Here is a 56858-nt window from a genome sequence, read left to right as displayed (position 1 = left end):
CGATAAAAACCTTGATGCAATATGAGAAAATATTAAATGACGAGGATAGCATTTTAACAAAGAAAGAATTGGGAAACATTGAAAAGAAAAAGCAAAAGCTTGATAAGGCGCTTGGCGGTATTAGAGAAATGGGAGCAATTCCTGATATCTTATTCATCATTGATACTAATAAAGAGCATATAGCGGTTAAGGAGGCTAAGAAGTTAGGAATTCCAATAGTTGCAATACTTGATACTAATTCTGATCCAGATGGTATTACTTATCTAATACCTGGAAATGATGACTCAAGAAAATCAATAGAGCTCTATTGTAAATTAGCTACCGACTCTATATTAGCTGGAATAGAGTCTAGTCTAGCAAAATCTGGAGTTAAGATTGATGATATAAGGGGTGATGAGTTTATTCAAGAAAAAGAAGATGGTATTGTGCAAACTAAAAGGAGACGTAGTAAAGTTTACAAAGAAGAAGAAAGGGAGGTAGTAACAAATGAAGATGAATCCAGATGATATAAGAGAATTACGTGATAGAACAGGGCTTGGCTTAAGTGACTGTAAAAAAGCATTAGAAGAATGTGATGGTGACATTAAGAAAGCCGTTGATAAGTTACGTACAATAGGTCTTGCTAAAGCTGACAAAAAATCTGATAGAGTAGCTTCAGATGGGCTCGTTGCTATGTGTTTGACTGAAAATTGTGGTGTATTGATTGAACTCAATTGCGAAACCGATTTTGTCGCAAGGAATGAGAAATTTATAGAGTTAGTTTTAAATTTAGCATCAATTGCTCATCAAGAACGCTGTACTAGCGTTGATGAGTTAAAAAATGCCAAGTATGAAAGCATTGGCACAGTGCAGGAAGCTATTATGAATGGTACGTCAGTTCTTGGTGAGAAGCTAGAGTTAAGCAAGCTTTGTTACTTAGAAGCTAAGGATGGAGTTATTGCTGGCTACGTACATGGTGATGTGTGTGGCTTAGGTAAGATTGGTGCTTTAATTGCATTGCAATCATCTGGTGATAAGGCGAAGCTACAAGAGATTGGGAAACAAATAGCTATGCATGTAGTTGCTATGAAGCCTGAAGCTTTGTCTATAGATGATTTAGATCAAATGAAGTTGAACAACGAACGTTCTATAATTGAAGAGCAAGTGAGGAGCTTAAATAAACCTGAAGAAGTAGCAAAAAAAATAGTAGATGGACGAATGGCTAAGTACTATGAAGAAGTTGTTTTACTGGAGCAAAAATTTATAAAGGATGATAAGATGAAGATTTCTGATTTTATAAAATCAAGCGAGTTGAGTGCTGTTAAACTCTCTAATTACAAGTTACTTGTTTTGGGTGATGCAGATTAAATAGCAAAAAATGTTTATTTCAACAAATGAAAAAAGCGAAATAAAATATTCCAGGGTGTTATTTAAAATCTCTGGTGAGGCTTTGATGGGATCAAAGCAATTTGGTCACGATATGGAGACTATAGGTGAGTTATCTAAAGGCATAGTTGAAGTTTGTAATCTTGGAGTTCAGGTATGTATTGTTGTTGGTGGTGGTAATATCTTTCGTGGCACATCTGCGTCTTTAAGTGGTTGTGAAAGAGCAAGCAGTGATTATATTGGAATGCTTGCAACTATAATCAATGCTTTAATTTTACAAAACTTTTTAGAAAAAAATTTAGTAGCTTCTAGGGTATTATCTGCAATACCCATGGCCACTGTATGCGAACCTTACATCAGAAGGAAAGCTATTCGTCATTTAGAAAAAGGTAGAGTGGTAATTTTTGCAGCAGGCACAGGCAACCCATTTTTTACTACAGATACAGCTGCAGCCTTACGTGCTGTTGAAATGAATTGTGATGTTATTCTAAAGGGTACGCAAGTAAATGGTGTATACTCCGCTGATCCGAAAAAAAATGAGGATGCTGTAATGTATGATAGGCTTTCTTACACGGATTTATTGACTCGTGATTTAAAAGTTATGGATGCATCAGCAATTTCACTTGCTCGTGAGAATTCTATTCCAATTATAGTTTTTTCTTTGAAGGGAGAAAAAATAGTCAATATTATTAAGGGTCAAGGTACTTATACTATAGTTTCAGATTGTAAACAGTAGGTAATTTATGTTAAATGAAATAAAAGCTAAAACAAAAGAAAGAATGCTAAAAACTATTCAGTCCTTTCATGATGATATTAAAGGCGTACGCACTGGTAGAGCTAGTGCATCTTTGCTTGATGGTATAGTTGTAAACATCTATGGTGGGCATCAAAAGTTAAATCAAGTTGCAGGCGTTTCGGTTATAGATAACAAAACCCTATCAATTAAAGTTTGGGACATTAGTGTTGTAGGTGAAGTGAAAAACGCTATATTAAATGCTAACCTGAATTTAAATCCTGTTGTCGAGGGTAGCACCATACGTATAGCTCTTCCGGACTTGACACAAGAAACCCGTGAAAAATTAGTGAAATTATTGCATCAGTTTGCTGAAAATGCACGGATTGCCATTAGAAATATACGTAGAGGTATTATGGAAGAAACAGAAAAAATGAAGGAAAATAAAGAAATCTCAGAAGATGATTTTCATGGTGCTAAGAAGGAAATACAAAATATTACTGATGATAATATAAAAAAGATTGATGGTGAATTGTCCATCAAAGAAAAGGATATACTGAATCACTAAATGATATGGAGAAAGCTTACATAGCAAATGATGTCATTCCAGTGTTTGACACTGGAATCCAGTCTTTACTATACAACTATCTGATGCACTTGTTTGAAATCAAATTTCCTGGATCCCAGTGTCGGAGCACTGGGATGACACCAATTTTGCATTCAAGTATCAACTATTGGTGTCACTACAGTAACTCTCTTCCTGTCATGCAAGTAGCTGACACCTTCCAGGTGTCCATTGAAATCCAAAAAATTTCACTCAAGTCAAAATTAGGTTAAATTTAAATGTTGAATCAAGAATCTTTACCGAAACATTTAGCAATTATTATGGATGGTAATGGTAGATGGGCGAACAATCAAGGAAGGGTAAAAATTGATGGTTATAAAAAGGGCAGTGAAGTTGCATACGATATTGCCAAGTATTGTACGGACTTAACTATACCCTACTTAACTTTGTATGCATTCTCTATGGAGAATTGGCTTAGACCTAAAAACGAAACTGACTGTCTATTTGATTTATTTTACTCCGTTTTAACTAATGAAGATAAAGTCAATTTCATTTACAATTGTAACATTAAGTTGAATTTTATTGGCAATTTAAGTCTGTTACCCAGTAAAATATTGGATCAAATTAAAAAAGCAGAAGAAATGACACATAAGAACGATGGTTTATTACTCACTGTGGCAGTCAGTTACGGAGCAAAGCAAGAAATTACACAAGCTATAAGCAATATTATAAAAGAAAATATTGCTTATGTATCAGAAGAGGAATTTGAAAAGTTTCTATATACTAAAGATTTGCCAAAATTGGATTTATTAATTCGCACTGGTGGCGAAAAAAGGTTAAGCAACTTTTTATTATGGCAAGCAGCTTATGCTGAATTGTATTTTTGTGATACTTTGTGGCCTGATTTTTCTTGTCAAGATTTGAGCAAAGCATTAGAATATTATACAAAAAGAGAGAAGAAATATGGTAGATAATAATTTTATAGTTAGAATATTGTCCTCAATAGTAATATTATTCATATTTTCTTTTGCTACATATTTCAGTGATTTATCGTTTTACCTATTGATTTTTTCGATAGCAGTTTTATCTTCTTTTGAATGGTATAATCTAACCCAGGGAAACAAAATTTTATACGTTTTTGCATTATTATTGATTGCACTACCAAGCGCCTCATTAATATATTTATATAATCTACCACAGGGAAAATACGCATTAGTATGGTTCGTCTTAACCATTTGGGGAATTGACGTTACTGCCTACCTGTTTGGCAAGAATTTTGGTGGAGCTAAAATTTGCCCAATTATTAGCCCTGGAAAAACTTGGGCAGGACTTCTTGGTGCGATTTTAGCTGGAGTAGTGTGCACAATTTTTGGATCAATATTTTTTGGTCTATTTTCAATTTTTTATTCTCCAATCATTGGCCTTGCAATTGCTATTCTAGCGCAACTTGGCGATTTCACTGAGTCGCTTGTTAAAAGAGCTTACGGTGTTAAAGATAGTGGAAATATGATACCTGGCCATGGGGGAGTGCTCGACCGTATGGACAGTTTCATTTTTACTGCCCCTCTTATTGCTATTTACATAAGCTAAGTCTGCAGAAGTGCCATTAGAGCTCATCCCTAGTCAGCTCCCCAACCGCTTCTACAGTGCAGTCATGGACAAACGTCTTTTCACAATAAGGGCAGGCTATTTCCTCTTCTTCTCCCATATTTAAATATATTAATGGATGGCCGGAACCCTCATCATTCTCATCACCATGACAACAAACTTTTCTATTATTAACCCTCACTTTTGACATGCTGCTCCTTTAGCTTATAACATTTTATATATTGAATATACCCATTCAGAAATAAAAAACAACAAGCACTATTCTCCATTTTTTATCCTATTCAGGTTAATCAATTCGTTTTGAACACCTTTTGATACAAATTTGCTAACATCTTCTCCTAATCTTGCTATTTCCTTTACAAAGCTTGATGAGATAAATTGAGTATCTTCAGAAGCAGGAAGAAATATGGTTTCGATTTCAGGAAGAAGTTTATAATTTACCCAGCTCATTTGAAACTCGTAATCAAAATCCGATACTGCTCTTAATCCCCTAATAATAACAGAAGCATTCTGCTCTTTGGCAAACTTCACTAGCAACCCATTAAAAGATATAACATCTGCATCAATTCCTAGCCCTTTGATTTCATTTTCAGCCATGCTTGTGCGTAGCTTTGTGTCAAAGGCAGTATGCTTATTAACGTTTTCTGCAACTCCTATTATTAATTTATCGACTAGTTTACACGCTCTTTTGATTATGTCAAGATGCCCAAAAGTTATAGGGTCAAATGTGCCAGGGTAGATTCCTATTTTGTCATTAATGTTCATCCTTTATTTTTATAAACTACTTTAAAAACTTTTGATAGACATAATAACATTTTTTATCTAAAAATAAAAGTATACAGTTGGCCTGATAGCTCAGTTGGTAGAGCAAAGGACTGAAAATCCTTGTGTCGCTGGTTCGATTCCTGCTCAGGCCACCTTCTCTTTCTTGGCAAACTTGCCTTTTTGTTATAAAATACTCTATATCGTAATATAAATATTAGGGAGGCAAGTCATAGTATATAAATATTATAATAAACTATTTAATATCTTATTAATTATAGTTCTATTATTAAGCAATATTACTTATGCTGGCGTTAGTGAAAAACCGGCATCTCAACATGTAACCAGAAAAGAAGAACCAGCGTCAACTGTCTTGACGGCAGAAAATACAGTAAATAATGACGTAGTTGTTGGTTTGTTGAAAACGGAAGAAGCACATGAACTTGGGCTATCTCAAAATATCTATGAGATGTTTAATAACTTTGTGGTTAAGACTGTACTGATTGATTATAATAAGATAATTAGCCTTAAAAAAATTCAGACAGAGTCACTTAATCTCGCAAAACAAGATGAAACATTGGCAAAGAAGCTAACATTAGACCGAATAAAAGTTGAAGTTGCAAAGTTTGTTAAAGAGCACAAAATAAATAGAATATTTATTCCGGATAATTTACACTCAGCACCCACTCCTTATCGCCAGCTTGTTACTGAAGCAATTGTAAAAATAGTTGATGATAACCCTGCAATTCATTTACTTGGCATATGTGAAGGCATAATGAATGCAAAGGGAATTGAAGTAGTGAGTGTTGTGAGTGATGAAGAGAAACGGAGATCTCATTTAAAATCAGCACCTAATCCACAGAAAGAGGATGTACCTCTCCAGCAGATAAAGATCGTTCCAAATAGTCGTTTAGCAGAAGTAGTAGCCAAATTCCTAATACCTAATGAAAATGGCTGGTTTTCAACATATTTTCCAGATGCTCATTCAGGAGCAGTAAGTAATACACCAGAAAATAGAAGAAAATTGGAGTCACTTGGATATAAAGTTGCAGCATTTTCCAGTGAGGGGGTAATAGAGGCTATTGAAGATAAGCATGGTAATGTTCACTTTCAAAGTCATCCAGAAGCCCTTGTTGTGAAGTCAGATAAAAACCTCTATTTATCAAATCACAAGGAACGTCAAGTGTCTACACTAGTTGCTATAGCGATTATGAATGATTTTCTTTATCGTGCTTAATGGCTATAGCTTTAGGCTTACCGACGATTTGATAAACGATAGATTTGTCATGTATCCGTTCAGGCAATGGCGTCAACTTAAGGAAAAATATCAGCGATAGTGTATAAAATTTCTCTCCAAATTTTTTATCATTAAATTATCCAAAGAGTGCAAGGGACAGCACTTTTGTTTCTGTTTTATTTCAACAAAGAAGTCTAAAATGTGTCCTTTTTAGGTGAAATATGCAAAAAGGAAAAAACCTTATTCTACAAATTAAAAATATAATATACTCGAAAACTTTTCAGAAAATCCATTGTGTTGAGTTTTACACGAACAAGAAAACTTCCTTTTTCGACAGTATTTTCTATGATTTTAAAGTTAGTTAAAAAAAGTTTGGGAATAGAATGTGAACTTATGGAGCCATTGACATGTACCCTCAAAGCAAGCTTTTTCTAAAGCAAGATATAAGATTTGCCATACAGGCTTTCAAGAATTTAAGCATCCAAACAGCCTATCAGGATGAACCTGAGTTGGAGAGGCTATAGACTTATTGCAGCAGATGGTTCTGGTATGAGATTACCCAGCTCTGGGGAAATTGTATCCGAGTTTGAACCAAATGGAAACTGACCTTACCCAGAAAAAGTGGAGAGAAAGTTTGGAATGTTTTTCACAAAGAGAATGATGAATCAAAATGCTCAGGAATGCAATAGTTAATAGTGACGTTGTTTGTTATAAAAAATTTCTATGTATTCAAATATTGCAGTTCTAGTTTGTTGAGCAGAGTGTTGTGAAGTATCAATAAGTATTTCTCTTTTCAATGAGCTAAAGAAGCTTTCCACAACAGAATTGTCGTAACAACAACCTTTATGACTCATCTATGTTTTTTATGGATAAGAGATATTGATAACCTTGCGAAGTATATTGTGAACCTTGATCACTATGTAATAGTAGATTTTTGGCAGGTTTACGCTTGTTAACGGCCATTAATAAAGAGTCCATAACCAATTGTTTATTTATTGAACTGCTCATTAACTACCATGCGTGAATATAGATCGATTATTGTTGCCAAATATAGCCATCCTTCTTTGGTTTTTATATAAGTAATCCCATACTTTATTTGGTTGATCGACAATAAAGTTTTGGTCTAATATATTGGGAGCTACTGTCCGTTTGTTGTTTCTTAATTTTAAATTTTCTTCTCAATATAGCCTGAATACCATTTTTCTGCATAATACTTTGCACTGTTTTTAAGTTGCAACTTTTACCCAAAGCCTTTAATTCAGCATGAATTTTAGGAGCTCCATATCTACATTTAGAAGCTTGATATATTTTTTGAATATCTGCTAATAACTCTTTATTTGCTGATTCTCTACTGCTTATTTTCCTTGTAGTCCACTTATAGTAGCCACTAGCAGAAAACCCTACATAATTCCTGCACTTTATAGTGTTTACTATGCTCTTTTATGAAAAAATATTTTACTCTTTTTGACTGGCCAGGGCTTTTTTTAAAATGTCTCTTTCTCTTGTTACTTTTGCTAACTCTTTCTGTAAATCAAATCTCTCTTTGTCATAAGGTGCTACATCTGGAAATGCATTTGCCGCTGACTTTTTTTCGTTATATTTCTTCATCCATTTTCCTAATACACTATCCCTTATTCCTAGATCTCTTGCTACTTTTGCAACTGGTTGACCTACCTTTCTTTGTTCATTTGCCAGCTTAACAGCTTCCAATTTGAATTCTGCCGTGTATTCTCTTGCCATTTCTAATCCTCCAAAATTTTATTTTACCCGAAAAAACTCCTTTCTTTCTCTCCACTTTTTCTGGGTAAGGTCAGTATGGGAAAAGGTGAAAGATGTACTAAAAAACCCAGAGATGATAAAAAAGGAATACCAACGTAGAGTATTAGAAAATAAAAATGATGAATCATCAGAGAAAAAGTTTGCAAGAAGAGAAAATCAAATAAAAGAAGGTATCGAAAAATTAATGGAAGATTATTATAGTCAAGAAAATGCAGGAGAGAAAGGATATATAAGCGAGGAAGAATTTAAACAGACAATGAGAAAAATGAAAGAACGCTTACAAGGGATAGAAGAAGAGAAAAAAAAGGTAGTTGATCAGAAGGCAGTAGAAAAAGGAATAAGTCTTATTATAAATAGCATAAAGAATTTTTATTCTAGTGTAAAATCGAACCTGGAACAGCTAGATTGGCAAACTAAGCGCGGCATTATTAAAGCATTAATAGGACAAATTAACATTGGTTGTGATCAGGTAGAAGTAGGATTTCAGATCGAAGAACCAGCACAGGATGGGGGAATTCTTAATTTGTATCATTGTACTACACATCATAATAAGGGGGTTGGCAAAATGTGTGCGCCAAGAAGTGCGTAAGGAACAGTTGGTGAAAATCCAACACGGGTAAAGCTTAGCCGGCAACCTGGAACAAACCATTATGCTGCGTAAGGTAACGAGCGTAGTAAAGCTAATGGAATGGACAACATAGGGTGCAACGAAAGTGAAGGTATTGAGTCCCGTAATTCACGCGTCATGGGGGCTGACACTTTACATTTGGTGGAAGGCAACATGGGTAATAACGCTAAGGCAAGATATTACTCACCTCATCGGGATCGAAGGCCGCGTCATGTGTTGAGATGGACCTTACGTGAACTTGGGAGATCCTTTGTATTCCTGTAAGGGTACTCTGGAACAAGTCAATAAAGGCGAAGACTGGAGGAAGATGCAAAGGAAGTCGGACTAACTGATAGTACTCGGAGTGTGGGAAAGCCACATACAAGGGGAAGCGGTTAGCAATATAGTGACTGGTATAGGGATTGCTATACCAATACAACAGAGATTGGAGGAGTATGCAAGGAAAACTAAACCAGATAGCAGTAAGGGCTAAGCAAGATAAGCGAGTAAAATTTACATCATTAGTTCATTTGATTAATGAAGAGAATCTTGCAGAGTGTTATAAGGAACTAAAACGCAACAAGGCTTGTGGTATAGATCGTGTGACAGTGGAAGCTTATGGAGAAAATCTAGAAGAGAAACTTAAAACACTAGTGGATAGTATGAAGAGAAAACAATATCAACCGCTACCAGTGAAAAGGGTATACATACCCAAAGCCGGGAGCAAAGAGAAGCGCGGTCTCGGAATACCATCAACGGAAGATAAGTTGGTACAGGTAATGCTAAAGAAGATATTAGAAAATATTTATGAAGCAAACTTTATGGACAGCTCGTATGGATTTCGACAGGAAGAAATTGTCATCAGGCGATAAACGCTCTAGATAAAGCAGTTATGCACAAACCAATTAACTATATTGTAGAAGTGGATATCAAGAAGTTCTTTGATAATGTTCAACATAAATGGCTAATGAATTGTCTAAGGGAACGAATAGCTGACCCAAATTTATTGTGGTTAATAAAACGATTTCTAAAGGCAGGAATAGTCGAAGTTGGATGTTATAAAGCAACCGATCAAGGCACACCACAAGGTGGTATAGTAAGCCCTGTATTAGCTAATATATACTTACACTATGTGCTGGACTTATGGTTTGAAAAGAAATTTAAGCCAAAAGCCAGAGGATATTTACAGCTAATAAGGTTTTGCGACGATTTTGTAGTTGGCTGCGAGAGGGAAGAAGACGCAAAAGAATTTCTAGAATTACTGAAACAAAGACTAAGTAAATTTGGGTTGGAAATAGCTGAAAATAAAACAAAAATAGTAAAGTTTGGTAAGAAAGAATGGTATCAAGCAGAAAGAGAGAAACGTAGGACGGCTAGCTTCAACTTTCTAGGATTTACACATTATTGTGGAAAAAGTCGTAATGGTAAACTTATGATGAAGCAGAAAACTTCAAAAATAAGCCTAGCCAGAAAGATTAAAGAAATCAAAGAATGGTTGAAGATGGTACGAAGTCGTATCTGTCTCAAAGATTGGTGGCAGAAACTTAAAGCCAAACTAACAGGACACTATAGCTACTTCGGAGTTAGCGGAAATTATCGGTGTTTGATTCAATTCTATCGACCGGTAACAAAGTTAGCATTTAAGTGGATAAACCGACGTAGTCAAAAGAAAAGTATGGATTGGGAACAATTTATACACTATTTAAAAGTAAATCCATTACCAAAACCAAAGGTATATGTTTCTTTATACACAGGAGCACTAGTGTGAACGCTGTATTGTGGAGCCGTGTGCGGGAAATCCGCAAGCACGGTTCTTTTGGGGAGACTATGGTTATGAGACCAAATCGCTGGTTTCAAGGTCATGAGTCTCTACCAGACGTCAAGCAAGTTTTTTCGTTTCTATAAATCTGGATTTCAGCGTTATGCGCTGGAATGACAACGTGAGGTAAATTTTTCAACATCCCAAAATTACAGAATTCAGTCTGTTTAATTAAGTGTGAACTGTTACACGAAAATTTTGTAAACAGATTAATATACCCTGTTTTTGCTATTCATCTAAAAATGGAACCATAGAGTACGTTGAGGAGCGTAAGCAAATTTTAATGCAAAAATTACTATCAAAAAATAGATTATGCAAGAGGTCTAATTATTCTGCCGCAATTTTGCTCTATCACACTTGCCACATTTAATATTCCAGCTTCATCATAATAATTTCCAATCACTTGCAAGGCAAGTGGTAAACCCTCATTGGAGAGCCCAACAGGAACAGAAATAGCAGGCAATCCTGCCAGACTTGCCGGCACAGTAAACACATCATTGATGCACATAATTAGCGGATCTGGCTTTTCATTTAAGCCAAAAGCTTCTGTTGGAGCAGATGGCACAAGTATGTAATCTATTTTTTCAAACGCTTTTATAAAATCATTTCTGATTAATGCCCTGATACACTGTGCTTTTTCGTAATATTCATTGTAATGACCTGAGGAAAGCGCATAAGCGCCAATTAAAATTCTTCTTTTCACCTCTTTACCGAAACCTTCTGCTCTTGTTAGTGAATACATTTCTTCAAGGGTATCAGCATCAACCCTGAACCCATAACGCACACCGTCATAACGAGCAAGATTGGATGAAGTTTCAGCAGAACAAATTAAATAATAGACTGGTATTGCATATTTAGTATGTGGCAGAGTAACGTCAACAACTTCAGCGCCATTTTCTTTTAAATAGGAAGCAACTTTCTCCCAATTATGGACTATTTCCTCTGAAATTCCATCCATCCTATATTCTTTTGGTATACCAATACGCTTACCCTTGACATCACCATTTATAAAGCTAGAAAATTTAGGCACTGGCTTTTCGCTTGATATTGAATCTTTTGTATCATAGCCACAGATTGCTTCCAGCATTAATGCTGAATCAGAGACAGAACGAGTAATGACTCCTGCTTGATCTAGAGAACTCGCAAATGCAATCATACCAAAACGCGAGCATCTTCCATAAGTTGGCTTTATTCCAACCACTCCACAATAAGCTGCTGGTTGGCGCACAGATCCACCGGTGTCACTCCCTAGTGCTCCAGCGCATAAAAATCCAGCCACCGATGCTGCAGATCCACCAGATGATCCACCAGGAACAACTTTTTCCCCATCACTTTTTCTAATCCACACATTTTCGACAGGGCCAAAATAGCTGTTTGTGTTCGCAGAACCCATAGCAAATTCATCCATATTAAGCTTACCGAGCATGGCTGCTCCACTTTTTAAAAGCAAGTCAGACACCGTAGATTCGTAAGTCGGAACGAAATTTTCCAGCATTTTTGAGCATGCTGTTGTTTTTATTCCTTTTGTACAGAATAGATCTTTGATGCCAACTGGTACACCCATGAGCGGCGAGATTAAATCATCCTTTTGCCTAGAGAAATGTTCATCTGCAGCTTTAGCAGCTTTCATTGCTATCTCTGGGGTTTTTGTTATAAATGCATTTAATTTCTCATTTTCAACCGCACTGATGTGCGCCTCTACGAGTTCAACGGCAGAAAAACTCTTTTTTTTGAGCCCGTCATGCATTTGTGTAATACTTAACTTTCTTAGTTCATTCATCAATATTTAATTTTTAGCAAGACGTTAATTATAACATGGCACGATAAAAAATCCATACATTTATAGTTACAGCTAGAAATGTAGCTAAGGTAACTTAGATTCACCGACAATCGTCATCCCGCTACTTGTTAGCGGCTAAGAGATACCGCAGCGGTATGACGTAGAAGCTATACTTTTATACTCACCAACTCAGTATCCAATCCGGATTGTATCTTAAAAAGGTCAAAAGACTATAATAAGCAAAGGAGTGATACTGTGTCTGAGTGAAAATCGTTGAGATCCCAGTGTCTGCTGCTTGCATAGCATTTATTTACAAAAAAATAGTCATGCAAGAGACTTTGCTTGGATATTTGATATAATTTAGGTCTATTAAAGCAAAAAATACTAACATGAATGAAGTGATAACATTTGGTTGTCGTCTAAATTTTTACGAGAGCGAGTTAATCAAAGAAGCATTAAAAAAAGCAAAGAGAGAAAATGTTGTTGTGGTGCATAGCTGTGCAGTGACAAACGAAGCAGAACGTCAGGTAAAGCAAAAGATACGTAAGATTTACAAAAATGATCCAAATAAAGAAATTATCGTAGTTGGTTGTGCTGTTCAGTTGGATCCAGAAGTTTACAGTAGCATTCCTGGTGTAAGTAAAGTGCTCGGTAATCAAGATAAGCTAAAAGCTGAAAATTACTTACTAAATGACGATAAAATCTTGGTCAGTGATAACCAAGTAGAACCTGTTCTAATTAATGGATTTGAAGATAAGTCAAGGGCATTTATTGAAATTCAAAATGGTTGTAATCATAGCTGCACATTTTGTTCAATTACTGAGGCAAGAGGGAATAATCGATCTGTGCCAATAAACAGTATTATAGAGCAAATCAGGATCTTTGTAGAAAATGGATATCAAGAAGTAGTGTTTACAGGGGTTGATATTACTGACTTTGGTACAGATTTGTTGGGTAAGCCATCACTTGGTTCAATGATTAGGAGAGTTTTAAAGGATATACCAGAGTTGAAGAGGCTAAGACTTTCCTCTATCGATGTTGCTGAAGTTGACGACGAATTAATGGATTTAATAGCTAATGAGTCAAGACTTATGCCTCATTTACATTTGAGTCTACAATCTGGTAATAATTTAATACTAAAGAGAATGAAGCGTCGTCACAACAGAGAACAAGTGATAGAATTTTGTCATAAAATGAAGAGCTTGAGGCCTAATATAGCATTTGGCGCTGATATTATTGCTGGATTTCCAACAGAAACTGATGAAATGTTTCAGGATACAGTTGATTTACTGAAAAAAACAAATATAGTTTACCTACATGCTTTTCCATATTCAGAGCGGAAAAATACACCTGCTGCACGAATGCCACAAGTACCAGAGAATGTGCGTAAAGAACGAGTAAAAAATTTAAGAGAAGTAAATAAAGAAATTATGAGCAGTTTTTGTCAATCCTTGATCAACACTAAGCAAAGTGTTCTGGTTGAGCAAAATAATGTCGGTAGAGCAGAAAATTTTGCATTAATAAAGCTTGAATCAAAAGCTCAAGCCAAGAGTATTGTGAAAGTTAATGTTAAAGGAGTGGAAAATAATTATCTAATTGGAAATATTTTTTCTTAATTTTTGTACATTGAAGAAATATACGATATAGTAATTATACTGTAGATGATAATTGTGAATTCATTTATGATAACTAGAATATCTATTACTTTATTTTTGATTTTCATTTCATGTGTCTATTTTTTTATTACTTATATTAGTAATGATACACACATTGAGCAAGTACAACCCTTAAAATTAGAAACAGACAATAATAAAAGTGTGATACGTTCTGAGGAGGTTACTGCAAAAGAAATACCAATAAAATATCAAGAACTTGAAAGTAGTCCACCTTCTGTTTTCCAAGTAGCTGATCAGAAAAATATGTGGTCACGTATTGCAGATCAAGCTGAGCCTACAAAAGAAAAATCAAAAAAACTTGATTTTTATGTTAGCGCTAACGGTGGTAAGGTATACCATGATAATTCAGAAATATTTGTAAAGGGTATAAAGGCAATAGGGGAGAGAGTCCTAACTTTAGTTGAAAGTCATTATGGTTTTATAATAAAAAATATAGTGGCAGATGAAATTAAAAGTATACAGCAATTTGATGGTAAAATTGATTTCCAGTGGTTTAGCAGCATGTCTTTAGGTTACTATGCTGGAGAAAATGGTAAAATTGATTTTGAAGCCGCGTATTCTATAGCCAATATTGAAGATAGTAATTCTCCTCCGGTATTTGATAAATCAGCAAGTATATTTGCGTTTTTGTTAAACTTCTATTATAATCCCAGCGTTCAGGATACACAATTTGCTCCGTACATCGGTCTTGGTATAGGACCAACAGTTTTTAGATTAAAAAGGATTAATGGGTCACCCCAAAATTCAATGCCACTGAATGTTCCTTGGTTTGCTTATCAAATAAAACTTGGTGTTGATTATTCAATAATCCCAGAAATCAAAACCTTTCTCGGCTATCGTTACTTTAGCGTTCCGATACCTGTTGCAGATGACATATCTACTCACAATATTGAAGTTGGTTTGATATTTAATTTTTAGTGATAATTTAATATATATATAAATTCTTATCTTTTCTATCTAACAAACCAAATGTTGGTACGATTGTTGCTTTTAAAAAAATGACAGTTTCTACTATTCTAATATTATTCGCTAGCCTTTTTGATTTCTGATGCAATAAGCTTTGCTTATCTTCTCTATGTTCTATAAGCCCGCCGATTACCATAATTTCACCGCTCTTAATTTTTAACATAGAGTTCATTTCTCTGATTTCAACAATTGGAATGTCGCTATTTAATTTCATTTTACTCTGCTGTGCGACGTACTCTATATCTGGATCTTTAGTGTAGCCGTTAATTCTTGATAAAGTTGGATGTATATCCATGAATATTTCACTAGTATCAATGTTAATGCTTGGGTGGATTATTAGCACAACACCTATTGGGACGCTATTCATCTTGGTAATTAAGGTCTGATTAGAGTTTCTAGTATCTTTTTGTATATCGGAGGTAAAATAAATATGGTTTTTAGTAAATGAAATCATCGCTTGCTGATTATTTATAGCATGTACTCTGGGGCTTGAAATTACAGTTGAAGTGCCAAATTTGTCTAAATTTTTTACTAAATCTCCTAGATCATTTGCACCAAAGTTCATTGCTAGGTTAATAATGGAGTTATCTTGATTTATTATAGACTTAGTTCCATCTTGTAAGTCATTTAAGTTCATACCAGAAAGGTATTTGTCATCTAGCACAACTTCAACTATTTTTGCCTCTATCATTACTTGAGAAGACGCTAACTTCTTAACCTTATTAATATATTCTTCAACAGCTTTGTGGATATCTTTTCTAGCATTCAAAATAATAACACCAGCTTCTCTGTTGGATGAAAGGAATTCGCCATCATCCACCCCGTTAACATCCATTATTGCATTCAAGCCTTTTTCTAATGAATTCCATAAGTCACTACTGTATTGAGACTTCATAACATTGTTATAGTCCCTATCAACGTTACTTCCATCACTGTTAGTAATATTGTTATTAATGACGAAACTGCTTTGAGCAGAATGTTGAATATTGATGAAGTCTACGTAATAATTTTGTGCGTATGGCAAGTCCTGCTCAATTCTAATTACACCATTACTTGTTGAGTAACGCAGTTTGGCGCTATTTGCTATACTCTGAATTACTTCGTTTATATCCTTATCTTGTAGCTTTAAAATAATATTACCTGATATTTTTGGGTCCATATCCAAGTTAACGTCAGAAAGTTTTCCTATCTCAATCAGCAAATCCTTTACTGATACTTCTTCACTAACATTAATAGAAATAAGCTGATTACTGATTGTGAGATCGGGAAACTCTATTGGTAAAGGCATAATTTCTGGTATTGCCGGTTCATTAATCTCCAAAGAGGTGTTATATTGTTGCAACGGATAATCGTGCTTATAATTGTCTATGTTAATAGGATATTGCTTGGTAGGTAGATGTGTGCAAGAAATAATGAAGAGGAGTATTAAGCATTTTAAAATAGCCATTAGAACAGCATACAAAATCTATACTAATAGATTTCTATAAAAATATTAAAAATGTATTTAATCTCATTTTCATCGAGCAGATAATTGTCGTGTATTAGCTTTGGCTATGTATTTTTTGTATACTCTTCTTGTACTTAAATGTAGACCAGCATAGCCCTAATTTTTTTATATATTGTACTTCTTTCTCTGTATTTAATAATAGGCTTGAAAATAAATGGTAAGCCTATAATTGTTAAGCTTAGAGCTAGGGTTGAAAGTATACAACAGGCTTTGTGTTTACTATGTAGCTCTTTCAGATAAAGCATCAAAAATCTACAAAATTTTTTGTAATTTTCTTCGATGTTTTTTTTGCTATGAGCCTTGCTAATGAACATATCTATTGCGGTATGACCGTTATTGCACTTAATGTTAAGGTCTGCACCTTTTTCTGTTAACAACTGAGCTATATCAAAATAATCCTTTTGAACAGCAAGATGTAGAGGTGCAAAACCTTGTTGCTCACAAATGTTCATATTGGCTCTAACTTCCAATAACATTTTCACAATTTGTGTATGGCCTTTTTTAACTGCGAGTAGCAAGGGAGTTCTGTTACATTTAGTAACAGCATTAACGTTTACCTTAAGCTTCAATAAGAGCTTAACTGTTTTAGTGTTACCATTATGGCTAGCTTTATGCAGCCTAGCGTTACCATTAAAATCTTGATCGTTTGCTTCTATTCCCTTTGAAACAAGAAATGTTACCATTTTTCTATTATTATGCTCAATAGCGCAATCTAACGCATCAAAACCATGGTTGTTTTTTGTGCAAAAAAACTCTTTAAGTTTAATTTTATCGTTACTTGCTTGCTGTTTTTTTGCAATAAGTTTTACTATTTGCATTTTGTTGTTATACGCTGCTAGGAAAAGCGTAGTGTTATTTTCTGCATCTTTGGCTTCTATATTTGCACCTTTCTTTATCAGATATTCTATAATTTCTGCTCTGCTGTCATAATGTGCGGTGCATTGATAAATGGTTAAAAACAAAGGAGTACGAAAATTGTTATCTTCACATTCGAGATTTGCTCCGCTATCAATTAAAATTTGGACGCTTTTTTTAGAACCGTATAGTGAAGCTATATGAAGAGGAGTATAGCCCTCTTTGGCATCTTTTTCATTAATTTTTGCGCCTTTTGTTATCAAAAAATCTATTAATTCCGTGTCATCTTGTAGTGCAGCAAGGTGCAGTGGAGTGAATCCATTTTTATCCTTGGAATTAATTGTCAGTTGGTTAACAAAAAGTTTAGCAACTTTCTTGTGTCCATGCATAATGGCGTAATGCAGAGGGTTTCTATTTTCGTTGTCTACGACATTGAAATCAGCTTCGTGCTCTAGTAATGACTTTACTCCAACTAAATCGCCTTCTTTTGTGAACTTATGCAAGAGAGTGATTCCACTTGCATCTTTTGAGTTAATATCAAATCCATTTTCTACTAATTGGTTTATATCTTCCTCACGCGCCATATCACTTAAATCTCTAATTAAACTCTTTTCGCGTTAATAATACTCCTACTTGATTAAGTTTAAATGAATCTGTGAGAAATGGCTAGTGCATTCTTGCATAACAAACTTTTGGCAGCGCATTGGATGAAACGAAAAACTTACTTGACAAACTCCGCCAGCCCTCCTATCATGAAACTGAAGCTATTTATTTATCTTCGCAATCTCTGCAGTGGATTAATGACAAAAAACTTAATGTATTTGGCGTAAATCATGCTTAATTTTTTGCACTATGTGCACCTCATGTCTTTATAAAACTTTTAGGTTTCTACCTATACAAGCCGAAACGCGCTTATAAAGTGTTTAAGACAGTAAAAGACGTCAAATAGACAAGGGAGAATTTGAATACTAGCTACCCTAGGGTTTCTTTGCCTTTTTTTTTATTTGGTAAATTTCTTAACATTTATAGCTAAACGACAACTGTCATTCCTGTAAAGGTCAAGTATCCCGCTACTTGTTAGCGGGATCTAGAGATACCGTGACGGTATGACGTAGGATTGCTGTCATTCTGCTACTTGTTAGCGGCTGAGATACCGCGAATGAATCGCGGTATGACGGTTCACGGTGGCATGACGATAAGCTCGTCATCCCGCTACTTGTTAGCGGCTGAGATACCGCGAATGAATCGCGGTATGACGGTTAGCGGCGGCATGACGTAGGATTGCTGTCATTTCGCTACTTGTTAGCGGCTGAGATACCGCGAATAAATCGCGGTATGACGGTTAGCGGTGGCGTGACGATAAGCTCGTCATTCCGCTACGTGTTAGCGGCTAAGAGATATCGCGGTGGTATAGCTATAAATTGTTGATATCTTTTTTATATCACATTTTTAACTTACAATAGTTAGCCAGCGTTCCTTACATTAACCAAATCTTTCAAATTCTGCACTCACCACTACCTATAACTCACTTTCACGCAATATTGATCGTTCTTAAAAAGCAATCTAACATTTTTTATTCCTTGATTGCGAAGCTTTGATGCAGCTGATTTAGCAGCCTGAGCACTTTTAAAAAATGCAACATATCCCTTACTTTCTGCACTGTCTTGTTTCGGGTGACGTTTCTGCATTTCTTTTTCATATTGCTTTCTGTAATGAGGAGTATTTTGTATCAATTGTTCTGACATCTTTCTTAGGTATTGAACTTTTACTTTTGCAAGCCCAGATTTATGAAATCCTAAGACTTGAGCTGCTTTTTCTGATAAGTCTATTATTCTGCCTTCAATAAAAGGCCCTCTATCGTTAACCCTTGTAACAAGCTTTCTTCCATTTTCTAAATTAGTGACAAGAACAAAGCAGGGTAAGGGCAAAGTCTTATGCGCTGCAGAGATCAAGTGACGGTTAAACGCTTCACCATTTGCTGTAAGTGTGCCATGATCTTCTATTCCATACCACGATGCTATCCCTATCTCTTCATAGTGTTTACAGTTTTTTGGGTGATAAGTTATACCATTTATTGTGTAGCTGCTGCCAATTTTATAATGACCTGCAGTGCAGTTAAACCTGTTGCTAAAACTGCAGCTACTTATCAAAACAAATATTAGACATAGAAAGGTTAGGTTTTTTATCATTGTATTCGGTAAGAGGGTTCGATACTATGAGGATTTTAAATTATACTATAATAAATTTAGTAATGAGTAAACATCTACTGCTAAATATTAACAAAACTCAAAAAGGAATAATACATATTATTGGTATAGGTGGAATCGGAATGAGTGCCATTGCTGAAATTCTTCACAATTCCAATTGCAAAGTTCAAGGCAGTGATGCACAATCAAACGACAATATAAATAAGTTACAAAAGCTAGGTATAGAGGTTTTTATTGGTCACAATGCTAATAATATAAGCCAAGCTCAAATAGTTGTACATTCTTCTGCAATAGAATCTGATAATGTGGAGTTAATTGCGGCAAAAAATAACAATAAAACCGTTTTGCATAGATCAGACATACTTGCTGAAATTATGAAAGGTAAATATGTGATAGCGGTTTCAGGTTCAAGCGGAAAGACAACAACAACCGCTATGATTGCTTCCATTTTTGATCATTCTGGCATTGATGCGACTGTAACTGTAGGAGGGATATTAAATTCCTATAAGAGCAACTTCAAACTTGGAGGGAGTGACACTTTTCTGATCGAGGCTGATGAGTCTGATGGAACTATGCTAAAAATCCCTGCAAAGATTGCTGTCATAACAAGTATCAACAATGACCACATAGATTATTACGGCACATTTGATAATATCAAAAATGCATTTTCCCAATTCGTGAATAATGCAGGTTCTGCAGTTTTACCTGATTCTGTAGACATCGATTATGATGCGGGTAATTCTATAACGTTTGGGTTTGAGAATGGTAGCATAAGAGCCAGCAACATTAAACAGCATGCTAACAGCATAGAATTTGATGTGTTGAACAACTGGATTCCAGCATTACGTGCTGGAATGACAAAAGGAAAGTGTACAGAGATGTCATCCCAGTGCGTGACACTGGGATCCAGCCCTTTAAAAAACATAGTACTATCAAATGCAATTGGAATTCACAAAGTAAGCAACGCCCTAGCTGCAATATCAGTTGCGATAAAGCTCGGAATTAGCGATGCAGATATTAAAAAAGGCCTTTTGGAATTTCAAGGAGTAGCAAGAAGATTCTCTTTGATTGCCGATATTAAAGGTGTTAAGTTAATTGAGGATTATGCCCATCATCCAAATGAAATATATGCAACTTTAACGGCTGCACGTTCGATTACTAAAGGAAAAGTAATAGGAATTATCGAACCACTTCGTTTTGCCCGCATTCGTAATTTTTTTGATGAATTCATACGAATTTTCATGATGTTTGATTATGTCATCCTCACTCCTGTTCATCCCCCAGAAGACAAGCCTATTCCTGGTTGTGGGATTGATGATATACAAAAAGCTTTAATCAGTAATGGATTTAATAACACAAAAATTATGAATGATGCTTTGCTCATTTCACATTTTATTAGTGATTCGACAAGTCCAAGTGATATAGTATTATTTATTGGTGCTGGTAGTAATATAGCTAAATTGGCAAAGGAAACTGCAGCACTTATTGCGGAAGTTAAGGTTTAATGTAATGAATAAGATAATCAATAACGTATTTGCAAGAGAAATTTTAGATAGCAGGGGTTACCCCACTATTGAGGTAGAAATTGAGCTCTGTGATGGTGCAATAGGCAGGGCATCTGTACCTTCTGGAGCTTCAACCGGTAAATTAGAAGCCTTGGAACTCAGGGACCAAGATGAGAAAAGGTATTGTGGTAAGGGAGTACTGAAAGCTGTTCAAGCTGTAAATGGGATAATAGCAGATGAAATCATTGGAATGAATGCAGCGGACCAAAATGCAATTGATAAAGCATTAATTGAACTGGATGGAACAAAAAACAAATCAAAACTTGGAGCAAATGCAACTTTGGGTGTGTCTCTTGCAGTTGCAAAAGCAGCAGCAAACAGTTTCAAAATGCCGCTATATAGATATTTGGGAGGAAAGCAGACGAGTGTTATGCCGGTTCCACTCATTAACATAATTAATGGTGGAGTACATGCAGACAATAAGCTCGATTTCCAAGAATTCATGATTCTTCCGGTCGGTGCTGAGACTTTCAGCGAAGCGATTAGAATATCTGCGGAGGTATTCCACAACTTACGTAGCATTCTTAAGAAAAAAGGTTATAGCACAAATGTAGGGGATGAAGGTGGTTTTGCACCAAATATTGAAAGTACTGAAGAAGCACTTGATTTGATCATACACGCTATAGAATCAGCAGGTTATTCAGCGCAAAGTGATTTTGCACTAGGCCTTGATGTTGCTTCATCTACTTTTTATGAAGATGGAATTTACAAATTTGAACACAGAGATCTTACTTCAGAAGAGTTGACTGAATATTATTGTAATCTTGTGGAAAGATATCCAATAATTTCTATAGAAGATGCAATGAGTGAAGACGACTATGAAGGTTGGAAATTACTTACTGCAAAATTGGGGAGTAAAATTCAATTGGTTGGGGATGATTTGTTTGTTACAAATTATGAACTGATATGCAAAGGAATAGAGGAAAAAATGGCAAATGCTGTACTGATCAAGCCAAATCAAATAGGGACGTTAACAGAAACTTTTGCTGCTATTGAAATGGCAAAATCAAATGGCTATAAAGCTGTTGTTTCTCATCGCTCAGGTGAAACAGAAGACACAACAATATCTCATATAGCAGTTGCGTCAAATTGCGGGCAAATAAAAACCGGGTCGCTATCGCGTTCTGATAGACTCGCGAAGTATAACGAGCTAATCAGAATAGAAAGCGCATTAGGAAAGGATGCTAAATATTATCGTGGGTTAGCATGGGTTTTATAGACGAAGTAAAATTGTCTTTAAAAGCTGGTGACGGTGGTGATGGCTGTGCAAGTTTTCGTCGAGAAAAGTTCGTTGAATTTGGTGGTCCAAATGGTGGTAATGGAGGAAAGGGTGGAAACATAGTTTTCATCAGCGACGCTAATCTCAACACTTTGCTTCATTTTCGTTATAGAAGACACATTAAAGCAGATAGTGGAAAAAATGGTGCAGGCAGGGATAGATCTGGCACAGCAGGGAAAGACGTTATACTTAAAGTTCCAGTCGGTGCACAAATAATTGATGAAGAAAGTGAAGAGATAATAGTAGACCTTGACAAGCCTGGTATGGAATTTCAAGTAGCACAGGGTGGAAAAGGTGGACTTGGAAATACTAATTTTAAATCTTCTACTAATAAGGCACCAAGACATTTTACTTACGGTCAGCCTGGCGAAGAAAAACATGTATTATTAAAACTAAAAGTTTTATCAGATGTTGGAATTATTGGCATGCCAAACGCAGGTAAATCAAAATTTTTGACTCGCTGCTCAAATTCCGATACAAAAGTAGGCGATTATCCATTTACCACCGTAAGACCTCATTTAGGCATGGTAAAAGTGGATGATAGCGAAGTTGTAATAGCAGATATTCCTGGAATAATTACTGATGCTCACCTTGGAGTTGGGCTCGGGCATAAATTTTTAAAGCACATAGAAAGGTGTCAAATTTTACTTCATTTAATCGATGTAACTCACGATAACGTTGTTTCGGCTTATAGTTGTATCCATAATGAATTGGAACTTTACAATAGTGATCTTGTTGAAAAAGAAGAGATTGTAGTATTAAACAAATGCGACTTATTGAGGGAAGCAGAAATTCTGGAAAAGAAGAATCACCTAGTTAATTATCTCAATAAAGAAGTGCTGTGCTTATCAATTAATGGTGATTTACAGCCTATTTTAAGATTATTAAGTGAAAAATTGAAAAAGAGTAATTCTAAGGAAATCGATGTATATGATCCTTTTAAAGCGTAAATTTTCTATTTATGGATGTACAAGAATGGTAGCGTGCAACCAGAACTAAGCGTACAGCTGTGCAAACATCGTGATTTGAGTCCACCAGAAGGGTGTCATCCCAGTGCCCAGACACTGGGATCCAGGAATTTTATTAAGTTGGTAAGCATAAAAGTAGCCGTTTTATGTTAAAATACAACGTTTTGATGATTATGAAAAGGCTGGATTCCAGACTGGAATGACACCATCATAAAGTGAATCAGTGTCAGCTACTTGCATCTACCATGCAAGTTAACTGAAAATTGCAATGTTCGTACACTTGACTACTTGGATCTAGTATGATTTAATTAACCAAGAAGTAGGCATGAAAAAATTATGTAGTGAACCAGTTTGCATAACACCAGGAGGAAAATATGGATAGAAAGACGAGAATAGAATCAGACAGCTTAGGGGAAGTAAAAGTACCAAGTGAACATTACTGGGGAGCACAGACTCAGCGTTCTTTAGAAAATTTTAAGATTGGCACAGAAAAAATGCCAGAGCCTCTGATTAAAGCATTAGCAATAGTAAAACTTGCAGCAGCGCGTGTTAATATGAAACATGGTGTTATAGATGATAGGGTAGGGGACGCAATTTGCACAGCCGCGAGGGAAGTAATAGATGGCAAATTTAATAATGAATTTCCGCTTGTTGTTTGGCAAACCGGATCCGGAACGCAGACTAATATGAATATGAATGAAGTGATCAGCAATCGTGCAATAGAGATTTTAGGTGGTAATTTGGGTAGTAAATCTCCAATACATCCAAATGATCATGTGAATTATGGTCAGTCGTCAAATGACACCTTTCCAACAGCAATGCATATAGCAGCAGCAGAGCAAATAAACTGCTTGCTTATTCCAAATCTTGAAAAATTGCATAAGGTGCTGGATAATAAGGTTCAGGAATTTAAAGATATAATAAAAGTAGGACGTACTCATCTGCAAGATGCAACGCCCCTAACACTAGGACAGGAGTTCTCTGGCTATGCAGTCCAGATTAAAAAGGGGATAGAGAGAGTAAAATCAACTTTAAGTGGTATATACGAGCTTGCACAAGGTGGCACTGCGGTTGGCACGGGACTCAATACTAAAAAGGGTTTTGCTGAAGATTTTGCAAAGCAAGTTGCAGGAATTACTAACCTTCCATTTACTTCAGCAGGCAATAAATTTGAAGCGCTAGCAGCAAATGATGCTTTAGTTGAGCTCAGTGGAACACTCAATACAGTAGCAGTCAGTTTAATGAAAATTGCAAATGATATAAGGTTGCTTGGTTCTGGTCCAAGATGCGGAATTGGGGAAATAATGTTACCGGAAAATGAGCCTGGTTCTTCAATTATGCCAGGTAAAGTGAATCCAACTCAGTGTGAAGCGGTGACTATGGTATGCACTCAAGTTATGGGAAATCATGTTGCTGTAACCATTAGTGGTTCAAACGGTCATTTTGAATTGAATGTGTTTAAGCCAGTGATAATTTACAATGTTTTGCAGTCTATAAGACTTTTAGCTGATGCAAGTTTAAATTTTACAGAAAAATGTGTAATTGGTATTAAAGCAAATGAAGAGAGGATAAAAGATTTACTGAATCAGTCGTTGATGTTGGTCACTATATTAAATACGCATATAGGGTACGACAATGCAGCAAAAATAGCGAAGCTTGCTTATAAAGAAAATATCACTCTAAAAGAAGCAGTAGCAAAACTTCAACTGCTCACTGAGGAAGAGTTTGAAAGGATAGTGAAACCAGAAGAAATGGTAAATTATTTGTAACCGCTCACACTTAATTCTTCAATCTCACTAATAGAAAGGCCAGTAAACTTGACAATAGTGTTAACATCAACATTATTATCTTGCTTTGTCTACCTTATTTTGCCGCTCCCCTGAACGGATACGGTTTAAGACATAAGATCCTTTTTCATAGCTATACTACGTTATCCAGCGTCTGGGCACTGGTTTCTTGGTACTTATTCCGCAATAATTTTTTTTTCCTTCAATAAACTTTGCAGTTCGCCTTTTTCGTACATCTCGCGAGTGATGTCGCAACCACCAATAAACTCTTCCTTTATATATAATTGTGGAATTGTTGGCCAATCAGAAAACTTTTTTATAGATTCACGTATTTCATCATTCTCCAACACGTTAATATACTTAAACTTCACGTTCAATTTTTTTAGGATTGACACGACGAGTCCAGAGAATCCGCATTGAGGAAAATCAGAAGTGCCTTTCATATACAATACCACATCATTTTCTGTTATATCTTTTTTTATTTGTTCAAAATTGCTCATAAATTCACCTTATTTTTAAGTATTAGTTTCCAGTTGCAAGGCGTGTATAGACTGACCTTCCAGAGCTTTATATACCATTTTATGCTGTTCTATTTTTGTCTTTCCAAGAAAACACTTGGAGTTTATTTTTAAATGATAATGGTCATCATCTCCAGCAAGATCATGAATCTTTATATCAGCGTCGGGGAACGATTGTTTGATGATCCTCTCTAATTCGTGAATTGCAATAGTCATTGATTTGCTTTAAATTACAATACTTTCATTATAAATCTAAAACGATTGAGCGCAATAAAAAGTTGCTATCATAAAAAATAGAAGCATACTATAATAATGGAATGACAAATTATGCAGGGAGGCTTTGTGGTAGGCGAAAGATTTAAATTCACATATCTATTGGTTTTGCTAACTTTTTCATTTAGGTGCTTATCTTACGATGATAAAATAAATAACTTAGAGAATGTTTACATCAAAGCTAACTATTTTGGAGCATTCTTCAATGCAATAGGTTCTCTAGAAGGAAAAGAAGATGCAGGTGACAATATAACAGAGGGGGTTTTTAGTTTTAATAAGAAGGAGCGAATTGAAGCTGGATACAGTCCTAAATATGTTCCAGGGTTTGCCGGTAGTGCTGCAATAGGGTATTTATTCAAAAATATGAGAGTTGAGTTTGAAGGCTTATATTCTCAGACTAACTTATATGATGAAGATTATTCAGATAAGAAAAAAGCAAGATATATTGAACTTCGTCGTCACAATGATGCGTCTACTGGAGCGGAATGCAATTCACCTTGGAGAAGTGGAAAGGTTGATATTCACATTCAAGAAAATTGTAGTGTTGAAGCAGAGTTCAGAGCTGCATTTAAGATGAAAAATGAAGGTTTTAATAACTTAGCTGGAATGGTCAATGTATATCGTGATTTTAATATAGCAAAAATGCCATTCACCCCATATGTTGGTATTGGTGCAGGTGTAACTAGGGTTAAATTTCTAGGAAAAACCAGATATGCCTTGGCTTACCAAGCAAAACTTGGTATCAATCACCAACTTACAGCACAAACTCAAGCATTTGCTGGTTTACGCTATTTTGGTATCCTTGATAACCAATTTAAAGATATTGTACCAGGAATAAAGATACTAGCTGGTGAAGGATATATTCCTGCCGGTGGAGGAAGTAAAGTTGATGAAACTGCACGTGTTGAATCAACAACTGCAACCATTACCAATAGGTTTGGCATATATGGCTTAGAGTTTGGGTTGGTTTATCACTTTTAACTTTATCCAATAAATTACATATGTGAAGATAGTAAATTCAGCGTGCTGAGAACATTAGAAAGACGAGATTTTAATTGATTTTCATATTTACTCCAATCTTGTATTGCCTTTCTTGCAACACCTGAATCAACTGCGGCTTTTGCAACAGCAGGAGCTACTATAGAAATTAATCTTGGGTCAAATGGAGTAGGTATTATATATTCACGTCCATAGCCCATTTTACGACCGCCATAGACTGCAGATACCTCACCTGGTACTGGCTCACGGGCAAGCTTTGCTATTGCATCTGCAGCTGCAATTTTCATTTCATCATTTATTGTTGTTGCATGTACATCAAGTGCCCCTCTAAATATATAAGGAAAACCCATTACGTTGTTGACTTGGTTGTTGTAATCTGACCTACCAGTTGCAATTATTGCATCTGGCCTCACAGATTTTGCAAACTCAGGCCTTACTTCTGGATCGGGATTGGCAAGAGCAAAAATAATCGGGTCTTTGCCCATACTCTTTAACATCTCTTCATTTAACACATCTTTTGCAGATAGTCCGATGAATACATCAGCGCCTTTTATTGTATCAAGTAGAGAACGTTCGGAAGTATCAATTGCATACTTTTCCTTCCACTCATTCATATCCTCGTTTCTACCTTTGTATATTACTCCTTGCTTATCACACAGCACTATATTTTTAGCGCCCATGGACTTTAGTATTTCTAAACATGCAATACCGGCTGCTCCAGCACCATTCATAATGATCTTAACGTCCTCTAATTTCTTTTCAACAATATCAAGAGCATTTTCTATGCCAGCTGCAACAACCACCGCAGTTCCATGCTGGTCATCATGGAACACTGGAATATCCATCAGTTCATTCAGGCGTTTCTCTATTATAAAACAATCGGGAGATCTTATATCTTCTAAATTTATCCCCCCCCAACTTGGCCCAAGATACCTTACTGCATTGATGAAATCTTCTATATTTTCTGTACCAACTTCTATATCAACTGCATCAATATCAGCAAAACGCTTAAATAAAACAGCTTTGCCTTCCATGACAGGTTTTGCAGCAAGAGGACCGATATTACCAAGTCCAAGCACTGCAGTGCCATTTGAAATGACAGCAACACAGTTGCTTTTTGCTGTATAATCATAAACAACCTCAGGATTTTTAGCTATTTCAAGGCACGGAGCTGCAACACCAGGGGAATAAGCAAGTGACAAATCATACTGGGTAGATAAAGGTTTTGTTGGCATGATTGAAATTTTACCAGGGTTACCACCTCTGCTGTGATACTTAAGCGCTTCTTGTTTTGTGGTACTATCTAAATCATCGTTCATCATTACATCCTTATATTTTAAGCTTGTATTTTTTAAGTATATGGAGTTTTTATAAATGTTCAATTGTAAATTATTAACTTGTGAACTCTGTTGTACTTCTGTATAAGTTTACCTATTACGTAAGATGATATTACATGCTTAAAAAAAACGTGCCTAATTTGCTTACAATTTCTCGTGCACTTGCAATACCAGCAATAATATTAAGTTTTTATATAGAAAATAAATATGCAGGCCTGATAACAATATCAATCTTTGTGTTTGCGTGCATTACGGATTTTTTTGATGGTTACCTGGCGCGTGCGTGGAAAGTCCAATCAAAGTTTGGCAAGCTATTTGATCCAATTGCTGACAAATTAATAGTGGTTTCAACGATAATTATGCTAGTTTATAAGCATAAGATAAATGATTTTACAATAGTACCATCGATTATCATCATCTGTCGGGAGATATTAGTCTCGGGTTTACGGGAGTTTCTGATAGCTACAAATGTTAGTCTACCTGTAAGCAAAGCTGGAAAAATTAAAACATTTTTGCAGATGGTTGCTGTAGTAGCGCTAATAATGAACGATTATTATATGATTCAATATACAGGTGCGATTTGTTTATGGGTTGCAGCTATTATAACTATGTGGTCAGGCTATAATTATATCCTAGCCGGCATCAAATAGATTGATTAAATCTCCTAGGAAATAGTTAATAGACAAGAGTAGTTAATATCTTAGTGATATTGACTCAGAAAGCAAAAAGGTGTATAATTGTATTAACTTACTACTAATTAGGTTAATATTATGAAAATACCTAGTGGCAAATTTTCTTCTACTAAAAAGGTTCCAGGAAAGAATAAGAAAAAAAGAGATTTTGAACCATTAGAAGAGTTTTTTTGGGATTTTTGGCCAACAGTTGATAAAGAAGTCAAAAGAGAAAGGCTAGAACAAGAACTATTAGCACTAAAAAAAAGAGAGCTATATAGAAAATGTGCATCATTGGCAACAATGGTCCCATTTACATTGCTGATGGCGATTGAACTGGAAAAAACATATAGCGATCAGGTATTACTTGGCGTGATAAGTGGCGCGCTAAGCCACACTATATTACCTTTTACAGTCTTATCTCTTATTTGTACGCTATATTTAATTTACAATAATAGGAAGATAGCACAAAAAGAACGAGAGTTGGAGATTATTGAAAATGGAGAGGAAGTAAAGGAAAAAGAGCACAATATTTCTGATATAGGTCAGTGTTTGATCTATATTGAGGCTATAACAACTGCACTGGTTATTGTAGGTATGATAATGGGTGAAACATCTTCACTTGAAGCAGCAGAGGATGCAATTTTATTTCTTGCCAATGCAATTGCTTTTCTTGCAACTCTTGTTTCTTATATTGATAAGCATGAAAAAAATAAGAAAAAGGAAACAGAAAAGTCTGATCTTGATGAGAAATCTAGCAAGAAAACTAGCAATATATCTGTAGCCGGATTGGCGCTTGCTGGTTCTTCTGTATTTTTAATAAGAAGGATAATGTTAATAGCATTAGCATCGTCCTTAAATCCTGCTGTTGGAACTACTTTAGGCTTGGTAGGTATTGCAATTTTTATGGCTGTACAGGTCTTAACTATACATTCCTACAGTAAGACGCTGAAAGATCCAAAAGTGGAAGGACGAGGTGAATCAAGAAATGCAGGTAGTTCTGACCGTAGTTATAAAGAAGAAGGACCGGCTGTTGCCTAAGAAATTTATTTATTTAAGTAATATTTAGGTCTATACTTTATTTTGATCGAAAAAAATCTTATGTATAAGACTTTAATCACGTGCTTTATTTTCCTAATTTGCTCCTTTACACAATCGTATGCGGATGATCTTGAAAAAACTGAAACTGAACTATATGAAGAAGCAGTTGAACTTTTTGACCAGAAAAAATATAAACAAGCTATTAGGGCATTTCATAAGATAGAGGATTTGTATCCTTTTTCTTATTGGGCAATGAAAGCAAAATTATTATCTGGGGTCTCTCACTATAATATGGGTAACTATAGCAGTGCTACAAGTGATATGGATGATTATATATATGTTTATTCAAATGGTGAAGATTTACCATATGTATACTACTTAAGAGTATTATCTTATTACATGCAAATTAATAAAGTGCAACTTGGACAGCAAACTGCATATAAAACTTTAGAGCTAGCCACTGAGTACATTAATCTCTTTCCAGGCAGCGAATATGTAGACGAGATAAAGGAAAGAGCAAAATTAATCACAGAACATATATCAACAAAAGAGTATTCTATCGGTAAATTTTACCTGAGGCGTGGTGAATATTTAGCAGCAATTAAGCGTTTCCAGAATATGGCAAGCTATAAGGATTCTAAATATTTTTCTAAATCTATTAACTATTTAATAGCAGCCCATTCAGCTATTGGCCTTGACTTAGAAGCTGAGCAGTATGAAAGTATGTTATTAGCAGAAAACCTGCAAGATGCCAAGCCGGAGGCTTGAAAATTTGCTTTAGCTTTTTCTATGCTTTTATATATAATTTAGATTTTTAACTATTTGAATATGGCTGGTCATTCACAATTTTCAAATATAAAACACCGGAAAGTTGCTCAGGATGCAAAGCGCTCTCAAAAATTTACGAAGCTGATTAGAGAAATAGCAGTTGCTGCAAAGCAAGGGCTACCCGAACTCAACCCGCGCCTTCGCTCTGCTATATTTGCTGCACGCAAGGAAAATCTACCAAAAGATAAAATAGAAACAGCAATAAAAAATGCAACTGGTAACGTTGCTGGAGAAAATTACGAGGAAATACAATATGAAGGTCATGGGCCTTCTGGTACTGCACTCATTGTCCATGCCTTGACTAATAACCGCAACCGTACTGCTTCTGAGGTACGTTATATCTTTTCTCGTAAAGGTGGAAATTTAGGAGAAACAGGAAGTGTTAGTTACCTTTTCGATCATGTAGGCTTAATCGTCTATAAAGCAGAGGGTGTGAATTTTGATGATTTATTCAGTCATGGAATCGAATTAGAAGTATTGAATGTTGAGGAAAATGACAAAGAAGGATTACACGTTATAACTTGTGAAATAAAAGATTTTGGTAAAGTACGCGATGCCTTTTATGCAAAATTCGGAGAACCAGAACTTGCTCGTCTTTCATGGCAGCCAAAAGATCTGATTGAAATTAGCGATAAAGAGTTGATTGATAAATTATCTGCATTGGTTGAAGAATTAGAAGATAATGATGATGTACAGTATGTGGAAGGTAATTTTACTTTTGTTGATGCTGTTTAAATGATGAAGCTGATTGTATTTATGCTGCTCTTTATCTTACCGTTATATACCGCTGAAACATCAACAGATCTTGCACAGCCATTCCAGCATGGAATCAGAAAAAAAAAAGCTACTTTGACGACAGAAAGTGATAGAAAGTTGTTATTCATATCCAGTACCATAAAATCTTCCTTTTTTGCCACGGAAGGGTTGGCGCCAAATACAGTGGTGAAATTGATCAACATATATAAAGATTTCGGTGTTGATTTTAAAAAAGACATTGTGCCGAAGAGTAAATTGGAGGTTCTTTTTGAGAGATTGCCTAATAATCAGAAGACTGAAGAAAAAATTTTATATGCTTCACTGACAATAAACAAGAAAGCTATTAGTTTATATCATTATAAATCGCAAGACGGCAAAGAAAGGTATTTTAATAAAGAAGGAATAAGCTTAAAAAATGGCGAAATTTTTGCAAATCCTTTAAATGGAGATTATCGCATATCCTCAAAATTTGGCAATAGAAAGCATCCTGTTCGCGGTAAAATTGCTTTTCACAAAGGAGTGGATTATGCAGCTAAACTTGGCACTCCCATATACGCTGCTGCAGAGGGTGTGATAGAATATATAGGAAAGAATGGTGGCTATGGAAATTACATCAAAATAAAACACAAAAATGAATATTCAACCTGTTACGCGCATATAAGTAGATTTAGTGGCGATATAAAGTTAGGCTCTAAAGTAAAGCAGGGGCAGATCATCGCTTATGTTGGTAGCACTGGTGTTGCAACAGGACCCCATTTACATTACGAAGTTATATATAATGGCAAACACATTGATCCGCTTACGATAGCACATAAAACTAAAGTAAAATTGCCTGATCATGAATTAAGAGAGTTTAAACTATTTGTAAATAAGATAAATAAAACGATCAACAGAGAGGGTTCAAGTGAAAAAGAAGTTTAAAGACAATATGGATAAGAATACGATAAACGATAGAAATTTGAGTCAAATTCGGTTTTTTCCTGCATTAATACTAGCGGTAATACTAATGGCAATACCGTTATCACTACTTGCGATGTATGATACTCTGGCTTTAATACACAATAGCCTGGTTTCAATGGATGGTACTGCTTTAGTATTAATAATCCCATTTGTGATCCTATTCGTGATCCTATTCATAATTTTACCTACAGGGTTTTTTATCAATCATCCTAATGAAGCAAGAGTGATAGAATTTTTTGGTCATTATATTGGAACTTATTTTAAACCAGGAATGTTTATCACAATCCCATTTACAAACAAACATGTCATTTCTCTAAAATTTCAAAATATCAACACAGAAAAAATAAAAGTGAATGATGCAAATGGAAGTCCAATAGAGATTTCTGCAGTAATTGTTTGGAGAGTGAGCAGTCCTGCAAAGGCGTATTATAATGTTAACAACTATCACGAATTTGTTTTTGTACAAAGTGACTCGGTAATTAGAGAATTGGCGAGCAATTATCCGTATGATAGCGAAAGCGATGAGGAGTCTTTACGTAAAAATTCTGATAAAATTTCAGATGAATTGCGGTCAATGTTACAACAAAGATTAGATATTGCAGGAATTGAGATTACAGAAGCAAGAATATCGCATTTGGCGTATTCGTCCGAGATTGCACAAGCAATGTTAAGGCGTCAACAAGCACATGCTATCACTTCGGCAAGAAGGCATATAGTGCAAAATGCAATAGGAATTGTCGAGGAAGTAATAGCTCATTTTGAAAAAAACAAAAGCTTACAATTAGATGGCAAGCAAAAGGTTCAATTGATAAATAATTTGTTGGTTGCCCTAATCTCTGAGCAAGATGCACAACCGACGATTAGTTTAGATAATAATTAGCATAGAAGCCGATTGGGTTTCATAAATGCAAGTCACTATTAATTTCTTGATTAATAGACTAAATGATGTTATAAATTACACGCATTAGGGGTGCTCTAGAAAAGCTGAGAGTACATAAAGTACAACCCTTTGAACCTGATATTGTTAAAGCAAGCGTAGGAAAATGTATGTATATAAATATTGAAGAATGCTTCGGCTTCATTGCGTTAATTGCATCTCTAATTGGATTATCACCTCAAGTATATAAAGCATATATCACTAAAGTTACTCGTGATGTATCGATGTTAATGTTAGTAAACTATCTTATTTGTTCATTGTCTTGGATTGGCTATGGTCTTTACCAGAGCTCAATTTTTGTGGTGCTTAGCAATATTGCTGGATTAGTGATTAGCATAATATCAATTATTCAAAAATGTTACTACGATGCAAAACCTGCACCATGATCATGTGCTGCACTGCAGTACACAACAACAATATCGTTCTATTGTAGTGCTAAATGGAAAAATACCGAGCTCATCGTTTTTTAAACGAGATATACCTATTATTGCTGTAGATGGAGGAGCAAACAAGCTTCTATCAATTGGCGTAAAACCCGATCTTGTAGTAGGAGATTTGGATAGCGTAAATCTGGATTTACGTGCTAATTTGAATACGATATATCTACCTGATCAAGATTATTGCGACTTTTCTAAAGCAATGGCTCACTTAAAAACAGTAAAGTTATTGCCATCAATAGTAACGGGTATTACTGGAGGAGCAATTGATCACATACTACAGAATATTAACATTTTTCTAAGTACGGGCAGTATCTTTTACACACCTTCACCTCCCATGGTAGGTTACACTTTACAAAAAGGTATTACCCATTTTTTTTCTTTGCCAAAAAATACTAAAATATCTTTACTTGGTATACCGAGAGCTCAAATATCAACTAAAGGATTAAAATGGGAACTGCACCTTAGTAATCTTGCTTTTCCGGGAAAAAATTCTTGCTTTAATCGAAGTTTAGGCAATAAGGTATCCGTAGAAGTACACAGTGGTATATGTCTAGCAATGATTTATTTAGAGACAGTAGATGATGCTGCAAGACATCATGTGCGTCAAGTTAAGAAGTAAATAGACTTCTTGCATAACCCAAACTAAGTAGAAAAAAGGTATCATCCAAGTAGCTGACACTGGTTCCTTTATGACGTTTCATTCCAGTTTCAGCTACTTGAATGACAGCAGTCCTACGTCATACCGCCGCGGTATCTCTTAGCCGCTAACAAGCAGCGGGATGACGAATTGCTTAACCGTCATACCGCGATTCATTCGCGGTATCTCTTAGCTGCTAACACGTAGTGGGATACTTGATCTTTACAGGGATGACGGTTGTCAGGCTAGCCTGTCATCCCAGTGCCCAGACACTGGGATCCAGGAATTTTATTAAGTTGGTAAGCATAAAAGTGTTATGTAAAATACAACGTTCTTGATGGGATTGCGTGAAAGGCTGGATTCCAGCGTCACGCGCTGGAATGACAGCAGTCCTACGTCATACCGCGATTCATTCGCGGTATCTCAGCCGCTAACAAGAGATCCCGCTAACAAGTAGCGGGATGACGGTTGTCGTTCAGCCACAAACATTAAGAAATTTACCAAATGAAAAAAAAGGCAAAAGAAGCCCTGAGGTTATTATCCGCTTTAAAATATTGGCGTTTTTTATGTTTTAAACGCTTGACAAGTGAGATTCAGCCGCTTTTAATTGCAACTAACCTACGCTGCAAATGTTTAAGAAATTTACTAAGCAGAAAAAAACACAAAGAATCCCCGAGTTAGCTAGTCTTTTACTATCTCTGTCGAGTATTGGCATTTTTTGATGTCTTGTAACGCTTTATAAGCGCGTTCAGCTTATTTAGATAAAAATCTAGATGTAGATGAAGTTTTGTAAAGACATACAGTATCTATATACTGCAAAAAATTGAACATAAGACGCCGATACATTAAGTAATCCTTACCTTTTAATCTGCAGATTGGCGAAAGCAAATACAATAGCTTCAGTTTCATGATAAGTGGGCTGGCGGAGTTTGTCAAGCAAGTTTTTTCGTTTCTACTGAATGACAGTTGTGGCTTGGGAGGTAGTGCAAGAAGTCTATTGTATTACTGAATTATTAATAATTCAGTAATAGTGCCTGCTATGTAGCTAAAATTTTCCTTTAACTTAAGCTATATGTAGCTAAAATAACTTGGGTTTACCGACAACCGTCATCCCGCTGCTTGTTAGCGGGATCTAGAGATATCGCGGCGGTATGACCCTGACTTGCATTAGCTATGTATAATAAAGGGAATCTATGACAAAAGAATCATTGGTAAAAACTGATATAGTGAAAGTTGAAGACAAAAAGGCGGTAAGAAGCTTTTTTAAAATACTAGGTGGAGTGGCAGATGCTGTAAGATCGTGGATTGGTAACATCAGTCCTGATTTAAGCAACAGTCGCGATATCGATAGTTTAGTCTTGAAGATGAACGAGTGCTTAAACCCAAAGGGAGGGGAGGTTTCAGCACGTAAGAACGCTGTATCTCTTGGTAACCTGTACTTGAGCTTATCAGAGAAAGGTAAAATAAAATTTCTACAAACCCTGGCAGAAAAATTTAATCCGAATAAAGCGGAAATAGATGAGAAAATTAGAGAGTATAAGAAAAACCAAGATCCCGAGTTAAACTATAAATTTGAACAGGATTTAATAAAAATTCTTGAATCACCGCGTTCTAAAATATTGAAGCAATTTATTTCTTTACCAGAAGGCCTTAAGTTTATTGTTGATATGCGTTCTGACGTGCTTAAGCTAAAGAACCAATATAGAAGCTTGAATCCACTAGAAAGCGAATTAAAAAATATACTCTATACTTGGGTTGATGTTGATCTACTTGATCTTCGTCAAATCACCTGGGATTCACCTGCATCATTGCTAGAAAAACTTATAAAATATGAAGCTGTGCATAAAATTTCCTCTTGGGATGACTTAAAAAACAGGCTGGGTCTCTGTTTTGCTTTTTTTCATTACAAGATACCAAACGAACCTCTAATTTTTGTAGAGGTTGCATTGGTGGATAAGATTGCAGATAGCATTCAACACCTTTTAGATGAGTCAGTACCTTCAAATGATCCGAGTAATGCAAGCACTGCTATATTCTATTCAATATCAAACACTCAAGCAGGGTTATCTGGAATCAGCCTTGGTAATTTTTTGATCAAAAGGGTTGTAGAAAAGCTATCACAGGAGTTTAAAAGTATAAAAACATATGCAACTCTTTCTCCAATACCTGGCTTTACGAAATGGCTAAAAAACAATCTAAACCAAGATGTCACTTTATTGGGCAAACTAAATATAAAACAATCTAGTGCAGAAATTTTAGAAAGTGCAGAGCAATTAAAAACTAATGTTGAATGTACAAATGAAACTAAACAATACATGCTTAAACTATGTGCATATTATTTACTAAAAGTGAATAATAGTAATGGAAATACTTATGACCCGGTGGCGCATTTTCATTTAAGCAATGGCGCATCAATAAAACAATTAAACTGGATGGCGGATACTTCTGAAAAGGGTATTAGTCAGTCAGCCGGGATGATGGTAAATTATCTATATGAGTTGCCTAAAATAGATAATAATCATGAAAACTATATGGTTAATAAAGTGATTTCCTGCTCGAAAAAAGTGTCGTCTATGTTGAAGGAGTAAATAGTCTCTTAATAAAGGATTGCCCTCACAACACTTAAAATGTAAAATGGTTCTACTTAAGTAAAATAGCCATAAATGAACAACATAAGAAATTTTGCAATAATAGCGCATATAGACCACGGTAAGTCAACGCTTGCTGACCGTTTAATAGAGGAATGTAACGGCCTTGAAGCAAGAGAAATGATCAATCAAATACTCGATTCAATGGATATAGAACGCGAACGTGGGATTACAATTAAGGCACAGACGGTAAAACTCAATTATACGGCAAACGACGGTAATCAATATTGCCTAAATCTCATGGACACCCCAGGTCACGTTGACTTTTCTTACGAGGTAAGCCGAAGCTTAGCCGCATGTGAAGGTTCACTTTTAGTGGTAGATAGTAGCCAGGGCGTTGAAGCACAAACCCTTGCAAATGTATATAAAGCTATTGACAACAACCATGAAATAATAGTTGTGCTCAATAAAGTTGATCTTCCTGCTGCAGATCCAGAAAAGGTAAAACTCCAGGTTGAGGAAATAATCGGTATTGATGCAAGTGAGTCAGTTTTAATATCAGCAAAAACTGGACTTGGAATAAAAGATGTACTGGAAGCAATAGTAGCAAAACTTCCAGCTCCTCAAGGTGATGTAAATGCTCCATTGCAAGCAATTTTGGTTGATAGTTGGTATGACACTTACTTAGGAGTAGTAATTTTAGTGCGAGTTAAAAATGGAGTGCTAAAAAAAGGCATGAGAATTGTTATGATGTCTAATAATGCTACATACCAGATAGATAATATCGGTATTTTCACCCCTAAAAAAGTGATGACGGGTGAACTTTCAGCGGGTGAAGTTGGTTTTATAACTGCTTCAATGAAGGAAGTAGCAGACTGCAAGGTAGGGGACACTATCACTGAGGAAAAGAGACCTTGTAGTGAAGCACTTCCTGGATTTAAAGAAGTTCATCCTGTGGTATTTTGTAGCATTTTTCCTCATAAAACGGATGATTTTAAATATCTAAGAGAAGCTCTAGAAAAGTTACATTTAAATGATGCAAGTTTTACTTTCGAGGCTGAAACTTCAAATGCACTAGGCTATGGATTTCGTTGTGGTTTTTTGGGAATGTTGCATCTTGAAGTTATTCAAGAAAGACTCGAAAGAGAGTTTGATTTAGACCTAACAGCAACTGCACCGAGTGTTATATATAGGGTTACAACACGAAGTGGTGAAGTTTTGAATATTCATAACCCAAGTGATATGCCAGATCCAACAAAGATTGAAATGGTAGAAGAGCCGTGGATTACCGCAACCATAATGGTCCCTGATCAATACTTAGGTGATATTCTATCTCTATGTGAAGAAAGGAGGGGAGAACAGGAGGATTTATCTTACATTGGTAACACAACAACAGCATTGTTAAGATATAAATTACCACTGTCTGAAGTTGTTTTTGACTTTTATGATCGATTAAAATCAATTTCCAAAGGATATGCAAGTTTGGATTGGGAAATTTCCAGCTATCTGGTAAGCCAAATAGATAAATTAAGCTTTTTAATTAATGGAGAGCCCGTAGATGCACTGGCTTGTATCGTTCACAAAAGTAGGGCAGAAAAAAGGGGGCGTGAAATATGTGCACGCTTGAAGGATTTAATACCACGTCAGCAATATAAAATCGCGATTCAAGCGGCAGTGGGCGGAAAAATCATTGCCAGAGAAACGATTAACCCATACAGAAAAGATGTAACAGCTAAACTCTATGGTGGGGATGTAACGCGAAGAATGAAACTACTTGAAAAGCAAAAGAAGGGTAAAAAAAGGTTACATTCTATAGGGAACGTAAATATTCCACAGAATGCTTTTATTCAAGCCTTGAAGATAAGTGATTGATCTTAAAAGACTTCTTGTATAGTTTTTGGCAACAACCGTTAGAAACGAAAAAACTTACTTGACAAACTCTGCCAGCCCCCTTATCATGAAAGTGAAGCTATTTATTTATCTTCTCTGTACAGATTAAATGACAAAAAAACTCACGTATCTGGCGTCTCATGTTTAATTTTTTGCACTATGTGCACCTTATGTCTTTATCAAACTTCTACCTACATAAGCTGAAACGCGCTTATAAAGCGTTTAAAACATAAAAAAACGCCAACTTAAAAAATGGATAGTGAATAACTAGCTACCCTAGGGTTTCTTTTGCCTTTTTTTCTGTTTAGTAAATTTCTTAATGTTTCTAATTTAGATTAGTTGCGGTTTAAAAGCAACTGAATCGCGGTTATTAAGCATTTAGAATAAAAAAACGCCATACTTGAAAGTATAATGTAAGTAATTAGCCAACCACGGGGCTTCTTTTGCCTTTTTTTTCATTTGGTAAATTTCTTAATGTTTATGGCTAAACGACAACCGTCATCCCGCTACTTGTTAGCGGCTGAGATACCGCGGCGGTATGACGTAGGACTGCTGTCATCCCAGTGCTTGACACTGGGATCCAGTTGAGCTATTTCAACAAAAATACTGCATTTGAGATGAACGTTCCAGACTTATTTATAAATATAACAATTAAAGTCTGGATTCCAGCGTCAAGCACTGGAATAATATCGTTTACTATGTCTATATTACAATATTTGTGCAGTTGTGTGTCAACTACTTTTGTGGCACCGTTTGTTATTCAATCTTTATGCTAGTTTTACTAAAAATTATAGTATTTTAGGTATAATTGCAATATCTAAATTTAAGGTATAGAGATGAACCCTAGGAAAGTTTTTAATATTCTTTTTATAGTATTATTTATTTCTTTTTCTCATGTTGGGAGTGCTGCCGCTGACACTAATACTGATACAACTGCTCAAGTAATATGCAACATTATTGGCTACGTTTGGGGAATAGGCGGACCGCTTATGACCGTAGTGATAATAGGTGCAGCTTTGCTTGCGATATTTGGTAGAATGCCATGGCCAGCTCTTTTTGCACTCGGTATATTTTGTGCTGTATTTTTCGGTGCTAAAACTATCGTCATAAAAGTAATGGGTGGTATAGGCGGCACTGGAAATACTTCTTTGATGGACCAATGCGGAACAGGAGACACAAAAAAAAACTATTTTTTTCTAAAACAGACCTGATGCACGGCTTCAACTATATCTTCCACTTGCGGTAATGCTTTTTTTTCTAGATTTGCAGCGTAAGGTAAGGGGATGTCCTTGCCAGTTACACGTACAACTGGAGCATCAAGGTAGTCAAATCCTTGTTCCATAACAACGGCTGACAGCTCTGCTCCTATTCCTGCAAATGGCCATCCTTCTTCTACACTAACTAACCTATTAGTCTTCTGAATAGAGTTAATAACAGTTTGAGTGTCAAGTGGTCTTAAGGTTCTGAGGTCAATAACTTCAGCTTCTATACCTTTACTCGAAAGTAAATCTGCTGCATTTAAGGCATCCATTAATTTTAATGAAAAAGCAGTGATAGTTACATCCTTTCCTTCCTGTATAACAGCAGCTTTGCCTATCTCAAGTAGATAATCTTTGTTTGATAGCTCAGAGTCAGAAACTTCATGCTCATGTCCATAAGCTATTTCGTTTTCTAGAAATATTACCGGATTAGGGTCACGAATTGCAGCTTTAAGCAGACCTCTGCAATCTGAGGCAAAATAGGGTGCTATTACTTTTAACCCCGGTATATGCGAATACCAAGCTGCAAAGCATTGAGAATGTTGTGCAGCAACTCTTGCTGCAGCGCCATTTGGTCCACGAAATACTATAGGGCATCCAAGTTGTCCGCCTGACATATAATTTGTTTTTGCTGCGGAATTCACAATTTGGTCAATAGCTTGCATAGAAAAATTAACAGTCATAAACTCGACTATTGGCTTTAATCCAGCAAATGCCGCTCCAACAGCAAGGCCAGCAAATCCATGTTCGGTAATAGGCGTATCAACTACTCTGTTTTCTCCAAACTCTTTCAGTAATCCTTTCGTTACTTTATAAGCACCATCATACTCTGCAACTTCTTCACCCATGATAAGCACATCAGAGTCGTTTTGCATTTCTTCTCTAATTGCTGTGCATAAAGCTTCTCTTACACTTAAGGTTGCCATTTATAAACTTTTATAGACTTTAACTAAAGTAACTATATCAGAATTACTGGGGGTAAGTAAAGTGTACAAATTAAGTTTTACAAACATCATGACCAACTCATTCCAAAAAAAAATCTTCTCACGCTTGCTGGTTTTGGTTGCTAAAAATGATTGTATTGCTTGTGTTTTTAATAATATATACTGCTAAGTTAATAATAATTCACTTGGGAATAACAGAAAAATACATGATAATTTTATATTTCAAATAGAATAAAATCCTTTTTATTGATACTGTCTTTTTTTGTAAAAAACATTCCTAACTTTTCCACCACTTTTTCTGGCTAAGGTCAGTATAACTTTTGCTTGAAATAACTGTTTATATGGTGCAATTTACAGCTTTTAGTTGCTAAAATTATAACTCTTAATTTAATAATTTTAATCCAATAAGCTTTCAGGTTAATAAAATTAAATTATTTTAGTAAATGCAATACCATGTCTTTATTTGTGGGTAATAATAAGAATAACGAAGGTTGGCTCAGCTACACTTCTATAATTTCAATTTTTATGTTTACCGTATAAAAGAAGTTTCTTCTATCTGTGTCTTCGCGTTTGAAACTAACTTTATTCTATCTCTTTCTTGTTCTGGACTTAACCTGTGAAGCGCGTAACTGAAATCTTCCTCACTCACTATAAGCCGTCTTTGCGCACCAGCGCTAATTTTTGCTTCATTCACTAATTGCTCTAACTCAGCCCCAGAATAGCCTTCAGTCTTGTCTGCAATGTCTTGGAGGCTTAGCTTTTCATCAGTTTTTGTACCTCGCATATAAAGTGCCAATATCTTTTGTCTCACCTCTATGTTTGGATTAGGGACATAAACCTTCTGACCTAAACTTCCAGGTCTAATAAGTGCTGGATCTATACCACCGATAAGGTTAGTTGCACCAATTACTATTATATCTTTTCTGCTCTTAAATCCATCTATTTCAGTTAACAACTGTGTTAAACTCTCTCGACAATGGTAAGCTGAGTTATTAGCGGTACTTCTTTTTTGAGCAACTGCATCTATTTCATCTATAAAGACTATACAAGGAGAATATTTTTTTGCTATTTTAAAAAGCTCGCGTACAGCATGTGCACCATGACCAATATATACTCCAATAAGTTCAGGACCTGAGATGCTTATGAAATTCATATTTGATTCACCTGCAATTGCACGAGCGATAAGTGTTTTACCATTTCCAGGAGGGCCATATAATATGTAACCTCTTAGTGAATTAATACTTTTATTTCCAAACAGCTTGCGCATTTCTTCTGTCATTTGGTCACAGCAAATCATCTGCAACCGTTGTCTTAAGGAGTCATCAATTATAGCATCAGCAAATGTTATTCTTTTATCATCTGAATTAGCTAATTCTATCGATATAGGCAGCTCTACTTCCTTTAGTTTGCTGAATACTTGATCATATACAAACCAAACAATAAAAAGGAGAACGACAAGTAACACACAAGGCATAGCTTCACTAACATAATGTGCAGCTAACTCATACCCTTTACTAAGCAACATTGTATGCATATAGGCAAACAAAAAAGCGATAGAGATAATAGTTGCCACGCATAGTAAACAGATTGAAATTCTTTTTAGTAATTCTGAAATTTCAATTTTTTTCATCTTAATACCTTATACCAATTTTAAACTAAGAATAATTTTATCTAGCTTACCTATTTTAGCTTGATTAGAGTGTTCAGAAAAATTATCAAGTACGTACTTTAATTTATTAAATACTAAAAACAATATATCACCATATTGTCACATACATCTTTAAAGTTTACCAAATTCATTTTCAAAAAACAAGATTTTATTATTAACCCGAATTCTGGATTAGATTTTAGGTAAATTATTGAAAGTCTTGAATTTTACTAAATTAGTAACTAGTCTTAAAATGCTTACTCCTTTATCGTAAATGCTAAAACAATAAGCTATTGATATTCTTGTTTTTTTTAATCTCCAATCCAGAATTCGGGTTAAAAACGCTAACTTGTATCTTCAAGAAGTAAGACATAATAGCTCTAAAATGTCTTGCAAGGAAAGGTAAAGCTGAACGCTAACTTATGCCAGAAAAATACCGTCTTGTTTGCCTTTTTGAGTAGTATCATCTTATTTTTCCTGTAAATTTTGTTTATAACGCCTAAGATTTACGATATTTTAATCCCGGTAGAATATCTTATAAAATCAGATTATATGTTATACCTATGGAAATAGATAACTTTCAGCAATATTACAACCAAGAAGAAATGAAGACAGTAACATTAGCTCAAATTTATAAAGACTTGGTAATAAAGATATTCGATATAGCCACAAGCAAAATGTAAGCTACTATTAATGGTATTATGGAAATAGCACCAACGATACCACCTACTATACCTACTACCAGAGGTGACGGAGTAGTAAGGCTTAATATAATAAGTGGGAGAGATATAATTGATAGTATTATAGAAATTACACCTACTGTTTTCAGAAGAGATAGAAATCCTTTTGAATCTGAGAGTTCTTTAATTCCTTAAATAATATAAAGAAAATGCTTATACACATTATAGCACAAAGTATTACTGCTGCTATTTTTATTATAGCTGCTGCTATAAGTGCTGCTAAATAAGCTATATTCATTGCAATTATCACACACCATAATAAAAAAGTCAACTCCATATGTTTAGGTTGTAAAATCCCAAAAAGCAGCCAGAATAGAATAAGCAAACATTTACGAATTGAATTTAGTGCAAACAAGGGTGTTGATATCAACCATACTCTGCAGAATCGCAATATGGTATGACTACATGCTTTTTATTGATTTGATTAACATAATCAGCAGAGAGTTTTGTTTTGCAAAAGATGTCTACAGTAACATACTGCAATTATTTGGAATTGTAGGGCTAGGTGCAATTGTAAGGCCACTTGGTGCATTCATATTTGGTCACGTTGGTGACAGGTATGGAAGGAGGATAGCATTAATAATTACTATCTTGCTAATATCGATACCATCAAGTCTCATTGCATTTATTCCAAGTCACAATCAAGTAGGTATAATTTCTACTATATTGCTTCTTGCAATCCATATAACACAAGGAATTGCACTTGGTGGTGAACAAGGAAGTTCTGTTTATCTTATAGAGCATTTATCCAGTAGGAAAGAGAACTTAGGGATGTATTTTGGAATGATGGGTTTTGGTCGCTCCATTGGCGTCTTGCTTTCTGCGGTAATAGTGATTATCTGCAAAAAAACTACTGATTTTTGTACCTGGGGTTGGAGATTGCCATTTATTTTCTCAGCTATTTTAGGATTAATTAGCGCGTATAGCATATACACATTGGGAGAAACTCCAGCATATGAAAAAAATCGAAAACAAAGAAATTTACCTGATTTGCCAATAATAGAGCTTATAAAACGCCACAAGAGAGCTCTTATACTTGCTATTTTAATATCTGTACCTGTTAATGTTGCTGTTGGATTTACCATATTTCTTCGAACTCTCGCAAAGGAAATAGCATCAGTGGATGTTTATGTAACAACATATATCAACGAAATTGTATTGATTATAACCAGTGTATTAATGCCGATATCTTCAATAGCGTTTGGAATGTTGGCTGATAAAGTTGGAAAAGAGCGCACTGCAATCTTATTTATAGCAATTACAATGGCACTGTGTTGTCCTGCGTTATCTATTGCATATTACTATAAAAATTATCTTGTGATTGCGTTGAGCGTAATGGTTCTCTCTATAATAGAAAGGGGTATAGTTCCCATAGGAATAGTTGCATCTGAACTCTTTCCTACCAATGTTAGATTTAGTGGTGTGAGCTTATCACGCAATATCTCTTATGCGTTACATGGAGGATTTACTCCTATGGTTTGTATTTGGTTGACTGTAACATTTCCTCAAACAAACCTTGCTGCTGGGCTTTATATAGTCTTCTGCTTGTTGATCAGTGTGGTAGCAATATTGCAAATAAAACCGCAAGATAAGAAATTTGATTGGTCTTAGTTTTCTCTTAAGTGTGTATTCTCCTAAGTTGAAAAAAGGTGTGAAAAATGCGCTAATCTCGCTAAATGAGAAAATTTTATTGCGGAAAAATTAGAACGATCAAAAACACATGCCATGATAAACTTTTTTATGCGTAACACTAATTTCTTATTCTATTCGTCTAAAAAAACAGTATTTCCAACTGTAAATTTAAGTCTTTACAAGCGTCACAAATATAGTATGATATAAGTTAGGCTTTATAGAGGGTATATGGCAACAGATACAGAAAATAATAATAGAATTAATATAGTACGTGAACAAGCAGGAAATGCTGTTCATTCAGATATTGCTTACTCAGAAAGAATACAAAAATCAGTAGAAAATGAAGCATTGTGTGATGCGTGGTCTAATTTTGAGTACTTTGAAGATGTGTTGAGAATAAAAAACAGCACCGATAGGGAAAACAGAATTAAGCAGCTTATCAAGGAAGATTTAGATATAAATGCTACAAAAAATGGCAAAACTATTCTAGACGTTGCTATAGAAAAAAATGCTCATCAAAAGTTATAAGTTCATTAATAAGCAATGGCAGTAGGATTGATACTATAGATGCTAGCGATCGTACTGTACTGCATAGATCTGTTAGGAATGAAAATAGAAAAGTTGTTGAGTTGTTTTTAGAAGCTAATGAAAAAGAAGTGTCTCAGTACCTGGTAGCAAGGTTTTTGCCATTGTCTATGTTATGTCAAAAAATAGAAGTAAATGCTAAGGATAATGATGGTTGTACTGCTTTGGATTATGCTCAATATGGCAGTGAAATGTATAGCTTGCTGCAAAAATATGGAGCACAACATAGTGAAAAGTTTTTATACTCACGCAACCTTAATATAGGGGAATTAGATTTAAATAAACTTGTTTCTGACCATAACTACTGCTTTGATGTGCTTACAAAAGCATTAGAGATTGAGGACAGATGCGAAAAGGAAGAGGTTATAGATTGGTTGCTAAAAAATGGTGCTAACATTAATGTTAATAAAGGTGATCAAGCCCTACTGAGTGTTGCAGCTGAAAAAGGTGATGTTGAAAATGCTGTGCTATTGCTTGAAAGGGGAGCACATGAAGGAGTAAATTCTCAAGATGCTGAAGGAAGAACGTTATTACTAAATGCAATTATTCAAGATAAGTTGGGCCATGCAAAATATCTCATAAAACAAAGAGTTAACGTTAATATACCAGATAATAATGGAAATAGCTCACTACACTACGCTGTTGTCAATTTTATTAAGCAGCGCTTAATTGAATGTGATGAAACCTATACAGCTAACGCTACTTTTTATGATTTTCTTAAGAATGGTGCAGATCTCTATATCAAAAATCATGATAACCTTACAGCATTTGAATATGCTTTTCACGCAAGAATAGCTCCTAGGGAAGCTGTTTATTTATTCAAGCTATATATAGAAAGAGGTGATCAGAGTGAAAACATGCAGTTAGTAAAAAATTTCAAATTGCCTTCTGGTGAAACACTATTGGAGTATTTTTTCAACAATAAATTATTTGATAGTGCTCAATCTTGTATAGATCTAGGAGCAAATGTTTCGCATAATGGGTCATCTTTACTGATACAAGCTCTTCAGAATCGAGATATAGAAGGTATCGGGTTTCTTTTACGAAACAGAGCAGACATTCCAAATAACGCAAACATTTCAAATAATAAGAAAAACTGTAAGTTGTATTTCCAAGTAGCGGTTGGATGTGTAGCGATGTTTTCGCTTGGTATGGGAGCTGCAGCCACGTTTACTCTAATTAAAATGTCTCCGCTAGTGTTAGTAATAGTAGCTGTGACCTTCTTTTTGACTGCAATAGCATCTATGTCTCTGTTTGTATTATATAAAAAAGTAAAAGGGGAACGCAAACACGAGGTAATTGTTAATAATGCTGTATTTAACATAAGTCTAGAAGAAGCAGCTAATGATTTGTTTAGCGGGTTATCAACTATAGCAGAAAGAGGAGCAGAAGCAGGTGCACTATACCTGGAAGTAAAGGAAAAGACTGAAAGTGTAGCTAAAAAAATGACATCCAAAAAGGAATTAATTGAAGCAAGATTTCAAAATATACAAGAAAATTTCATTAATAAGTTAAGTAATTTTGAAGAACTTCAAGGTGCTAGAGATTCTAGTACTTTAAAGAAATTCTATGCTGCTGTTAAAGATGTTCTAAAGATACGCTCCAGCATTCCTATTTCCAATTTACATCTATTATCGCTTGTTTACCATTTATCAGAAGTACAATTTTAACTGCCATAAGTGAAAGAAAATTGCCTGAAGATAAGCAGTGGGCTAAGGTATTAAAAAATACAGTACCAAACTTAATAAGAAATCAAGAAGTTGTGCGGAATGTTATAGTACCAACTCTTACTGATATTTTAAAGAGCCTATCAGAATCAAGAGAAGAAAGAAAATTTATAATCTATACTCTGGTCTGCCTGAAAGAAGTGATTGATGAAGTTTATACGACATCGGTACAAGAGTCATTGTATAGGATATTAGGAGTAGAACTTGCAAATAGTCTAAATGGTATGGTACAGGCAATAAGTAACCTATTAGGCTGCTATGGACACGAAGAAGTAGAACGTGCAAGAACCGCAAATGAGTTAGATTACAGAGTAGGTAAACTTACACCTGAAGAAACGCAGCAATTCGTTATAAACTTAGGAGAGAGAGTAGGATCTCTCAGGGAGTTTGAGGGTCGAGTTACAAATAAACAGTCAATTAGTAAATTGATAGATTATTGTTTGGACCCAAAACTGAATGATAGGGAAGCAGCCGCAACACTATTAAATTATATACTCACATGTACTGAAGATGGTCGTTATTTGGCCGCTGAAGCTGGTACTAATAATAATTTATCTAGCAACTCTAATGTTGTACTTATTACGCACGTGGCAGCAAATCGATCTGCACAGTTAGACTAGAGGCGGCTATATGGAAAAAAGTGAAGATAGTTTCAGAGATAAGCAAGCAAATGACAATTGATAGACTTAAACTATGTTCTCAATTTCTCAAAAAAATCCTTTAACAAAAAAGAGCATTCTGTTTCTAATATCCCACCATAAACTTCAGGTATATGGCTGCAAAATTGAAATATCTTAGCACCATTTTCAATTCCTCCACCTTTTGGATTATAAGCTCCAAAGTACAATCGTTTAATTCTGGCAAAGGAAATAGCTTGAGCACACATCGGACATGGTTCTAATGTTACGTACATATCAGCATCACAAAGCGTGGGAGTTGAAAATGCTTGTCTGATCGCTAACATCTCTGCATGTGCAGTTGGATCGCTGGATATATTGTGTGCAGAAGAAATGATATTGTCTCCACTCACTATTACAGCACCTATGGGCACCTCATCATTTTTTTGAGCGAGTTTGGCTTGCTCTATGGCAAGCTCCATATATTGATACTTAAACACTAGGCACTTATTTCTTATCAATTGCTGCTTTAACGAACGACACGAAAAGAGGATGAGGAGAAAACGGCTTTGATTGAAATTCTGGATGAAACTGCACACCAATAAACCACGGATGACTCTCTAACTCCACTGCCTCTATGCACGTTCCATCTTCTGATATGCCACTGCATAACAGCCCATTTTTTTCTAAGTCATCTTTATAATCTGAATTGATTATGTACCTATGCCTGTGTCTTTCTGAAATAGTAGTGTTACTATATGCATCCATCATTTTAGAGTTTGCATTTATATTACATTTGTATGCCCCAAGTCTCATGGTTCCACCAAGATCGTCATCTTGATCGCCAGCTAACTTAACGATTGGATGTTTACAGTTACGAAATTCTTCAGAGTGTGCATCTTCAAGCTTAACAACATTACGAGCAAACTCAATAATTGCAAGCTGCATACCAAGGCAAATTCCGAAAAATGGGATATTATTTGTACGGGCATAATTTATTGCTAATATTTTACCCTCTACTCCGTCATCACCAAACCCCCCTGGAACAAGGATTGCATGAGAATTCTGTAATTTCTCTCCTATAAGTTTTTCATTTATAGGTTTTTCTTCCTTCTCTCTTGAGTTAACCCAATTTATCCTTACTTTGACTTTATTACTAATCGCACCATGATTTAATGCTTCAACTAGTGATTTATACGCATCAGGGAATTCGGTGTATTTTCCCACTATAGACACAGTAACTTCCTGTGTTGGGTGCCTTATGGAATGCACTATTTGATCCCATTCAGTCAAGCTTGGTCTTGGCTTACTTAAATGAAAGTGCTCCAAAATTTGCGTATCAAGCCCACATTGGCTATACAACACCGGTAACTCATATATATGACTCACATCAGGAGCAGGTATCACATTGGATAAAGAAACATTGCAAAGCTTAGCTATTTTCTCTCTTTGATTATCGAAAATTTCTTTCTCACTGCGGCATAATATAATATCTGGTTGTAACCCCGCGGAATTTAACTCTCGAACTGAATGCTGCGTTGGCTTTGTCTTTAATTCTTGCGCTGCGGTAAGATATGGTATTAAAGTTAAGTGAATAAGGATAACTCTTTGTTTTCCTAATGTGTAGTTAACTTGGCGTATAGCCTCCAAAAATGGTTGGCTTTCAATGTCACCTACAGTTCCACCTATTTCACATATTACAAAATCTAAACCTTCCGTACCATTAAAAATGAACGATTTGATCAAATCTGTTACATGAGGAATGACTTGCACAGTTTTGCCCAGATAATCACCACGCCTCTCTTTCTTCAATAACTTATGATATATCTTACCAGTTGTTATATTGTCATCTTTTGTTGCTTTAATTCCAGTAAAACGCTCATAATGCCCAAGATCCAAATCAGTTTCAGCACCATCTTCGGTAACAAATACCTCTCCGTGCTGAGTTGGGTTCATTGTCCCAGGATCAATGTTGAGATACGGGTCAAGTTTTCTGATACGGATCTTAAAACCGTGAGCTTGAAGAAGCGCACCAACACTCGAAGCAACTAAGCCTTTACCAAGCGATGACACAACTCCACCTGTGACAAAGATAAATTTAGCTTCCTTCATTAATTTTCAAATGGAACAGAAGTAGATTCACTTTCTTGCTTTTTTTCTAATATAATTTTTTCTGCGATCGATTTTTTATGTACGTCTTTTGAACATAATCCTGACAATAGCAATGTGTTTATAATAAACAATCCAGCAACAATAGCCGTTATTCTGCTGAGCGGGTTTTCAGAAGATTTCACCGGAATCATCGAATTGACCCCCTGTTGTGTATTACTAAAACCACTTAACGAACTACTTCCAGGCGGCTGCAAGAGCACTAAAATTACTAACACAACAACCAATATTATTTGAAATATACTTAATACCGCTACTGACATTATAGATAGGGCTGAAAATAAAAATCTTAGCAGTACAAAGCACGTAAGTCAAGAACATCTGTCACCCAAGTAGTTTGAAATCTAAGTATGTATTTACTGCTTACCTTATTTTGATTAACATATGCATAAGACTTTGGGCTTAATATGTATCACATTTTAAAATACAAAGATTATGAACCAAAAATAGACGAAAGTGCTTTCATCGCAGGTGGTTCGCATATCATAGGCAAGGTTGAAATAGGAAGAGATGCAAGCATCTGGTTTAATTGTGTAATCAGAGGGGACGTCGGATCAATAAAAATAGGTAATGGAACAAATATTCAAGATGGAACGGTAATTCATGTGGATAGAAACCCAGGTGGTGACACAATTATTGGCAGCATGGTAACAGTGGGACATTTTTGTGTGTTGCACGCATGCACGGTGCATGATAAGGCGTTTATTGGTATGGGCTCTACCGTGATGGACCATGCAGTTGTGGAGCCTGAAGCTATGGTAGCTGCTGGCTCACTGGTAACACACGGAAAAGTGATAAAAAGTGGGGAAATATGGGCTGGCAGGCCAGCAAAGTTCTTCAAAAAGATGTCGAATGAAGAAATTAAACATATTACACAATCAGCACAAAATTATATTATGCTAATGAAGGAATATAAAAACTGAAGTTCGCGTCAAGTGTTTTACTTGACACGTACATTTCGGCTTAACCCTTGTTACTTCTTTTTCCCATTCTCATTTACTTCTTGTGCTTTTGCCCCATCTACTTGAGTACTAGGTAATACTGCATATGTAATACCACCGGCTACGAGTGCAGATGCTACTGCTATACCAATCATTACTAAATCTCTAACTTAACTGTACGTTCAAGTGCAGTAAATGCTATCAGTCCAGCAGCAAGACCCATACCAACAGTAGCAGTGTACCGTGCTCCATTGCCTTGTTTTGGTTGCTCAGTTGTTTTGCTTTTATCTTCTAGTTTTCTATTTTTCTCCTCTAACAATTGTACTGTGGGATGGCAAGATAGGGCTTTTACCATAATCTCCTCTTTCCCATCGTTAAAGCCTAACAGATTTTTCATTTCTTCTAGGCGACTAAAATATTTGCCACCCTTTTTCCCAACGGATTTTACATTCATGATTGTATTATCTCCTAGTTCTTCTTGAGGATAAGAACCAGTAATATATAGTTGTTGATCATTTAGCGTACAGCCCACATAAAACTTGTCATCAATTATAGCACCACTCTTATCTACGTTTTTATACTTTTTAAATTCTTCATAATCATCTTTTTTTATAACAAGCACTATTTTATCATCGGCAACCTGTATTGTACCATTCTTTAAGCTTAGCATAACGAACCTCAATTATAATTTAACATTACATAATACCCTTAGAACCTAAGGTCAAGTAATATTCTTATCATAGCATAGAAAATTTATGTTCGTAAACAAAAAATTTTGGCGTAAAATTGCCGTAATTGTGCTATAGCTAAAGTAATTTAGGTTTACCGACCATCGTCATTCCGCTGCTTGTTAGCGGGATCTAGAGATACCGTGGCGGTATGACGTTGCTAGCTTAAGGTTTAAAATTGAGAAATATTTATGTTAAAAGAAAAATACGGCTTTAAAGAAGTTGAAGACAAATGCAACATATTGTGGGAAGGAAGTAAAGTTTATAAATGGAATGGTGAAAAGGATAACACTTTCACTATAGACACACCTCCGCCGACAATATCGGGAAAACTCCATATTGGCCATATATTTAGCTATTGCCACACGGACTTTATTGCAAGGTTTCAGCGCATGCTGGGAAAAGATGTGTTTTACCCAATTGGGTTTGATGATAATGGGCTTCCCACTGAAAGATTGGTTGAACAAACCTATAAAACCCGTGCAAAAGAAGTTGGCAGAGAAAAATTTATAGAGATGTGCCATGAGGTTATTGAAAAATCAAAGCAAGAATTCAAGGAACTATTTAAATCAGTCGGCATTAGTTATGACTGGGATTTGGAATATCACACGATCAGCAAGGAAACTGTGACGCTTTCACAGATGTCGTTTATTGATCTATATAATAAAGGGTATGCATATAGAAAAATGCAGCCCATCCTTTGGGACCCGGTTGATAAAACAGCAATTGCGCAAGCAGAAATAGAAGATAAAGTTTTTGAGTCATCCTTAAACACGATAGTTTTCTCTACTCAAGAAAATGAGCAGATCAATATTGCAACTACGCGACCTGAGTTACTTCCAGCATGCGTTGCAGTTTTTTGTCATCCAGAGGATGCGCGCTACACTCATCTGATCGGAAAAACAGCCATAGTGCCAATAACAAAGGAAAAAATTCCAATCATAGCTGATGATAAGGTTAAAATAGATAAAGGCACTGGGCTTGTTATGTGCTGTACGTTTGGTGATGAACTCGACATATATTGGCAGCAAAAGCATAATCTGCCGATGAAAATTATCATCGATCAGGATGGGAGGATGAACCTGAATGATGTCATTCAAGTAGCTGACACTGGAATCTATAGTGAAATAAATGGATTGAAAGTTAAAGAAGCAAGAAAGCGGATAATCGAAATCCTAACTCAAAGAGGCCTTTTGATAGAAAGCACTAATATTTCTCATTCTGTTAAGTGTGCAGAAAGATCTGGTGCACCACTTGAGATATTGCCTACTTATCAATGGTTTATCAAGACCTTAGAGCAAAAAGCTCAAGTATTAGATAAAGTAAAAGAATGCAATTGGCATCCAGCTACTATGCGTAAACGCATGGAAGTGTGGATAGAAGGGCTAAATTGGGACTGGTGCATCTCAAGGCAACGTTATTTTGGTGTGCCATTTCCAGCGTGGTATTCCAACCGTAAGGGAGAAGAAGGTAAAATTATTCTAGCTGAGATAAAGGACCTGCCTATAGATCCATTGAAAGATTTGCCAAAAGGGTATAGCAAAGAAGAGGTTATCCCAGATCAAGATGTAATGGATACCTGGGCCACAAGTTCAATTACTCCTCAACTGAGTGCACTGGCAGTAAACAGTGAGTTTAGCTTACCAAATCATCGCTATGATACGATATTTCCTGCAGATCTGCGCAGCCAGAGCCATGAGATAATAAGAACTTGGGCTTTTTATACTATTTTAAAGGCACATTATCATGCAAATTCTTTACCTTGGAAAAACATTATGATCAGCGGTTGGTGTTTAGCAGATGATAAGAAAAAGATGAGTAAATCAAAAGGTAATATCATCACTCCTCATGTAATACTTGAAACTTATGGAGCTGATGTAGTGCGCTATTGGGCAGCGAACTCAAGGCTTGGAGTTGATACAGTCTACTCTGAAAATACATTCAAAATTGGCAAGCGCCTCGTTACAAAACTTTGGAACGCTAGCAAGTTCGTTTCCATGTTCATGGAAAAGCATCAAGTGATGAGCATAAATTCTGCTCACGAGACAATGGATAAGTGGATATTGTCTAAGTTATACAAAGTTATAGAAAGAGCAACAAATAACCTATTACAGTTTGAATACTGCGAAGCTTTGGGCGCAATAGAGGAATTTTTTTGGAAGGATTTTTGTGATAGTTACTTGGAGTTAGTAAAAAAACGTGCGTACGGAAGCAGTGAAGCAACCTTAAGTGCAAAACAAAGCTTGGCGTATGTGTTAAATGTTATTTTGCGGTTATTTGCACCTTTCTTGCCATACATTACAGAAGAGATATACCACCAGTTGTATAGTTATAATTCTGTACACAATCAAAGTAATTGGCCAAGCAAAGAAGAACTTATCTACGATAAATATTCAGAGGAAATGGGAGATAATGTTATTCAGATATTAAACATTATCAGAAAGATAAAGGCAGATAATAATGTATCAGTTAAGCATCTGATAAAAAAGTTGATGATAAAAGCAGATCTACGAGAGGATAAGTTGGATCAATCCGCACAGAATGATTTGCAGGCAGTTTGCAATGCGGAAACGATAGAGTGGATGCAGTCTGAGCTTGAAACTGAAGACGAGAAATACATAGTGAATATAGATTTATATTGATTTTTATAGCTTTACTTCCTTTAATATCCATGCTATTGTAATCATTATTAGTATGAGGGAATAATAATGGGGGATTTATATAATAAAGCCAATGCACCGTATCTTATAGCTGGTGCTCTTGCTACTTTGGTATTGCTTGCGTCTGGGACACTTGCCGTTGCCCCTTATGTTGAGTTCTTGTCTTCAGTTGCAGCCTTTAATGTAGCTCTTCCTGTTGCTTTGAGTTTGTCTATACTTTCTGTTCTGGTGCTTGTACTTTCATGTAAAATGATCAGCCAGAATAAAAAGCTTGATGCACAAAAAGCAGAACCTAATGAAAAAAAATGGATTAGCTAAAGAGCAAGAAAATATAATACAAAGCTTAGAGCCTCAAATCAAAGAGCTAAATAAGAGGCTTAGTAGTCAGTACAATGAGATTGAAAAGCTAATTGCTAGTGCTGCAAAAAAAGAGGAGCTAAATAAGCTTAACAATGAAGTGAAAGAGCTAAAGGTAAAGATTGCTAGTGTTGCAACAAAAGAAGAGATAAATAAGCTTAGTAATGAAGTTGAAAAGCTAATTGGTAGTGCTGCAACAAAAGATGAAATGGAAGAGCTAAAGGCAAAGATTGCTAGTGCTGCAACAGAAAGTAAAACACAAGAAAAGATTTTTATGAAATTTTGCGCAAAAGGTGAAAAAAGAGGGAAGAAAGCATTTGAGGATTTTATATTTATAAAAGAGATAAAAACAAAATTAGTAAATATTTATGAATCAATAAAAAATAATATTAATATAGTGTCTTCAGCAAAATCAGGTGATTCAGAAGAAGAGCAAGAAAAAATATAAAGAGGATTCATTTTTCACGGTCCAGGAGGAACTGGTAAGAGTTCAATTGTTGAGGCGATTGGGGATCAGCTGATATCTCTAACTACATTTATAAAAGTTTCTGGAGCTGATTTGCTTGAAAAATCAAATATAAATGAGCTTTTTAATAAAGCAAACGAAAACGCTCCTTGTATAGTTCTTATAGATGAAATCGACAGCTTTGGCAAGGGACGCACTGATGCCAATCGAGTACCTTTAAATTATTTTTTCACTAGATTCGATGAAGCTGATAAAGGTGTGACGGTGTTTGCTACAACTAATGTTAGTCTGCAAGATTTAGATGCATCACTTGTTAGGGGAAGTCGTTTGAGTAGTAAACTCAAGTTTACTATGATAGAAGGAAGTATACTTAAGAATATACTGAAGGATGGTCTGAATGAAAAATTAAAAAATAAAAAGTACAAGCATGCTATCTTAAGAATTTTAAACGAAACAAGACTTACAACACTCTCTATCTCAGCAGCAGATGTGGAATGTTTTATAAATTATATAGTTGAAAAGTTAAACAACAAGATTGGAACTTCTGCTTATACTATAATTAAAGATTTTTGTATTGAATATAATATTGGAGAAGTGTCGAATAAGCAGACTAACAGGAAAATTGAAAATTCTATAGGAGAATCACAGCAATACACATCCAGACCATCACATAAGCTGAATGACGCTTTATGTGATTCTGGATATACCAGTATGTTCTACCCCGATCAATAGCTAACTAGACTTATAAGTACAATGGTACACTCGATACACAAGGTCTAAGTCATTTTTTAGCTAGCAGACTGAAGATGGGAAGTTTGTTGTAGGTGCAGCACTATAATTCCTCCACAGATAAGAGAATTTTAATAAATATATACAAGACTGCTGAACGTGGGGGGAGGAGGGGAGTAATGAGCAATTTGCTTAGTGAGGCTAACACATTTTATTTTATAGCTAGTTCCTTAGCTACTCTTACGTTACTTACATCTTCATCGCTTATTGTAACTTCTAATGTGCCTCTTCCTCTAATTCTTGCTTTAGCTACATTATTTATTTTGGTGCTTGCACTTTCATGTAAAATAATTAGTAATAATGTAGAATTGGAAGCAAAAGTAAAAGGTCAGTTAGAACATAAGGAGGAGATGCTTTCTCTTGAACACCAAGAGTTACGTGATGAAAATACAAGATTGAATGAAAGAGTGGATTCTTTAATGGAGGAATTGTGTCAATGCAAATTAGAAAGTGAAAAGAATAAGTTATGTTTAAAGTCAGAATATGAAGATGAGTTACGCTTAAGATTGGAATATGAAGATGAATTAAACTTGGAATTAGAACATAAAAGTAGGGAAGCTTCTTCTCTGCGTACTCAATTAACTATGTTAAGAAAAAAAGTAGAAGTAGAAGAAGTAAAACAATTAAAAACTTTAGAATCGGAAGAACAACATGAG

The 56858-nt window shown here is 35.5% G+C and carries 63 protein-coding genes, 1 tRNA gene, 1 pseudogene and 1 riboswitch (2 of these 66 cut by a window edge); of the genes and pseudogenes, 45 read left to right on the top strand and 20 right to left on the bottom strand.

Annotation, left to right across the window (positions count from 1 at the left end; translation table 11 throughout):
- The 7 genes in view from rpsB to ABWU48_RS03495 are tightly spaced (at most 16 nt apart) and all read left to right on the top strand, a layout consistent with a single transcriptional unit that may run on beyond the window.
- Positions 1 to 506, top strand: the 3' portion of a protein-coding gene (gene rpsB, locus ABWU48_RS03525; protein ID WP_010962661.1) for a 30S ribosomal protein S2. 343 nt of this gene lie to the left of the window's left edge; only the last 506 of its 849 coding nucleotides appear in the window; its start codon lies beyond the left edge, outside the window; the stop codon is at positions 504 to 506.
- Positions 487 to 1347: a translation elongation factor Ts gene (gene tsf / locus ABWU48_RS03520; RefSeq protein ID WP_070356839.1), complete on the top strand. Its 861-nt coding sequence runs from the start codon at positions 487 to 489 to the stop codon at positions 1345 to 1347. The genes rpsB and tsf overlap by 20 nt, the downstream gene beginning before the upstream one ends.
- A gap of 16 nt (positions 1348 to 1363) precedes the next feature.
- Positions 1364 to 2101: a UMP kinase gene (gene pyrH / locus ABWU48_RS03515; RefSeq protein WP_369800793.1), complete on the top strand. Its 738-nt coding sequence runs from the start codon at positions 1364 to 1366 to the stop codon at positions 2099 to 2101.
- Between the two features lie 7 nt (positions 2102 to 2108).
- A complete protein-coding gene (gene frr, locus ABWU48_RS03510) occupies positions 2109 to 2666 on the top strand; it encodes a ribosome recycling factor (protein WP_353288250.1) in 558 nt (185 codons plus the stop codon).
- A gap of 5 nt (positions 2667 to 2671) precedes the next feature.
- Positions 2672 to 2935 carry a hypothetical protein gene (locus tag ABWU48_RS06295; protein WP_010962657.1) on the top strand — a complete coding sequence of 88 codons (264 nt, stop codon included), beginning with the start codon at positions 2672 to 2674 and terminating at the stop codon, positions 2933 to 2935.
- Positions 2936 to 2941: 6 nt separating this feature from the next.
- Positions 2942 to 3637, top strand: a complete 696-nt coding sequence (uppS, locus tag ABWU48_RS03500; RefSeq protein ID WP_353288249.1) for a polyprenyl diphosphate synthase — start codon at positions 2942 to 2944, stop codon at positions 3635 to 3637.
- Entirely contained in the window at positions 3627 to 4253 is a 627-nt protein-coding gene (locus ABWU48_RS03495) for a phosphatidate cytidylyltransferase (protein ID WP_209472786.1), read from the top strand. Before uppS ends, ABWU48_RS03495 begins: the two co-directional genes overlap by 11 nt.
- Positions 4254 to 4269: 16 nt before the next feature.
- On the opposite strand, the gene ABWU48_RS03490 is transcribed toward ABWU48_RS03495, so the two are convergent.
- Together ABWU48_RS03490 and coaD are read right to left on the bottom strand one after the other, a co-directional pair.
- Positions 4270 to 4461: a zinc-finger domain-containing protein gene (locus ABWU48_RS03490; RefSeq protein WP_353288248.1), complete on the bottom strand. Its 192-nt coding sequence runs from the start codon at positions 4459 to 4461 to the stop codon at positions 4270 to 4272.
- A gap of 68 nt (positions 4462 to 4529) precedes the next feature.
- Positions 4530 to 5036, bottom strand: coding sequence for a pantetheine-phosphate adenylyltransferase (coaD, locus tag ABWU48_RS03485; protein ID WP_006279325.1), 507 nt, complete (start codon positions 5034 to 5036; stop codon positions 4530 to 4532).
- Between the two features lie 79 nt (positions 5037 to 5115).
- Here coaD and ABWU48_RS03480 point away from each other — a divergent pair.
- The 3 genes and pseudogenes from ABWU48_RS03480 to ABWU48_RS03470 all read left to right on the top strand — a co-directional run.
- Positions 5116 to 5188: transfer RNA gene (locus ABWU48_RS03480), tRNA-Phe, on the top strand.
- Between the two features lie 218 nt (positions 5189 to 5406).
- On the top strand, positions 5407 to 6270 hold the full coding sequence (locus ABWU48_RS03475) for a gamma-glutamyl-gamma-aminobutyrate hydrolase family protein (RefSeq protein ID WP_209472789.1): 864 nt from the start codon (positions 5407 to 5409) through the stop codon (positions 6268 to 6270).
- Positions 6271 to 6491: 221 nt separating this feature from the next.
- Positions 6492 to 6870: pseudogene (locus ABWU48_RS03470) on the top strand (IS4 family transposase); the annotation flags it as partial.
- Positions 6871 to 6959: 89 nt separating this feature from the next.
- Here ABWU48_RS03470 and ABWU48_RS03465 read toward each other — a convergent pair.
- The 4 genes from ABWU48_RS03465 to ABWU48_RS03450 all read right to left on the bottom strand — a co-directional run bounded on the left by ABWU48_RS03465 (position 6960) and on the right by ABWU48_RS03450 (position 8010).
- Positions 6960 to 7124: an IS3 family transposase gene (locus ABWU48_RS03465; protein ID WP_080717614.1), complete on the bottom strand. Its 165-nt coding sequence runs from the start codon at positions 7122 to 7124 to the stop codon at positions 6960 to 6962.
- Positions 7114 to 7278 carry a DDE-type integrase/transposase/recombinase gene (locus ABWU48_RS03460; RefSeq protein WP_156768661.1) on the bottom strand — a complete coding sequence of 55 codons (165 nt, stop codon included), beginning with the start codon at positions 7276 to 7278 and terminating at the stop codon, positions 7114 to 7116. Before ABWU48_RS03460 ends, ABWU48_RS03465 begins: the two co-directional genes overlap by 11 nt.
- An 84-nt stretch (positions 7279 to 7362) precedes the next feature.
- Positions 7363 to 7578, bottom strand: a complete 216-nt coding sequence (locus ABWU48_RS03455) for an IS3 family transposase (protein ID WP_245836010.1) — start codon at positions 7576 to 7578, stop codon at positions 7363 to 7365.
- Positions 7579 to 7725: 147 nt separating this feature from the next.
- Positions 7726 to 8010: a transposase gene (locus ABWU48_RS03450; RefSeq protein WP_038198869.1), complete on the bottom strand. Its 285-nt coding sequence runs from the start codon at positions 8008 to 8010 to the stop codon at positions 7726 to 7728.
- An 85-nt stretch (positions 8011 to 8095) separates the two neighbouring features.
- Here ABWU48_RS03450 and ABWU48_RS03445 point away from each other — a divergent pair, with 85 nt between their 5' ends.
- From ABWU48_RS03445 to ABWU48_RS03430, 4 genes are all read left to right on the top strand, one after another.
- Positions 8096 to 8638, top strand: coding sequence for a hypothetical protein (locus tag ABWU48_RS03445; protein WP_245994758.1), 543 nt, complete (start codon positions 8096 to 8098; stop codon positions 8636 to 8638).
- Between the two features lie 382 nt (positions 8639 to 9020).
- Positions 9021 to 9149, top strand: coding sequence for a hypothetical protein (locus ABWU48_RS03440; RefSeq protein WP_255324786.1), 129 nt, complete (start codon positions 9021 to 9023; stop codon positions 9147 to 9149).
- Positions 9112 to 9528 carry a hypothetical protein gene (locus ABWU48_RS03435; protein ID WP_353288247.1) on the top strand — a complete coding sequence of 139 codons (417 nt, stop codon included), beginning with the start codon at positions 9112 to 9114 and terminating at the stop codon, positions 9526 to 9528. Before ABWU48_RS03440 ends, ABWU48_RS03435 begins: the two co-directional genes overlap by 38 nt.
- Positions 9529 to 9548: 20 nt before the next feature.
- Entirely contained in the window at positions 9549 to 10424 is an 876-nt protein-coding gene (locus ABWU48_RS03430; RefSeq protein ID WP_353288246.1) for a reverse transcriptase domain-containing protein, read from the top strand.
- Between the two features lie 361 nt (positions 10425 to 10785).
- On the opposite strand, the gene gatA is transcribed toward ABWU48_RS03430, so the two are convergent.
- Complete coding sequence (gatA, locus tag ABWU48_RS03425) at positions 10786 to 12255, bottom strand: Asp-tRNA(Asn)/Glu-tRNA(Gln) amidotransferase subunit GatA (RefSeq protein ID WP_010962643.1); 1470 nt, start codon at positions 12253 to 12255, stop codon at positions 10786 to 10788.
- Positions 12256 to 12644: 389 nt separating this feature from the next.
- Between gatA and mtaB the strand changes: the two genes are divergently transcribed.
- Both mtaB and ABWU48_RS03415 read left to right on the top strand, forming a co-directional pair.
- Positions 12645 to 13871, top strand: coding sequence for a tRNA (N(6)-L-threonylcarbamoyladenosine(37)-C(2))-methylthiotransferase MtaB (gene mtaB, locus ABWU48_RS03420; RefSeq protein WP_010082135.1), 1227 nt, complete (start codon positions 12645 to 12647; stop codon positions 13869 to 13871).
- A gap of 66 nt (positions 13872 to 13937) precedes the next feature.
- A complete protein-coding gene (locus ABWU48_RS03415; RefSeq protein WP_264329852.1) occupies positions 13938 to 14849 on the top strand; it encodes a P44/Msp2 family outer membrane protein in 912 nt (303 codons plus the stop codon).
- Between the two features lie 7 nt (positions 14850 to 14856).
- Here the strand turns inward: ABWU48_RS03415 and ABWU48_RS03410 are convergent, their stop codons facing one another.
- The 3 genes from ABWU48_RS03410 to ABWU48_RS03400 all read right to left on the bottom strand — a co-directional run bounded on the left by ABWU48_RS03410 (position 14857) and on the right by ABWU48_RS03400 (position 19448).
- Positions 14857 to 16344, bottom strand: coding sequence for a type II secretion system protein GspD (locus ABWU48_RS03410; RefSeq protein ID WP_353288245.1), 1488 nt, complete (start codon positions 16342 to 16344; stop codon positions 14857 to 14859).
- A gap of 134 nt (positions 16345 to 16478) precedes the next feature.
- Positions 16479 to 17843 carry an ankyrin repeat domain-containing protein gene (locus ABWU48_RS03405; RefSeq protein ID WP_012673105.1) on the bottom strand — a complete coding sequence of 455 codons (1365 nt, stop codon included), beginning with the start codon at positions 17841 to 17843 and terminating at the stop codon, positions 16479 to 16481.
- Between the two features lie 930 nt (positions 17844 to 18773).
- Positions 18774 to 19448, bottom strand: coding sequence for a septal ring lytic transglycosylase RlpA family protein (locus ABWU48_RS03400; protein WP_209472799.1), 675 nt, complete (start codon positions 19446 to 19448; stop codon positions 18774 to 18776).
- 26 nt (positions 19449 to 19474) lie between these two features.
- Between ABWU48_RS03400 and murC the strand changes: the two genes are divergently transcribed.
- The 5 genes from murC (at position 19475) to fumC (ending at position 25047) form a co-directional block, all read left to right on the top strand.
- A complete protein-coding gene (gene murC, locus ABWU48_RS03395) occupies positions 19475 to 20971 on the top strand; it encodes a UDP-N-acetylmuramate--L-alanine ligase (protein WP_038250394.1) in 1497 nt (498 codons plus the stop codon).
- Positions 20972 to 20975: 4 nt separating this feature from the next.
- Positions 20976 to 22250 (top strand): phosphopyruvate hydratase, encoded by a 1275-nt coding sequence (gene eno / locus ABWU48_RS03390; protein ID WP_353288244.1) that lies wholly within the window; start codon positions 20976 to 20978, stop codon positions 22248 to 22250.
- Positions 22238 to 23260: an Obg family GTPase CgtA gene (cgtA, locus tag ABWU48_RS03385; protein WP_353288243.1), complete on the top strand. Its 1023-nt coding sequence runs from the start codon at positions 22238 to 22240 to the stop codon at positions 23258 to 23260. Before eno ends, cgtA begins: the two co-directional genes overlap by 13 nt.
- A 15-nt stretch (positions 23261 to 23275) precedes the next feature.
- Positions 23276 to 23431, top strand: a complete 156-nt coding sequence (locus ABWU48_RS03380; protein WP_179943761.1) for a hypothetical protein — start codon at positions 23276 to 23278, stop codon at positions 23429 to 23431.
- Positions 23432 to 23652: 221 nt separating this feature from the next.
- Positions 23653 to 25047 (top strand): class II fumarate hydratase, encoded by a 1395-nt coding sequence (fumC, locus tag ABWU48_RS03375; protein WP_353288242.1) that lies wholly within the window; start codon positions 23653 to 23655, stop codon positions 25045 to 25047.
- A gap of 194 nt (positions 25048 to 25241) precedes the next feature.
- On the opposite strand, the gene grxD is transcribed toward fumC, so the two are convergent.
- Together grxD and ABWU48_RS03365 are read right to left on the bottom strand one after the other, a co-directional pair.
- Positions 25242 to 25565 (bottom strand): Grx4 family monothiol glutaredoxin, encoded by a 324-nt coding sequence (gene grxD / locus ABWU48_RS03370; protein ID WP_006280013.1) that lies wholly within the window; start codon positions 25563 to 25565, stop codon positions 25242 to 25244.
- Between the two features lie 15 nt (positions 25566 to 25580).
- Entirely contained in the window at positions 25581 to 25799 is a 219-nt protein-coding gene (locus ABWU48_RS03365; RefSeq protein ID WP_006280012.1) for a BolA/IbaG family iron-sulfur metabolism protein, read from the bottom strand.
- A 111-nt stretch (positions 25800 to 25910) separates the two neighbouring features.
- Here ABWU48_RS03365 and ABWU48_RS03360 point away from each other — a divergent pair, with 111 nt between their 5' ends.
- Positions 25911 to 26837, top strand: a complete 927-nt coding sequence (locus tag ABWU48_RS03360; protein ID WP_010962631.1) for a P44/Msp2 family outer membrane protein — start codon at positions 25911 to 25913, stop codon at positions 26835 to 26837.
- 14 nt (positions 26838 to 26851) lie between these two features.
- Here ABWU48_RS03360 and ABWU48_RS03355 read toward each other — a convergent pair whose 3' ends face one another.
- Positions 26852 to 28174: a malic enzyme-like NAD(P)-binding protein gene (locus ABWU48_RS03355; protein WP_353288517.1), complete on the bottom strand. Its 1323-nt coding sequence runs from the start codon at positions 28172 to 28174 to the stop codon at positions 26852 to 26854.
- Between the two features lie 134 nt (positions 28175 to 28308).
- Here ABWU48_RS03355 and pgsA point away from each other — a divergent pair, with 134 nt between their 5' ends.
- The 12 genes from pgsA (at position 28309) to ABWU48_RS03295 (ending at position 40151) form a co-directional block, all read left to right on the top strand.
- The gene (pgsA, locus tag ABWU48_RS03350) at positions 28309 to 28842 is read left to right on the top strand and encodes a CDP-diacylglycerol--glycerol-3-phosphate 3-phosphatidyltransferase (protein ID WP_010962629.1); all 534 of its coding nucleotides are present in this window, start codon (positions 28309 to 28311) and stop codon (positions 28840 to 28842) included.
- Positions 28843 to 28962: 120 nt separating this feature from the next.
- The gene (locus ABWU48_RS03345) at positions 28963 to 29904 is read left to right on the top strand and encodes a hypothetical protein (protein WP_353288241.1); all 942 of its coding nucleotides are present in this window, start codon (positions 28963 to 28965) and stop codon (positions 29902 to 29904) included.
- A 60-nt stretch (positions 29905 to 29964) separates the two neighbouring features.
- Positions 29965 to 30672, top strand: a complete 708-nt coding sequence (locus tag ABWU48_RS03340; RefSeq protein ID WP_209472811.1) for an outer membrane protein assembly factor BamD — start codon at positions 29965 to 29967, stop codon at positions 30670 to 30672.
- 60 nt (positions 30673 to 30732) lie between these two features.
- Positions 30733 to 31467, top strand: a complete 735-nt coding sequence (locus ABWU48_RS03335) for a YebC/PmpR family DNA-binding transcriptional regulator (protein WP_264706076.1) — start codon at positions 30733 to 30735, stop codon at positions 31465 to 31467.
- A gap of 3 nt (positions 31468 to 31470) precedes the next feature.
- The gene (locus ABWU48_RS03330; RefSeq protein WP_264706172.1) at positions 31471 to 32409 is read left to right on the top strand and encodes a M23 family metallopeptidase; all 939 of its coding nucleotides are present in this window, start codon (positions 31471 to 31473) and stop codon (positions 32407 to 32409) included.
- 7 nt (positions 32410 to 32416) lie between these two features.
- Positions 32417 to 33328 (top strand): SPFH domain-containing protein, encoded by a 912-nt coding sequence (locus ABWU48_RS03325; RefSeq protein WP_264706173.1) that lies wholly within the window; start codon positions 32417 to 32419, stop codon positions 33326 to 33328.
- A 76-nt stretch (positions 33329 to 33404) separates the two neighbouring features.
- A riboswitch (TPP riboswitch) is annotated at positions 33405 to 33507 on the top strand.
- On the top strand, positions 33496 to 33771 hold the full coding sequence (locus tag ABWU48_RS03320; RefSeq protein ID WP_006280002.1) for a SemiSWEET family sugar transporter: 276 nt from the start codon (positions 33496 to 33498) through the stop codon (positions 33769 to 33771). (Overlaps the previous riboswitch by 12 nt.)
- Positions 33752 to 34444, top strand: a complete 693-nt coding sequence (locus ABWU48_RS03315) for a thiamine diphosphokinase (protein ID WP_010962623.1) — start codon at positions 33752 to 33754, stop codon at positions 34442 to 34444. The genes ABWU48_RS03320 and ABWU48_RS03315 overlap by 20 nt, the downstream gene beginning before the upstream one ends.
- Positions 34445 to 35655: 1211 nt before the next feature.
- Entirely contained in the window at positions 35656 to 37050 is a 1395-nt protein-coding gene (locus ABWU48_RS03310; RefSeq protein WP_209472817.1) for a malonyl-CoA decarboxylase, read from the top strand.
- Between the two features lie 75 nt (positions 37051 to 37125).
- Positions 37126 to 38922 (top strand): translation elongation factor 4, encoded by a 1797-nt coding sequence (gene lepA, locus ABWU48_RS03305; RefSeq protein ID WP_264706078.1) that lies wholly within the window; start codon positions 37126 to 37128, stop codon positions 38920 to 38922.
- Positions 38923 to 39503: 581 nt separating this feature from the next.
- On the top strand, positions 39504 to 39716 hold the full coding sequence (locus ABWU48_RS03300; protein WP_167513691.1) for a hypothetical protein: 213 nt from the start codon (positions 39504 to 39506) through the stop codon (positions 39714 to 39716).
- A gap of 60 nt (positions 39717 to 39776) precedes the next feature.
- Complete coding sequence (locus tag ABWU48_RS03295) at positions 39777 to 40151, top strand: TrbC/VirB2 family protein (protein WP_006279664.1); 375 nt, start codon at positions 39777 to 39779, stop codon at positions 40149 to 40151.
- Here ABWU48_RS03295 and ABWU48_RS03290 read toward each other — a convergent pair.
- Together ABWU48_RS03290 and ABWU48_RS03285 are read right to left on the bottom strand one after the other, a co-directional pair.
- Positions 40127 to 41125, bottom strand: a complete 999-nt coding sequence (locus ABWU48_RS03290) for a pyruvate dehydrogenase complex E1 component subunit beta (protein WP_353288240.1) — start codon at positions 41123 to 41125, stop codon at positions 40127 to 40129. The genes ABWU48_RS03295 and ABWU48_RS03290 overlap by 25 nt on opposite strands.
- A 547-nt stretch (positions 41126 to 41672) precedes the next feature.
- Positions 41673 to 42773 (bottom strand): ATP-binding protein, encoded by a 1101-nt coding sequence (locus ABWU48_RS03285; protein WP_353288239.1) that lies wholly within the window; start codon positions 42771 to 42773, stop codon positions 41673 to 41675.
- A gap of 719 nt (positions 42774 to 43492) precedes the next feature.
- Here ABWU48_RS03285 and ABWU48_RS03280 point away from each other — a divergent pair.
- From ABWU48_RS03280 to ABWU48_RS03260, 5 genes are all read left to right on the top strand, one after another.
- A complete protein-coding gene (locus ABWU48_RS03280) occupies positions 43493 to 43666 on the top strand; it encodes a hypothetical protein (protein ID WP_265023311.1) in 174 nt (57 codons plus the stop codon).
- Positions 43667 to 43936: 270 nt separating this feature from the next.
- Complete coding sequence (locus ABWU48_RS03275) at positions 43937 to 45142, top strand: MFS transporter (RefSeq protein WP_244663081.1); 1206 nt, start codon at positions 43937 to 43939, stop codon at positions 45140 to 45142.
- Between the two features lie 249 nt (positions 45143 to 45391).
- On the top strand, positions 45392 to 45691 hold the full coding sequence (locus ABWU48_RS03270) for a hypothetical protein (protein ID WP_353288238.1): 300 nt from the start codon (positions 45392 to 45394) through the stop codon (positions 45689 to 45691).
- Positions 45688 to 47418 (top strand): ankyrin repeat domain-containing protein, encoded by a 1731-nt coding sequence (locus ABWU48_RS03265; RefSeq protein WP_353288516.1) that lies wholly within the window; start codon positions 45688 to 45690, stop codon positions 47416 to 47418. Before ABWU48_RS03270 ends, ABWU48_RS03265 begins: the two co-directional genes overlap by 4 nt.
- Positions 47419 to 47438: 20 nt before the next feature.
- Positions 47439 to 48095, top strand: coding sequence for a hypothetical protein (locus tag ABWU48_RS03260; protein WP_264706085.1), 657 nt, complete (start codon positions 47439 to 47441; stop codon positions 48093 to 48095).
- A 71-nt stretch (positions 48096 to 48166) separates the two neighbouring features.
- On the opposite strand, the gene ABWU48_RS03255 is transcribed toward ABWU48_RS03260, so the two are convergent.
- The 3 genes from ABWU48_RS03255 to secG are packed head-to-tail and all read right to left on the bottom strand — an operon-like array spanning position 48167 to position 50524.
- Positions 48167 to 48574, bottom strand: a complete 408-nt coding sequence (locus tag ABWU48_RS03255; RefSeq protein ID WP_209472967.1) for a nucleoside deaminase — start codon at positions 48572 to 48574, stop codon at positions 48167 to 48169.
- Positions 48575 to 48599: 25 nt separating this feature from the next.
- Entirely contained in the window at positions 48600 to 50204 is a 1605-nt protein-coding gene (locus tag ABWU48_RS03250) for a CTP synthase (RefSeq protein WP_353288237.1), read from the bottom strand.
- Complete coding sequence (secG, locus tag ABWU48_RS03245) at positions 50204 to 50524, bottom strand: preprotein translocase subunit SecG (protein ID WP_007548880.1); 321 nt, start codon at positions 50522 to 50524, stop codon at positions 50204 to 50206. Before secG ends, ABWU48_RS03250 begins: the two co-directional genes overlap by 1 nt.
- A 144-nt stretch (positions 50525 to 50668) precedes the next feature.
- On the opposite strand from secG, the gene ABWU48_RS03240 reads away from it, so the two are divergent.
- Positions 50669 to 51184 carry a gamma carbonic anhydrase family protein gene (locus ABWU48_RS03240; protein ID WP_010962614.1) on the top strand — a complete coding sequence of 172 codons (516 nt, stop codon included), beginning with the start codon at positions 50669 to 50671 and terminating at the stop codon, positions 51182 to 51184.
- 50 nt (positions 51185 to 51234) lie between these two features.
- On the opposite strand, the gene ABWU48_RS03235 is transcribed toward ABWU48_RS03240, so the two are convergent.
- Together ABWU48_RS03235 and ABWU48_RS03230 are read right to left on the bottom strand one after the other, a co-directional pair.
- Positions 51235 to 51357, bottom strand: a complete 123-nt coding sequence (locus ABWU48_RS03235; protein WP_341817395.1) for a hypothetical protein — start codon at positions 51355 to 51357, stop codon at positions 51235 to 51237.
- A 2-nt stretch (positions 51358 to 51359) separates the two neighbouring features.
- Entirely contained in the window at positions 51360 to 51872 is a 513-nt protein-coding gene (locus ABWU48_RS03230) for a hypothetical protein (protein WP_353288236.1), read from the bottom strand.
- A gap of 249 nt (positions 51873 to 52121) precedes the next feature.
- Between ABWU48_RS03230 and ABWU48_RS03225 the strand changes: the two genes are divergently transcribed.
- The 5 genes from ABWU48_RS03225 to ABWU48_RS03205 form a co-directional block, all read left to right on the top strand.
- Positions 52122 to 54572 carry a valine--tRNA ligase gene (locus tag ABWU48_RS03225; protein ID WP_209472959.1) on the top strand — a complete coding sequence of 817 codons (2451 nt, stop codon included), beginning with the start codon at positions 52122 to 52124 and terminating at the stop codon, positions 54570 to 54572.
- 66 nt (positions 54573 to 54638) lie between these two features.
- Complete coding sequence (locus ABWU48_RS03220; protein ID WP_353288235.1) at positions 54639 to 54908, top strand: hypothetical protein; 270 nt, start codon at positions 54639 to 54641, stop codon at positions 54906 to 54908.
- Positions 54886 to 55395, top strand: coding sequence for a hypothetical protein (locus tag ABWU48_RS03215; RefSeq protein ID WP_353288234.1), 510 nt, complete (start codon positions 54886 to 54888; stop codon positions 55393 to 55395). Before ABWU48_RS03220 ends, ABWU48_RS03215 begins: the two co-directional genes overlap by 23 nt.
- Positions 55396 to 55404: 9 nt before the next feature.
- Positions 55405 to 56145 carry an ATP-binding protein gene (locus ABWU48_RS03210; protein WP_353288515.1) on the top strand — a complete coding sequence of 247 codons (741 nt, stop codon included), beginning with the start codon at positions 55405 to 55407 and terminating at the stop codon, positions 56143 to 56145.
- Positions 56146 to 56321: 176 nt separating this feature from the next.
- A protein-coding gene (locus tag ABWU48_RS03205; protein ID WP_353288233.1) for a hypothetical protein crosses the window boundary here: on the top strand, positions 56322 to 56858 show its 5' portion. 582 nt of this gene lie beyond the right edge of the window; 537 of the gene's 1119 nt are visible here — the first part of the coding sequence; its start codon is at positions 56322 to 56324; the stop codon falls past the right edge of the window.

The organism is Wolbachia endosymbiont (group A) of Tromatobia lineatoria (assembly GCF_964028565.1).
Lineage (GTDB): Bacteria > Pseudomonadota > Alphaproteobacteria > Rickettsiales > Anaplasmataceae > Wolbachia > Wolbachia pipientis.
Note: the sequence above shows the minus strand (reverse complement) of the source record. Positions and strands in the feature narration are given on the sequence as shown.

Coding starts and splice junctions, on each gene's coding strand:
- tsf (WP_070356839.1), top strand. CDS start 487: ATGAAGATGAATCCAGATGATATAAGAGAATTACGTGATAGAACAGGG.
- frr (WP_353288250.1), top strand. CDS start 2,109: ATGTTAAATGAAATAAAAGCTAAAACAAAAGAAAGAATGCTAAAAACT.
- ABWU48_RS06295 (WP_010962657.1), top strand. CDS start 2,672: ATGGAGAAAGCTTACATAGCAAATGATGTCATTCCAGTGTTTGACACT.
- uppS (WP_353288249.1), top strand. CDS start 2,942: ATGTTGAATCAAGAATCTTTACCGAAACATTTAGCAATTATTATGGAT.
- ABWU48_RS03495 (WP_209472786.1), top strand. CDS start 3,627: ATGGTAGATAATAATTTTATAGTTAGAATATTGTCCTCAATAGTAATA.
- ABWU48_RS03490 (WP_353288248.1), bottom strand. CDS start 4,461: ATGTCAAAAGTGAGGGTTAATAATAGAAAAGTTTGTTGTCATGGTGAT.
- coaD (WP_006279325.1), bottom strand. CDS start 5,036: ATGAACATTAATGACAAAATAGGAATCTACCCTGGCACATTTGACCCT.
- ABWU48_RS03465 (WP_080717614.1), bottom strand. CDS start 7,124: ATGAGTCATAAAGGTTGTTGTTACGACAATTCTGTTGTGGAAAGCTTC.
- ABWU48_RS03460 (WP_156768661.1), bottom strand. CDS start 7,278: ATGAGCAGTTCAATAAATAAACAATTGGTTATGGACTCTTTATTAATG.
- ABWU48_RS03450 (WP_038198869.1), bottom strand. CDS start 8,010: ATGGCAAGAGAATACACGGCAGAATTCAAATTGGAAGCTGTTAAGCTG.
- ABWU48_RS03435 (WP_353288247.1), top strand. CDS start 9,112: ATGCAAGGAAAACTAAACCAGATAGCAGTAAGGGCTAAGCAAGATAAG.
- ABWU48_RS03430 (WP_353288246.1), top strand. CDS start 9,549: ATGCACAAACCAATTAACTATATTGTAGAAGTGGATATCAAGAAGTTC.
- gatA (WP_010962643.1), bottom strand. CDS start 12,255: ATGAATGAACTAAGAAAGTTAAGTATTACACAAATGCATGACGGGCTC.
- mtaB (WP_010082135.1), top strand. CDS start 12,645: ATGAATGAAGTGATAACATTTGGTTGTCGTCTAAATTTTTACGAGAGC.
- ABWU48_RS03415 (WP_264329852.1), top strand. CDS start 13,938: ATGATAACTAGAATATCTATTACTTTATTTTTGATTTTCATTTCATGT.
- ABWU48_RS03410 (WP_353288245.1), bottom strand. CDS start 16,344: ATGGCTATTTTAAAATGCTTAATACTCCTCTTCATTATTTCTTGCACA.
- ABWU48_RS03405 (WP_012673105.1), bottom strand. CDS start 17,843: ATGGCGCGTGAGGAAGATATAAACCAATTAGTAGAAAATGGATTTGAT.
- ABWU48_RS03400 (WP_209472799.1), bottom strand. CDS start 19,448: ATGATAAAAAACCTAACCTTTCTATGTCTAATATTTGTTTTGATAAGT.
- murC (WP_038250394.1), top strand. CDS start 19,475: ATGAGGATTTTAAATTATACTATAATAAATTTAGTAATGAGTAAACAT.
- eno (WP_353288244.1), top strand. CDS start 20,976: ATGAATAAGATAATCAATAACGTATTTGCAAGAGAAATTTTAGATAGC.
- cgtA (WP_353288243.1), top strand. CDS start 22,238: ATGGGTTTTATAGACGAAGTAAAATTGTCTTTAAAAGCTGGTGACGGT.
- ABWU48_RS03380 (WP_179943761.1), top strand. CDS start 23,276: ATGTACAAGAATGGTAGCGTGCAACCAGAACTAAGCGTACAGCTGTGC.
- fumC (WP_353288242.1), top strand. CDS start 23,653: ATGGATAGAAAGACGAGAATAGAATCAGACAGCTTAGGGGAAGTAAAA.
- grxD (WP_006280013.1), bottom strand. CDS start 25,565: ATGAGCAATTTTGAACAAATAAAAAAAGATATAACAGAAAATGATGTG.
- ABWU48_RS03365 (WP_006280012.1), bottom strand. CDS start 25,799: ATGACTATTGCAATTCACGAATTAGAGAGGATCATCAAACAATCGTTC.
- ABWU48_RS03360 (WP_010962631.1), top strand. CDS start 25,911: ATGCAGGGAGGCTTTGTGGTAGGCGAAAGATTTAAATTCACATATCTA.
- ABWU48_RS03355 (WP_353288517.1), bottom strand. CDS start 28,174: ATGAACGATGATTTAGATAGTACCACAAAACAAGAAGCGCTTAAGTAT.
- pgsA (WP_010962629.1), top strand. CDS start 28,309: ATGCTTAAAAAAAACGTGCCTAATTTGCTTACAATTTCTCGTGCACTT.
- ABWU48_RS03345 (WP_353288241.1), top strand. CDS start 28,963: ATGAAAATACCTAGTGGCAAATTTTCTTCTACTAAAAAGGTTCCAGGA.
- ABWU48_RS03340 (WP_209472811.1), top strand. CDS start 29,965: ATGTATAAGACTTTAATCACGTGCTTTATTTTCCTAATTTGCTCCTTT.
- ABWU48_RS03335 (WP_264706076.1), top strand. CDS start 30,733: ATGGCTGGTCATTCACAATTTTCAAATATAAAACACCGGAAAGTTGCT.
- ABWU48_RS03330 (WP_264706172.1), top strand. CDS start 31,471: ATGAAGCTGATTGTATTTATGCTGCTCTTTATCTTACCGTTATATACC.
- ABWU48_RS03325 (WP_264706173.1), top strand. CDS start 32,417: ATGGATAAGAATACGATAAACGATAGAAATTTGAGTCAAATTCGGTTT.
- ABWU48_RS03320 (WP_006280002.1), top strand. CDS start 33,496: ATGTATATAAATATTGAAGAATGCTTCGGCTTCATTGCGTTAATTGCA.
- ABWU48_RS03315 (WP_010962623.1), top strand. CDS start 33,752: ATGCAAAACCTGCACCATGATCATGTGCTGCACTGCAGTACACAACAA.
- ABWU48_RS03310 (WP_209472817.1), top strand. CDS start 35,656: ATGACAAAAGAATCATTGGTAAAAACTGATATAGTGAAAGTTGAAGAC.
- lepA (WP_264706078.1), top strand. CDS start 37,126: ATGAACAACATAAGAAATTTTGCAATAATAGCGCATATAGACCACGGT.
- ABWU48_RS03295 (WP_006279664.1), top strand. CDS start 39,777: ATGAACCCTAGGAAAGTTTTTAATATTCTTTTTATAGTATTATTTATT.
- ABWU48_RS03290 (WP_353288240.1), bottom strand. CDS start 41,125: ATGGCAACCTTAAGTGTAAGAGAAGCTTTATGCACAGCAATTAGAGAA.
- ABWU48_RS03285 (WP_353288239.1), bottom strand. CDS start 42,773: ATGAAAAAAATTGAAATTTCAGAATTACTAAAAAGAATTTCAATCTGT.
- ABWU48_RS03280 (WP_265023311.1), top strand. CDS start 43,493: ATGGAAATAGCACCAACGATACCACCTACTATACCTACTACCAGAGGT.
- ABWU48_RS03275 (WP_244663081.1), top strand. CDS start 43,937: ATGCTTTTTATTGATTTGATTAACATAATCAGCAGAGAGTTTTGTTTT.
- ABWU48_RS03270 (WP_353288238.1), top strand. CDS start 45,392: ATGGCAACAGATACAGAAAATAATAATAGAATTAATATAGTACGTGAA.
- ABWU48_RS03255 (WP_209472967.1), bottom strand. CDS start 48,574: ATGGAGCTTGCCATAGAGCAAGCCAAACTCGCTCAAAAAAATGATGAG.
- ABWU48_RS03250 (WP_353288237.1), bottom strand. CDS start 50,204: ATGAAGGAAGCTAAATTTATCTTTGTCACAGGTGGAGTTGTGTCATCG.
- secG (WP_007548880.1), bottom strand. CDS start 50,524: ATGTCAGTAGCGGTATTAAGTATATTTCAAATAATATTGGTTGTTGTG.
- ABWU48_RS03240 (WP_010962614.1), top strand. CDS start 50,669: ATGTATCACATTTTAAAATACAAAGATTATGAACCAAAAATAGACGAA.
- ABWU48_RS03235 (WP_341817395.1), bottom strand. CDS start 51,357: ATGATTGGTATAGCAGTAGCATCTGCACTCGTAGCCGGTGGTATTACA.
- ABWU48_RS03230 (WP_353288236.1), bottom strand. CDS start 51,872: ATGCTAAGCTTAAAGAATGGTACAATACAGGTTGCCGATGATAAAATA.
- ABWU48_RS03225 (WP_209472959.1), top strand. CDS start 52,122: ATGTTAAAAGAAAAATACGGCTTTAAAGAAGTTGAAGACAAATGCAAC.
- ABWU48_RS03220 (WP_353288235.1), top strand. CDS start 54,639: ATGGGGGATTTATATAATAAAGCCAATGCACCGTATCTTATAGCTGGT.
- ABWU48_RS03215 (WP_353288234.1), top strand. CDS start 54,886: ATGAAAAAAAATGGATTAGCTAAAGAGCAAGAAAATATAATACAAAGC.